The organism is Embleya sp. NPDC005971, from assembly GCF_040629175.1.
Classification (GTDB): domain Bacteria; phylum Actinomycetota; class Actinomycetes; order Streptomycetales; family Streptomycetaceae; genus Embleya.
Genome location: NZ_JBEXUX010000003.1, coordinates 1 through 55135, shown reverse-complemented (window position 1 = coordinate 55135; position 55135 = coordinate 1). Strand labels below are relative to the sequence as shown.

Here is a 55135-nt window from a genome sequence, read left to right as displayed (position 1 = left end):
CTTCGGCGCCGAGCCGGACCAGTCGGCCGCGCTGGAGGGTGGCCAGGGTGCGCAGCGAGATGCCGGGGGCGCCGTCGCGCACGCCGTCCGGGTGGGTGCGCACGGTCTTGGTGTCGATCCGGGTCAGGGCCCGGCGCACGGTCGCGGGTTTCACAGGGGTCAGCCGGATCATGGTGTTGACAGTGGTCATCGAGGGATCCTCCTCTGCGTCGAGCCGCGGCGGGTCGGCCGCGGTGGCGCTCAACCCATGCGTCCAGCATCTCATCCGGCACCGACATCAAGACCGGCGCGACCTGCGCATTCGTCAATCAAGTCCGGTTGTCGGTACGCAAGTTGACGGTGGGTCGGGAGGTTCGCCCGCGCCGCCGACCGATGGATCGGGCGGGCTCGCGCGCGGGATCAGGCGGGGAGCCACGCGGGTGCGTCGTGGCCCCACGGGGTGGGCGGCCGACGCCATGCCGCGGGCAGCCCGGGCAGTGCGAACGGCGGCGGCGCGTGGGTGAGCGGGCCGAGGGCCGTGTCGGTGGTGGCCGGATACGGGGCCGGGTCGTACGGCGGGGCTTCCTCGACCTCGCCGGGCGCGTGGGCGCCGATCGCCCAGTGGGCGGTCCGGGCCGGCGCCAGGTCGATCCGACTGCCCCGGCGGTCGGCCAGGCGCAGCGTCAGGGCGCGCAGTACGGCCGCCGCGAGCAGATACCCGGTGGCCCGGTCCAGTGCCTGGATCGGCAGCGCGCCCGGCTCCGGCCGGTCGCTCGCCTCGATCCGGGCGATGCCGCAGGCGGCTTGGACCAGGCTGTCGAAGCCGCGCCGGTTCACCCACGGCCCGGGACCCCACGCGTTGAACGCGGCGGTGATCAGCCCCGGGTGGCGGGCGGCGAGGGTGTCCTGGTCCAGGCCCGGCGCGGGGGTGGTACGCATCGAAGCCTCACAGTTCTCGGAACTCCGCAGTCGATGGGGCGCCTGTTCGAGGGCCCCGGTCGGCAAACCGGCGGGTCGTCGGTGTCCGACGGTGCTCGCGTCCGCACTGTGGGCGTCCGGGCAAACGATTGGTCACTCGTTTGTGGAGGGGTTGTGCGGTTTGCCCTGTCGGGTGCGGTCGTGTTCGAGACTGAAGTCATGAGGCGGATCTGGGGCGGGGACGGCGGGTCGGGGCTGGGGTCCCACGACGCCCTCTTCAAGGACGCCCGGCTGAGTGTGTCGGCGCGCGGCCTCGCGGTGTATCTGCTGTTGTTACCGGACGGCGCCCTCCCGGATCCGCGGGTGTTGGCCACCCGTCCGGGGGAGAGCGTCGAGTCGATCACGGGCTATCTGGACGAGTTGGCGACCGCGGGCTACCTGACCCGGGTTTTGGGCCGGAACGCGCGCGGCGACGCGATCGAGGAGGTCCGGCTCGCGGCGAATCCGGGCGAGCACGCGGCGGCGGCCGGGCGGCCGTTCCGCTGGGCGTTGCCCGGGCGTCCGGTGGGCGACTGAGTCCCCTCCGGCGCGCTACATGTCCTGCCAGATCGGGGGCCGGCGCTCGCGGAAGGCGGCGGCGGCCTCGCTCATGTTGCCGGTGAAGGTGCCGAGCACCTGGGTGCGGTTCTCCAGTTCGATTTGTTGGCGCAGCGACGTCGCGCCGATCCCGGACCACAGGCCCTTCTTGGTCATCCACACGCCGTATTCGCTGTTGGCCGCGATGCCGCGGGCCAGGTCCAGTGCCGCGGGCAGGTGTTCGCCGGCCGGCACGCGGGCGTTGAGCAGGCCGTAGGCGTCGGCTTCGGCGGCGTCGAAGTGTCGCCCGGTGAGCATCAGTTCGGCGGCGCGGGTGGGGCCGACCAGGCGCGGCAGCAGGTAGCTGGTGCCCACGTCGGCGGAGGACAGGCCGACCTTGATGAACACCGAGCCGAACCGGCTGCTCTCGTCCGCGACGCGCAGGTCGCAGGCCAGCGCCAGGGCCAGGCCGCCGCCGACGGCCGCGCCGTGCACGGCGGCGATCACCGGCTTCTCGCATTCGTGGACGGCCAGGATCAGCTCGGACAGGTGTTCCTGCGAGCGGTAGACGTGCCCGACCGGGCCGCGGCCCTCGGCGTCGGGCGCGTGGTCCGGGTCGCCGGAGAGGTCGGCGCCGGAGCAGAACCCGCGACCCTCGCCGGTCAGCACGAGCGCGCGCAGCCCGCGTTCGCGGTGCAGGCCGGCGAAGGCCGTCTTCAGGTCGCTCACCATGGTCGCGGAGAGCGCGTTGAGCCGGTCCGGCCGATCCAGCCGGACGATCGCGATGTGGGGTTCGGGTCGCTCGATGCGCACGTATTTCATGTGACTCAGTCAAGCATATTCACCGGGTGAAGGAAATGCCGGCGAGGTGCCGCCCCGGACGAAGTTACCTGCCGGTAGCATCGCGACCATGACTGAATCGACGACCGACTTCGACGCCATCGCCGAGGGCCTGCGTGCCTCGGTGCCCTTCGTGCGCACGCTCGGCCTGGAGTTCGTGGAGCTCGCGGCCGATCGCGCCGTGCTGCGCCTGCCGGACGAGTCCGCGCATCACAACCACATCGGCGGCCCGCACGCGGGCGCCATGTTCACCCTCGCCGAGTCCGCCTCCGGGGCGATCGTGCTCGCCGCGTTCGGCGATCAACTCGCGCGCGCGACGCCGCTCGCGGTGGATGCTGGCATCCGCTACCTCAAGGTGGCGCGCGGTCCGGTGCTGGCCGAGGCCAGGCTGGGCCGCCCCGCCGCCGAGGTGGTCGCCGAACTGGACGCCGGCAAGCGCCCGGAATTCGTGGTCGCGATCACGATTCGTGACGAAGCGGGCACCACCACCGCGGAGATGACCGTCACCTGGACGCTGCGCCCCAACCGCGCCTGAGAGGCGCACACTGGCGGTGACCGGTGGACGTTTCCGATCACCGCGTGCGGGCAGGCAAGGGCCCTGCCGGTCGGGAACGTCCCGATCATGGGTTTCGTCGGATTGGTGATGGTTTCCTATTCTGTGCGGATGACCGGACCGATCGTGGTGGGCAAGGTGTCCCGCCGACTCAGGATCCGCGAGGCGTGGCGACCGTGGCGCCGCGTCCTGCGGGCCCTGACGACGGCTCTCGTCGTGTTGTCGATCACCGTGGTCACCGGACTCGCGGTCGCGCGGGCCACCGTGCTTTCCGGCGACTGGTACGACGGCGTGCTCGAACGCGAGCACGCCTACGACCGGCTCTACGACGAGGTGCTGGTCGACCCCCGTCTGGCCGGCGTCACCAACGACCTGCTGGGCCGGCTGCCGATACCGCCCAACCAGGTCACCGCCAACCTGCGCCTGGTGCTGCCGCCGTCCACGCTGCGCGGGATGGTGCGCGAACAGGTCGGGCACACCGTCGGCTACCTGCGCGGCGACGAACGCGAACTGCGGCTGACCGTCGACCTCAAGCCGGTGATCAACAACCTGGGCAAGGTCGCCGACGTCTTCGTCGGCGACCTCACCGGCGACGTGCCCCGGGTGACCGAGGACAACGCGCCGGCCCTGGTGGACGGTGTGTCCAAGGCGCTGGACGCGCTCGCCCAGGGCCGCCCGCCGCAGGCCCTGCCGGCGCTGAACCTGGACCCGGCCGCGGCCCCCGAGGTGGCCGATCTGATCCTGGCCCGGCTGCCGGTGGAGGCGCGTGCGCCGATCCGCGGCCAGGTGGTCGCCTCGCTGCGCGCCGACGACCTCGGCGGGGTGCTCGTGGCCGTCGTCCCGGCGATCTTCGGGGAGAAGGTCCGGCAGGCGCAGCTCGGCCTGACCGGACTCTCGGGTGGTGGCACCTGGGACCTGACCCTGGACCTGCGGGCGAGCCAGGCCGACCGGGACACCCGGCTCAAGCTGGGGCAGCTCGAACAACTGCGCGCGATGACGGTGTTCGGCCTGGGCCGGCTGCTCACCGCGGCGAGCGTGACCGCGCTGCTGGGCTTGGTGGTGCTGTGGCGGACCGGGTCGGCGCGCGGTGCGGCCCGGCTGCGGCTGCCCGCGTTGGCGCTCGCGGGCGGCGGGCTGCTCGCCGGGCTGGGCTGCCTGGTCGCGTGGGGCCTGCTGCCGCACGTGGTCTCGGAGAACCGGGACGGCTGGGCGCCCTCGGTGGTCCGGCTGACCGGCGACATCCAGGAGGCCGCGGCGCGCGACATCGTCGGGGTCTGGCTGGCCGCGGCGGCGGTGCCGCTGGTGTTCGGCGGGGTGACCTTCGGTGCGATCGTGCTGTGGGACAAGCACAAGCACCGGCGGGCCGCGCCGGTGCGGCACACCACCCGGCAGGTGCTCACCTCGGGCGCCGCGGTGGTCGCGGCCGGGGCGATCGCGCTGACCATCTTCGTGCCGGTGCCCACCTCCGGCTCCGGCTCCGACGCCAAACGCTGCAACGGGATGACCGAGCTGTGCAACCGGCGCTACGACCAGGTCGCCTATCTGGCCACGCACAACTCGATGTCCTCCACCGCGGCCCGATTCCTCAGCCCGCTCCAGGACGCGGACATCGTCACCCAGTTGGACGCCGGCGTGCGCGGCCTGCTGGTGGACTCGTACACGTGGGAGGCGCCCGAGGAGGTGGCCGGCCGGCTCGCCGAGTCGGACCTGGACCCCGAGTCGCGCAAGATCGTCGCCGGCGTGGTCAACGACGTCGCGCCGGCCCGCCCCGGGCTGTGGTTGTGCCACTCGGTGTGTCGGGGCGGTGCGTTGCCGATGGTGGAGACGCTGCGCGCGGTGGGCCAGTGGATGGACCGCAATCCGCACGAGGTGGTCACCTTGATCGTGCAGGACGCGATCACCGCGCAGCAGACCGAATGGGCGTTTCGCGAAGCGGGCCTGGAGCGACTGCTGTTCACGCCGGCGGCCGACCCGAACGAGCCGTGGCCCACGCTCGGTTCGATGATCGAGCGCAACCGTCGCCTGGTGGTCTTCGCCGAACGCGCCGACGGCCCCGTCCCGTGGTACCGCAACTTCTACAAGTACGGGATGGAGACGCCGTACGCCTACGCCAGCCCGGCCGAGATGAACTGCGCGCCCAATCGCGGCGACGTGGACAAGCGGCTGTTCCTGTTGAACAACTTCGTCACCTCCACCGGCGGCAGCCGAATCGACGCCGGCCAGGTCAACTCGCGGCCGTTCCTGCTGGATCGGGCCCGCCGATGCGAACGCGAACGCGGTGCCCAGGTGAACTTCGTCGCGGTCGACTTCGCCACCATCGGCGACGCGAAGGGCGCCGTGGACGTGTTGAACATCACCCGGAAAACTCACTGACGGGCCGTCAATTTATCGACAGTCGGAGTCAGTAGGAGAGGCCGTGTCCGGTTTCGAAGAGCGGTTCGGCGTCGGCCGGCAGGTCGCTGGCGAGTCGGCCGGCGGGCGCGTAGCGGCCGAACACGACGTCGAGCACCCCCTCGTCGTCGGCTCCCCGGGTGCCCAGCAACGCGGCGCAGTAGCCGACCAGATCGGCCACCGCGGCCGGCCGGAAAAGGTCGATCACCGCGACCGTGGGCACCGACGCGGCGATGTCCACGATGCGTTCCAATTCGGCGCCGCGATGGTCCTCGGGCAGGCGCAGCAGGGCCACGTCGGCGTCCGCGAGGTCGGTCACCACCGTCGCGTAGCGGGCCGCGACACCGGTGTCGACGTGCTCGGTGTACACGCGCAACGCGTCGCGCAGGGGTAGGGCCGGTCCGCCGCTCGTGCTGATTCGCGAGCTGATGCGGTTCGTGAGCAGCACGACGGCGTGCGGGTCCCGATCCGTCATGGGTGAGCCCTCCTCCCGGCCGCGGCAGGCGCCGCCCTGACCCCGGACCCTACGCGCCGGGGACGACGTCTCGGGCACCAGGTTGCCGGTGCCTACCCCGAACCGGCCCACTCAGCCGGGCGCGTCCAGTGCCGCGGCCGCGGTGCGAGCCAGTGCGATCAGCCGTTCGCGATCGACGACCGGGACGGTGATGTCCACCGAGGTGACCAGTTCGCCGCGGGCCCGGGCGAAGGCGAGGCCGTCGCCGCGGGCGGGATCGCGGTAGATCACCGCCGCGTCCGAGATCCCGGGCAGCGGCTCGTACGGGCCGGGACCGGTGGCGGTCGCGCGCGCGGTGTCCAGCGGTCCGCCCACCATCGCCTGCGGCAACTGCCCCACGGTGACGGTCAGTACGCGCCGGCCCCCGGAGTCGAGGTACTCGCATGTGCGCCCGGCGTTCGCGGGCCCGGTGTGCACCGGGCCGAGCGCGAGCACCTCCTCGACCCGGGTGGGCGAGAGCAGGTCGCAACTGTCGGCGGGCGATGTGCTGTTGCCGATCGGGGAGGGGGTGGGCCGCGGTGGCGCGCCCGCGTTGTCGCCGGGCGCGGGGGCGGAGACGGCCGCGCGTCGCGGCGGCGGGTCCGAGTCGTCGCAACCACCCAGCAGGCACGCCAGACCCACCACCCCCACCAGGGTGGCGGCGGGCCCGACGCGCGCGGTCACAGCCGGCCGACCATCGTTCGGGCGATGCCGGCCAGGACGTCGGGTGGCACGTCCTTGTCGGTGCGGCTGACGTACACGTCCACGTCCAGATAGGTGTCGCCGAGTTGCTTGCTCCAGACCACGCCGTTGGAGATCGAGCCGCGATAGGTGAAGGCCGCGTCGCCGACCGCCGGCAGGATCACCGGGTTGTCGCTCGCGCTGATGGTGCCCTTGGCGGCCTGCTCGGCAGTGCTGTACCGGGGATTACTGGTGGACGTCATCACGGTCATCATGGACAACCCGCGGGAGTCCCGGTAATGGCAGAACGAACTGCTCGATCGTTTGGTCACTTCGGCCTCGACCACCGGCAGTCCGAGGGCCGTGGCCACCTGCGCGGGGGTGAGGAAGCGACAGGGGTCCTCCAGATAGGGCCCGATGGGCCCGGTCGCCGGTGCCGAGGTGCCGGTCGAGGAGGCGCTCGACGAGGCGCTCGGCGGGGCGGTGGTGGACGAGGGCGTGTCGGTGGGCGGCGCGGTGCTGCGGCGCGGCGGCTTGGGCGGCGGTGTGCCGGTCGGCTCGCCGGTGGGCGCCTTGCGGCCGCTCTCCAACGCGCGAACGGTGTCCAGCGGCGACCTGTCGTCGTTGCCACAGCCGGCGGCGGCGCCGCCCACGGCCAGTGCGACGAGCACGGCCGTCACACCCCTACGGACATTCCTGATGCGCACTGTGGTGTTCCCCCCGGTGTTCGAAGTGCAGTCGTCCATGAGATGAACCTAGGGCCCGAGGCGTTCCCGAACGAGTGGTACCTCCCTTGCAAGTCGAGGGGGATGCGAGGGCGCGATAATGCGCCCATGACTTCCGCACCACACTCAACCACCCACCCCGGGGCTCGCGCGGTGAGCCAGGCCGTGATCCTCGCCGGCGGGCAGGGTTCCCGGCTGCGCCCCTACACCGACGATCGACCCAAGCCGATGGTGGAGATCCCCGGCACCGGCACGCCGATCATCGGACACCAGCTTCGCTGGCTGGCCGCCGAGGGCGTGCGCGATGTCGTGGTCTCCTGCGGGCACCTCGCGGAGGTGCTCCAGGACTGGCTCAAGAGCGCCGATCTGCCGGTCCGCGTGGAGACCGTCGTGGAGACCGAACCGCTGGGCCGGGGCGGCGGGTTGAAGTTCGCCGCCGCCGCGCTGCCGCGCCCGGACGAGCCGTGGTACGCCACCAACGGCGACATCTGGACCCGGTTCTCGCTCACCGAGATGGCGGCCTTCCACCACGAGCGCACCGCGCTGGCCACGCTCGCGCTGGCCCGGCCCCGGATTCCGTGGGGAGTGGTGGAGACGGACAAGTACGGCCATGTCCTGGACTTCATCGAGGCGCCGCCCTCGCCGTATCTGATCAACGCGGGCGTGTACGTGTTCGCGCCCGAGTTCACCGCGCTGCTGCCGGATGTCGGCGACCACGAGCGCACCACGTTCCCCGGGCTCGCCCGGACCCAGCGGCTGGCCGGGTTCCCGATTCCGCAGGGTGCCTACTGGCGGGCGATCGACACCGCCAAGGACCTGTCCGAGGCGGCCAGGGAGTTGCGCGGCGACGGCTGAGCACCGCGCCCGGGGATCGAACCGTCCGGCCCAACCGCTCGGCGGCTGGGCCGGACCGTTCTCCCGGGGTTTGCTGCCTGACGGCTTCCTCCGTCAGCGAGTGGGTTGTTCGGGGTCTCGTCTACGCGTTTCCCGTGACCCCCGCGGCCACGGGCTCGAGCGTGTCGAGTCGATCGTTCGGCCGCGGTGTCAGGACGTGATGCCCGCCCGGGCACCCGGATTGGCGGTGTCGCGCACCACCCTCAGGCCGTCCAGCAGTCCGGCGAGCTGGCCCTCGGTCAGCGGATCGACCAACCAGGTCTGCAGCAGTTCGACATGGCCGGGCAGCACGCCGCCGATCCGGTCCGCGCCGTCGCGGGTGAGCACGGCGAACAGTGCCCGTCGGTCGGTGGGACAGTTCTCCCGGGCGACCAATCCTTCCTTTTCCAGGCGATCCACCACCCGGGTCACGCCGGATGTGGACAACGATGTCTGGGCGGCGAGATCGCTCATCCGCAGGCGTTGCTCGGCCGAGCGGGACAACCGGACCAACACGTTGAAGTCCACCGTGGACAGTCCGTGCTCGCCCAACTGCGGAGCGAGTCGGTCCATCAGGCCCGTGTAGACCTCCACGAGCAGTCCCATGGCGGTGATCCGTGGATCGTCGAAGGCGCTGATCATCGAAGGGACGGGGGATGCGGCTCTCGGGGGAGTTTGCATGCTCCTATCATAGCTAGTAGTTGATATGCGGAATATCTTTGATGAATCTATTGCCTGAGGCGATATCCGCAAAGCAACTACTTCCCTCCGGGGAGTGCGGCATCCGCGCTCAGCGGCTCGCCAGGAACGCGTCCACCTGCTCGTGGATGTAGGCCACGTCCTCGGCGTCCATCCGGTGGTTCATCGGCACGATCAGCGCGTGCTCCATCACCCGGTCGGCGTTCGGGTAGCCGGCCGGGTCGGCCCGGTGCGCGATGTCCTTGAAGCCCGGCTGGCGCAGGATGTTGCCCGACCACACGGTGCGGGTGGACACCCCGCGTTCCTCCAGCCACGCCTGCATCTCGCCGCGGGTGAAGGACAACCCCTCGTTCAACAGGATGGGGAAGTTGAGCCAACCCGTCTCCAGGCCCTCGGTCTGCCGCGGCGCGGTGAACTCGGGACGTGCGTCGAAGTAGGCGTGGTGCGCCGCGAAGTGCTCCTGGCGGGTGGCCAGGAACCGGGGCAGCTTGGCGAGTTGGGCCAGGCCGAAGGCGGCGCCCAGCTCCGAGGGCTCGAAGTTCCAGCCGATCTCGTCGAAGATGAACAGGTTGTCGTACAGCACGCCGTCGATCTCCTCGAAGAAGTCGCGGTTGCCGCGCTTGGAGCCGAACAACTGCAACTCGCTGCGCCGGCCCCAACGGCGCAACATCAGGCCCCGGTCGCGCAGGTCCTCGTCGTCGGTGAGCACCATGCCGCCGTTGCCCGCGCAGGTGATGATGTGCGACATCGCGAAACTGGTCACCGAGATGTCCGCGCGGGTGCCCGTCGGCGTCCCGCGCAAGGTGGCGCCGAGCGCGTCGCAGGAGTCCTCGATCACCCGGAGGTCGTGCCGGTCCGCGATCGCGCGGATGGTGTCCCAGTCGGGGGCGTTGCCCGCGAGGTTGGGGGTCAGGATGGCCCGGGTGCGCGGGCCGATCAGGGCCTCGATCCGGGCCGGGTCGATCTGGTAGGTGTCCGGTTCGACATCCGCGAGCACCGGTACCAGACCCGCCTTGACCATCGGGGCGATGTCCGTGGAGAAGGTCAGCGTGGAGGTGATGATCTCGTCGCCGGGGGACAGTCGCAACAATTCGATCGCGAGGTAGAGCGCCGAGGAACCCGAGTTGCACATCAGGCCGTTGCGCTTGCCGAACAATTGCGCGACGCGCGTTTCCATGGCCGCCACGTTGCGCCCGATGCCCATCGCCGAGGGCGGCCCGTTCAACACCGCCAACATCGCGTCGATCTCGCTCTGATCGTGCACGCTGCCGGCGTATGGGATCTTGCGCATGAGTGCCTACCCTCGTGGTGATGTCGCGATCGCAGCACGGCTGACGAAGTGTCAGGGCGATGTGTCATAGCTATCATGGCTATGATGGGCGAACAAGACGACGGGAGCTGAGCGTGCGCTACACCACCGTGGGCAAGTCGGGTCTGAAGGTCTCCGCGATCGGCCTCGGCTGCAACAACTTCGGGATGCGGATCGACCAGGACGGCGCCGACAAGGTGGTCGGCGCCGCGCTCGACGCGGGCGTGACCCTGTTCGATACCGCCGACATGTACGGTGGCGGGAAATCCGAGGTGCTGCTGGGCAAGGCACTGGGCCACCGCCGCGAGGACGTGGTCGTGGCGACCAAGTTCGGCGCCAAGGTGGCCGAGGGGCCGTACGGCCGCGGCTCCTCGCGACGGCACATCGTGCGGAGCTGCGAAGGCAGCCTCCGGCGCCTGGGCACCGACCACATCGACCTGTACTACCAGCATTACGCCGACCCGGACACCCCGATCGAGGAGACCCTGGCCGCGCTCGACGACCTGGTTCGGGCGGGCAAGGTGCGCTATGTGGCCGCGTCCAACCTGGCCGCGTGGCAACTCGCCGACGCCGCGCACCTGGCGGGCTCGACCCGCTTCGTCGCCGCGCAGATCGAGTGGAGCCTGCTGAATCGCACCGTCGAGCGGGACATGGTGCCCGCCGCCCGACACTTCGGCGTCGGTGTCGTCCCATACTTCCCGCTCGCCTCCGGCCTGCTCAGCGGCAAGTATCGGCGCGGCGAGGAGTTCCCCCGGGACAGCCGGTTCGCGGCCGTCCCGTTCTTCGCCGAGGGGGTGGCCACCGACGACAACTTCGCCATCGTCGAGCGGCTCGCCGCCTACGCCGAGAGCCGGGAGCTGACCCTGCTGCAACTCGCGCTGTCCTGGCTTGCCGCGCAGCCCGAGGTGTCCTCGGTCCTGGTCGGCGCGACCCGACCCGAGCAGGTCTCGGCCAACGCCGCCGCGGTCGTGGAACTGACCGCGACCCAGGTTGCCGAGGTCGCCGAACTCGCCGCGGCGGTACCGGCGTGAACGCGGCGGCGCAACCGGTCCGCGCCGGCACCGAACGATCCCTGCGCAACGCCGGCATCGCGGACGAACTCGCCCGCCGGCTGCGCCGCCGGATCCTGGACGGCCCGCTGCGCGACGGCGACATGTTGCCCAAGCAGGACGACCTGATCGCCGAGTTCGGTGTCGGCCGCACCACACTGCGGCAGGCGTTTCGGATCCTGGAGACCGAGGGTCTGATCACCGTCAAACGCGGCAACACCGGCGGTGCGGTGGTACACGTCCCGCAACCCGCGGACGCGGCACACATGTTCGGCATGGTGATGCACGCGCGTCAGGTCCGGCTGGACGACCTCGCGCAGGCGCTGCGCCGGTTGGAACCGGTCTGCGCCGCGTTGTGCGCGGCACGTGCGGACCGGGCCACGGAGGTGGTGCCGTGGTTGCGGGAGGTGCACGCGCGGATGGAACTCGCGGTCGAGGACGGGCCGGCCTACATCCGGGCCGGGCGCGACTTCCACGAGGCGCTGGTGTTGTTGTGCGGCAACGAGACGATGAAGATCCTGCTCGGTGCGGTCGAGGTGTTGTGGGCGCAGCAGGAGCGGGAGTGGGCCCAGGAGGCACTGGCCGATACGGGGGAGCGGGTTCGACGCGCGGGTTTGCGGGATCACGAGCGGTTGATCGCGTTGATCGAGGCCGGCGACGAGACCGAGGTCTACCGCGAGTCGGTAAGCCACCTCGAAGCGGCCCAGGACTACCCCTTGCGCGACCGCGGCGGCGCCCCCATCACCTCCCCCTGACCCCACCGCCCAACGGCCCCCAACCCGCCACCCAACACAGCCACCCATCCCGGTCACCCGGCCCGGCCACCCGGCCCGGCCGAGCAGCCCGGCCACCCGGCCCGGTCACCCGGCCCGGCCACCCGGCCCGGCCGAGCAGCCCGGCCACCCGGCCCGGTCACCCGGCCCGGCCACCCGGCCCGGTCACCCGGCCCGGCCACCCGGCCCGGCCGAGCAGCCCGGCCACCCGGCCCGGCTACCTTGCCGGGCCAAGCAGCCCGGCCACCCAACCCGGTCACCCAACGCGGCCAAGCAGCCCGGCCACCCGGCCCGGCTGAGCAGCCCGGTCACCCAGCCTGGCTGAGCAGCCCGGCCACCCGGCCCGGCTGAGCAGCCCGGCTACCCAACCCGGCTACCTTGCCGGGCCGAGCAGCCCGGCCACCCGGCCCGGCCACCCGGCCCGGCCGAGCAGCCCGGCCACCCGGCCCGGCTACCTTGCCGGGCCAAGCAGCCCGGCCACCCAACCCGGTCACCCAACGCGGCCAAGCAGCCCGGCCACCCGGCCCGGCTGAGCAGCCCGGTCACCCAGCCTGGCTGAGCAGCCCGGCCACCCGACCCGGCTGAGCAGCCCGGCCACCCAGCCCGGCTACCTTGCCGGGCCGAGCAGCCCGGTCACCCAGCCCGCTCACCCAACCGCCCAAGTTGCCGCCCGGCCAAGTTGCCCGGCCGAACGGCCCGGTCACCCGGCCCGGCCGGCGTTTGAGGCCAACTCAGCCCGGCCGGCGCTTGAGGCCGAATAGCCCGGCCGGCGCCTGAGGCCACCCGCCCGTCGGGCGAAGGCCATGCAGCGCCATGCGGCGACGAGCATCGCGGCGACGAGCATCGCGGCGACGAGCACCTCACCGGGAGCGCCACAGCGAGGTCAGGACGTCGCCGTTGAAGCGGCCGATCACGCCCAGGGGGATGCCCTTGGGGCACACCGCGGTGCATTCGCCGGTGTTGGTGCAGCCGCCGAAGTCCGCTTCGTCGTGGGCGTGGATCATCGCCTCGACGCGGGTGTCCTGCTCCACCGCGCCCTGGGGCAACAGGCCCAGGTGGGTGGCCTTGGCGGCGGTGAACAACATCGCCGAGCCGTTCGGGCAGGCCGCCACGCACGCACCGCAGCCGATGCAGGTCGCGGCCTCGAACGCGGCGTCCGCGTCGGCCTTGGGGATCGGGGTGGCGTGCGCCTCGGGCGCCGACCCGGTGGGCGCGGTCACATAGCCGCCCGCCTCGATGATCCGGTCCAGGCCCGAGCGGTCCACCACCAGGTCCTTGACCACCGGGAAGGCCGCCGCGCGCCACGGCTCGACGTCGATGGTCTGCCCGTCGCGGAAGTGCCGTAGATGCAACTGGCAGGTCGTGGTGGCCTTCTGCGGCCCGTGCGGCACCCCGTCGATGACCAGGCTGCACGCGCCGCAGATGCCCTCACGGCAGTCGTGGTCGAAGGCCACCGGCTCGTCGCCGCTCTCGGTGAGTCGCTCGTTGAGCACGTCGAGCAACTCCAGGAAGGACATGTCCGCCGACGCGTCCGGCACGTCGTAGGAGACCATGCCGCCCCGATCCTCGGGACCCTTCTGTCGCCAGATGCGCAGGGTGAGCTTCATGCGTAGTTCCTCGTGGCCAGGGTGACGTTGTCGAAGGTGAGTTGCTCCCGGTGCAGGACCGGCGCGCCGTCGGTGTACTCCCACGCGGCGACATAGGCGAACGCCTCGTCGTCCCGGGCCGCCTCGCCGCCGGCGCTTTGGTGCTCGGCGCGGAAGTGGCCGCCGCAGGACTCCTCGCGGTGCAGCGCGTCCAGGCACATCAGCTCGGCGAGTTCGAGGAAGTCGGCGACCCGGCCGGCCTTCTCCAGCGACTGGTTCAACCCCGCACCGGTCCCCGGCACCCGCAACCGCGACCAGAACTGCGCACGCAGCTCCGGGATCCGGGCCAGCGCCTCGCGCAGCCCGGCCGCGTCCCGCTCCATGCCGCACTTCTCCCACATCAGCAGCCCCAGCTCGCGGTGGAAGTGGTCCGCGGACAGATCGCCGTCGATGGCGAGCAGCCGCTTGACCCGGTCCTGGACACCGGCCTCGGTGGCCACCAGCTCCGGATCGTCCGCGTCCACCGGCTCGAACGGCCCCTGGGCGAGGTAGTGGGTGAGCGTGGTCGGCAGGACGAAGTAGCCGTCGGCCAGCCCCTGCATGAGCGCCGAGGCGCCCAGCCGGTTCGCGCCGTGGTCGGAGAAGTTCGCCTCGCCGATCACGAACAGGCCCGCGATGGTGGACTGGAGGTCGTAGTCGACCCACAACCCGCCCATCGTGTAGTGCACCGCCGGGTAGATCCGCATCGGCACGGTGTACGGGTCCTCGCCGGTGATCCGCTCGTACATCGCGAAGAGGTTCCCGTACTTCTCCTCGACCGCCGGCGCGCCCAACCGCTCGATGGCGTCCGCGAAGTCGAGGTAGACGCCCAGTCCGCCCGGCCCCACGCCGCGCCCCTCGTCGCAGACCCGCTTGGCCGCGCGCGAGGCGATGTCGCGCGGGACCAGGTTGCCGAAGGCCGGATACATGCGCTCCAGGAAGTAGTCCCGCTCCGCCGTCGGGATCTCGCCGGGCGCGCGCGTGTCGCCGCCGGTGGCGGGCACCCACACCCGGCCGTCGTTGCGCAGCGACTCGCTCATCAGGGTGAGCTTGGACTGGTGCTCCCCGGAGACCGGGATGCAGGTCGGGTGGATCTGGGTGAAGCACGGGTTGGCGAACAGCGCGCCGCGGCGATGTGCGCGCCACACCGCGCTCGCGTTGCAGCCCATCGCGTTCGTGGACAGGAAGTAGGCGTTGCCGTAGCCGCCGGTGGCCAGCACCACCGCCTCGGCCAGGTGGGTGGAGACCTCGCCGGTGACCAGGTCGCGCACCACCACGCCGCGGGCCCGCCCGTCCACCACCACCAGGTCGAGCATCTCGGTGCGCGCGTGCACGGTGACGTTGCCGGCCGCGACCTGGCGCGACATCGCCTGGTAGGCGCCGAGCAGGAGTTGCTGGCCGGTCTGGCCACGCGCGTAGAAGGTCCGGGAGACCTGGGCGCCCCCGAACGAGCGCGTGTCCAGCAGGCCGCCGTAGTCGCGTGCGAACGGCACGCCCTGCGCGACGCACTGGTCGATGATCTGCGTGCTGACCTCGGCCAGGCGGTGCACGTTGGCCTCGCGGGCGCGGAAGTCGCCGCCCTTGATGGTGTCCTTGAACAGCCGGGCCACGCTGTCGCCGTCGCCGCGGTAGTTCTTGGCGGCGTTGATGCCCCCCTGCGCGGCGATGCTGTGTGCCCGGCGCGGCGAGTCCTGGTAGCAGAACGAGGTGACGGGATGGCCCAGTTCGGCCAGCGTGGCGGCGGCGGAGGCGCCCGCGAGGCCGGTGCCGACCACGATCACCGGGAGCCGGCGCCGGTTCGCCGGGTTGACCAGCCGCGCGGCCAGGCGGCGCTGCTCCCAGCGCCCGGCCAGATCGCCGGCGGGGGCGGCGTGGTCGGCGATCTCCGCGCCGACGGTGTACCGCGCGTACTCGGTGTGCCCGGCGGGCTCGGTGTATTCGGTGTACTCGGTGTGCGGGTCCATCACGTTCACCCCACGATTCCGACGGTCACGGCGAACGGCACGGACAGGAATCCGACCGTCATCAGTACGGCGTAGCCGGTCGCGATCGAGGCGATCAGCCGCTCGGTCCCCGGTCGTTGCCGACCGAGCGTGCGGGTCATGCTCCATACGCCGTGCCGCAGGTGGAAGCCGACCGCGACCACCGCGACCGTGTAGATCGCGGTGATGTACCAGTGCTCGAAGTCGGCGGTGACGTTCGTGTACGGCTTGCCGGAGGCACCGACCGGGTTGGCCACCCCGACGGTCAGGTCGAGCAGGTGGTAGACCACGAACAGGGCGATGATCACCCCGCCCCAGCGCATCGTGCGGGCCGCGTACGAGCCCTGCACCGGCGGGCGGTGCACGTACTTGACCGGCCGGGCCCGGCGGGCGCGGCGGGTGAGCAGGATCGCCATCGCCATGTGCACGAGCACGCTCACCGTCAGCGCCGCGCGGATGATCCACAGCGTGCCCTCGTGCGGAACCAGCGGTTCGCCGATGGTGCGCAACCAGTGGGCGTAGTGGTCGAAGCTCGACTCGCCGAAGAAGATCTTCAGATTGCCCAGCATGTGGGCGGTCAGGTAGGCAAGGAGCACGGCACCGCTGAGCGCCATCGCGATTTTCATCACCACGGTCGAGCGGTGCGACGCTCCCTGCCTGCGCCGCCCGGCGGATGCGGGAGCGCGGGTCAGGGTCGCCATGTGCTCGACGGTAGGTGGACCGAGGTCATGCCGTCCAAGACCGGAAATGCCTCGTTTCGATAGCTGCCGGCTATGCGAGGCTGGGGATATGCAGTTTCAGCAGCTCGTCTACTTCGTCGCGGTCGCCGAGACCCGGCACTTCACCCGGGCGGCGGCGCGCTCGCATGTCGCCCAACCGTCGTTGTCCAAGCAGATTCGGTCCCTGGAGCACGAGTTGGGCGCCGAACTGTTCACCCGGGTGCGCGGCAACATCGCGTTGACCCCGGCGGGGGAGCGGTTGTTGCCGATCGCGCGGCGGATCCTGGCGGACGTGGACGTGGCCCACCTGGAGGTGGCCGAACTGGTCGGGCTGCGCTCGGGTCGGGTGCGGATCGGCGCCACGCCGTCGTTGTCGGCGAGCCTGCTGGCCGAGGTGCTGCGCAGCTTCCAGGACCGCTACGCCGGCATCCGGCTGCTGGTCGACGAGAACGGCTCGCGCGACCTGGTGCGCTCGCTGCTGCGCGGTGACCTGGATCTGGCGCTGATCGTGGTGCCGCCGCAGGGGGTGGGCGCGGCGCTGACCACCGAACCGCTGCTGCGCGAGGACCTGGTGCTCGCGGGTACGCCGCCGGTGGCCGGTGCGACGGTGCCGATCGCGGCGCTGCGCGGGGTGCGGCTGGTGATGTTCCGGGACGGCTACGACCTGCGCGAGGCGACCTTGACGGCGTGTCACGAGGCGGGTTTCGAGCCGGAGTTCGCGATCGAGGGCGGCGAGATGGACGCGGTGCTGCGGTTCGTCGAGGTGGGCCTGGGGCCGGCGATCGTGCCGAGCATGGTGCTGGCCGGGCGGCCGGGCCTGACCGCGACGCCGCTCACCCCGCCGGGCCTGTCCCGCACCATCGCGCTCGCGCACCGCAGCGACGCCGCGCTCACCCACGCGGCGCGGGCGTTCCGGCACGAGTTGCGGGCGTTCCTGACCCCGGAGCGGCTGCCGGCGGGCGTCGAGCGCATCGGCGCCGAACGGTGACCCGACGGCGGCGGCGATACGCCGCCCGCGTCCGCGACGGCGCCTCAGCCCAGCGGCATGATCAGGCAGGTCGTGGTCGCCGTGGCGAGCAATCGGCCCTGGTGGTCCGTGAGTTCGGCCTCGGCGGTACGGATGGTGCGTCCCCGGTGGATGACCCGACCCTCGGCGCGCAGCTTGCTGCCGTCCAGTGGGCCCGGGCGCAGGTAGCGCACCGAGATGTCCAGCGACGTGTAGCCGGTGGCGGGCGGCAGTGTGGTGTGCACCGCGCAGGCCATCGCCGAGTCGAGCAGAGTGGCCGCGATGCCACCGTGCATGGTGCCGATCGGGTTGGCGAACTCGGGCCGCGCGGCCGCGCCGAACACGATCCGGCCGTCCTCGACCTCTTCCGGCTCCATGCCGATGAACGGGCCGATTCCCGTGGGCATGCCGTGGTCCCGCAGTGCCTGGAGCTGCTCCAGACCGGTCGGTCCCGCCGTCGACGACGCAGTGCTCATCCCGAACCCCTCACCTGAGTTGACGTTGTCAAGTTGACAACGTCAACTCGGCGGCTGTCAACTGGGGTGGTGCCTGCCACCAGCCGATCCCGCGCCCGCGCCCGACCCGGAGACGGGGCGCTGCTGCGCGACGAGATCCTGCGCGCGGCGACCGCGCTGCTCGACGAGGCCGGCGACGAGTCCGCGCTGACGTTGCGCGCGGTGGCCGCACGGGCGGGGGTGACGACTCCGTCGGTATACCTGCACTTCGCGAACAAGCAGGATCTGGTCGAGGCGGTCTGCCTGGCGGTGTGGGAGGACCTCGGGCGGCGGATGCGCGAGGCGGGGACCGGTGTCGAGGACCCGTACCAGTCGATGCGCCGCCGCGGTGCCGCCTTCGTTCGCTTCGGGCTCGAACACCCGGTGCAGTACCGCCTGTTGATGATGCGGCCGAGGTCCGCCGGGCAGACCGGGTGGACCGCGGCGGATGCCTGCCTGGCCTACGTCGGCGAGGCGATCCAGCCGTGTCTGGACGCGGGTGTCCTGGTCGGCGATCCGACCCGGCTGACCCTGCAGATGCTCGCGGCGCTGCACGGACTGGTCGCGCTGTATCTCGCGCAGCCGGACTATCCGTGGCCCGACGACGTGGAGACGATGGCGGACGAGGTGACCCGGATGGCCGGGTTGGGCTCGGCGCTCGCCGGGCGGTTGCGCGGTCCCGGTCCGGCGCCGAGCACGAGCGCCTTCGCGGCGGGCTTCGACGCGCTGGCGGAGCGGCTGCACCCGCCGCGGCACGGCGCAGCCGAGGGCGGTCGACCCTCGGGCGGCGGGCCGCTCCCGTAGCGGCAGGCGGGGGAGGCGGCCGCGCGCCCGGTGGCGTCGGGGTCAGTGACCCTTGCGCTTGTCCGCCTGCTTCTTCACCTTGTCCACGATGGACTTGACCTTGTCCGGGTTCTTCTTGGCGTAGTCGGTCGCCTTCTTGATCAGCTTGTCGAGACCGGCCATGACGCCCACTCCTTGTTCGGTACGGGGCGGTCGCGCCGCCACCGTGTCGCTGCGTGCTTCGTGCTCTGGTTCAGGATCAACCGCCGTCCGCGCCGAATCGTTCCCCGATGCGACGTCAGGGCCGCACCGAGGACGATGCGGCCCTGTTGCACGGCGGGTGCGGGTCGTGCGCCCGGGTGCGAACCCGGGAATCGGCTCAGACGTTGACGCCGAAGTCCTTCGCGATGCCGGCGAGACCCGAGGCGTAACCCTGGCCGACCGCGCGGAACTTCCACTCGTTGCCGTTGCGGTACAGCTCACCGAAGACCATCGCGGTCTCGGTGGACGCGTCCTCGGTGAGGTCGTAGCGGGCGAGCTCGTTGTTGTCCGCGCGGTTGACCACCCGGATGTACGCGTTGCGCACCTGGCCGAAGGACTGGTCCCGGGCCACCGCGTCGTGGATGGACACCGGGAAGACCACCCGCTGGACATCGGCCGGCACGGACGCGAGGTCGACGTTGACGGTCTCGTCGTCGCCCTCGCCCTCACCGGTGAGGTTGTCGCCGGTGTGCTGGACCGAGCCGTCGGGGCTGGTCAGGTTGTTGTAGAAGACGAAGTGCAGATCGGACAACACCCGACCGTCGTTGCCGAGCAGCAGCGCGCTCGCGTCGAGGTCGAAGTCCGCACCGGTCGTGCTGCGCGCATCCCATCCGAGACCCACCGCGACCGCGGTGAGGCCGGGCGCGGCCTTGGACAGGGATACGTTGCCGCCCTTGGCGAGGCTGACTCCCATGGCAGTGCTTCCTTCCCTCGTGCATATCGGGGTACAGGCGGATCGGGTGATCACGCGACGGCCGCCCGATGGGTAAATCTACAGGACTGTAGAAGCCCGGCGTGCGCCGGCGCGACGTGCGCATGTCGTGTGACGTGCGATCGCCAATGCAGTGATACCCCATCCCACCATCGACGGACGACAACGGGCAGCCGAACTCTCGGTACGGGTCCGTTGTTTCGGCCGTATCCGGGCGGATTCACGCGCTCACGGGCGCAGTCCGCCCCTGATCGGGCACCCGGGCAAAGAGTCGGAACGCCTCGCCGACGACGTCGGCGGTGAGCGTTCCGCCCAGCGTCGCCAGCCGCCCGTCGAGCGAACGCAACCCCAGACCCGCGCCGGTCGGCCCGGGATCGGCGTCGGCGCGCACACCGTCGTTGGTCAGGACCAGGACGACCGCACCGTCCGGCTCGACCGACGCGGTGATCGTGCACCGGCTCGCCGCGCTGTGCCGCAGCACGTTGGTGGCGCCCTCGCGCAGCACGGTCGCCAGCACGGTGTCGACGCCCGCGGGCAACTCGCCCACGTCGACGGCCACCTCCACCACCATCCCGGCCCCGGCCAGCACGTCCCGGGCGATCCGCGCCTCCACCGCCAACGACATCCCGCGATAACCGCCCGCGACCGTGCCCACGTCGGCCAGCGCCTGTCGGGCCAACGCCAGGCCCTCGGTGACCTGGGCCGCCGCCGCCGGCGGATCGCGGTCGACCAGGCGCAGCGCCAACTGGCTCTTGAGCACCAGCGCGGACAGGCTGAACCCGAGCAGATCGTGCAGGTCGTGCCCCAGCCGCAGCCGCTCGCGGGCCACCTGCGCGGCGGCCAACTCGATCCGGGCCACCCGCAACGCCCGCGCCAGGTCGGCCATCCGAACCAGCCCGTACACCAGCGCGGCGCGCTCCAGGATCCACACCACGTGATACACGTGGTCGAGCGCGGTCGGACTCCAGGTACCGAAGTACAGGTCGTGACACGCGAACCCGGCCACCGCGAGCACCCGCCACGGCCCACGCAGCAGGAGCAGCGCGGGCCCGGCCAGGAACAGTCCCACCGACCAGACCCGGGCGTCGAAGACCACCAGCGGCAGGTAGGCGAGCCCGATCTGCGCCGCGAACGTCCACTGCCACCGGCGCGGTCGCCCACCCGGCGCCGGTGTGCAGTTGCGGATGTAGAGCGCGACGAAGGCGATCAGCAGCAACACGAACAGCGCCCGGCGGCCGGGGGAGTAGTCGCTCGCGGCCGACACCCGCAGCGGCAGCGGCACGATGATCAGCACCAGGATCACCACCCGCAACACCGCGACCGCGCGCGGCGTCGGCTCGTCGGTGATCGCCGGCGGCGCGGTGCTCTCGACGCTCTTGTGCGCGTGCGCGAAGGCCCGGGCCGAGGTCATCGCGCTCCTGGCCTCGGCCAGCGCGTCGGCCAGTTCCGGGCGGGTGCGTTCGGGGTGCTCGCGCAGTCCGGCCGGCAGCGCCTCGCCGCGGGCCAGGATGCGGGTCAGGCTCGCCCCGACGCCGTCGCTGAGTTGCCGGGCGAAGCCCAGCCGTTCGCGGGCGACCTCGGCGTCGGCGAGCGCGGTCCGGGTCGCGGCCAGGGCGGCGACCAGGTCGGCCAGCCCGGCCGACGCGTACACCGCCAGACCGACCAGCGCGGCCTGCCCCACCACCAGATACAGCGCCTCCACCACGGTCGGCCGCACCGCGAGCGCCACCGGCACCTGGGCGGCCACCACCGCCAGGAACCCGACCCAGCCCGTCCAGGCCGGCCGCAACAGGAGCAGGGCGGCGCCGGCCAGGAAGCCCGGGTTGCCGTACCAGGTCTCGTGGAACCAGGTCATCGGCAGATAGGTGAGCACGGCCTGGGCGCCGAGCGTCCACCTCCACCCGGCCGGTCGCGAGCCGTCCGCCGGGCGTACGCAATTGCGCAGATGCAGGGTGACCAGGGCGAGCAGGAGCCCCAGCGCGATCGCCTTGGCGCCGGTCGACAACCGCGTCGATTGCACCAGACCGACGAAGCCGCCGAAGAAGAACCCACCGGTGACCGCCATGATCACCACCTGCGCGAGCAGCGCCGCCGGCCCGCCGTCCGAGTGCGGACCGAAGGCGACCCGCGGCGCGCCGCGGCGAACCCTCGACACCACCATGACCATCCCCCGTGCTGTCGCGCGACGCTCCCGCCGCCCCCGCCGGCGGTGGCGCCGAGCATGCTCGCGGCCCGGATCCGGGACCCGGCCGACACCCATGCCCGGACGGCAGGCAAACCGTACCGACCGGACATCCCACCGTCACTCCCGGGTCGACCCGTCCGTCACCCGCGCCGGGCGTGTCGGGTCGCGTCATGGGTGTCACTCGCACGGATCACCCCGCTGGCGCGCCCGCCTGCGGCGACCGACGGTGACACGAGGTAGGTGTATTCGTCACGAGTGCGAAGCGAGGCGCCCATGTTCGCGGCCCTGGGCCGGTTTGTCGTACGCAGACCCTGGTGGGTCATTCTGGCCTGGGTGATCGCCGCGGGTGTGGTGATCGGCCTCGCGCCGAAGCTGACCTCCTCCACGGACGAGAAGAGCTTCCTGCCCAAGTCCTACGAATCGGTGCGCGCCTCCGACCTGCGCGAGCGGGACTTCCCGCAGCAGGAGAACATCGGCGCGGTGATCGTCTTCCAGCGCGCCGACGGCCGGCCGATGACCGCGGCGGACAGCGCCGAGGTGGCCAGGATCTCGGCGTCGGTGCAGGCGCGCGGGATCAAGGACGTGCTCGCGGTGACGCCGGGCCAGGTCTCGCCGAACGGGCTCGTGCAGACCGCGATGGTCGCGATGCCGGAGATCAACGATCCCAACGACGAGGCGCCGCAGGACGCGGTCGAGCAGATGCGCAAGGACGTCAAGGCGCAGGTGGCCGGGACCGCGCTGACCGCCGGCATCACCGGGCAGGCCGCGCAGGCGCTCGACGAACGGGACTCGTCCGAGACCGCCGGCACCCTGGTCGCGGTCGGCACGATCGTGATCATCGTGTTGTTGCTGCTGATCATCTTCCGCAGCCCGATCATCGCGTTGTTGCCGGTGGTGATCATCGGGCTGATCGCGCCGATGGCCACGGGACTGATCGCCTCCGCCAACAAGGTCTTCGACATGAAGGCGGACAGCTCGATCGAACAACTGCTCACCGTGGTGCTGTTCGGTGTCGGTACGGACTACGTGTTGTTCCTGTTGTTCCGCTACCGCGAGGTGTTGCGCGAGGGCTCCGACGCCAAGAACGGCATGGTGCACGCGGTCTCCAGGGTCGGCGAGGCGATCGCGTCCGCGGCGGCGGCGGTGATCGTGGCCTTCGCCGCGCTGACGCTCTCCACGCTCGGCATGCTGCGCTCGATGGGCCCGGCGCTGGCGATCGCGGTGTTCGTGACGTTGCTGGCCGGCCTGACGCTGGTGCCGGCGGTGGTCTCGCTGCTGGGTACCCGGGTGTTCTGGCCGTCGAAGTCCTGGCGGGTGGCGCCGCACGGCACCGGCTTCGCCCGGCTCGGCCGCGGCATCGGCCGCCGGCCCGTGTTGTTCGCGGTGTCGTCCGCGCTGGTGATGGGTGTGCTCGCGATCGGCGCACTGGGTTACCAGGCCAACTTCGACCTGGCCGGTTCGTCGTTGCCCTCGGACAAGGAATCCGTGGTCGCGATGAAGAACCTGGAGAAGGGCTTCCCGCCGGGCACCACCGACCCGACCGAGGTCTACCTGACGTCCACCGCCGGCCGACCGCTCACGCCGGCGGAACGGGCGCCGTTCGAGGCGGTGCTGAAGGGGGTTCGCGGGGTGGGGTCGGTGGCCGACCCGGTGCTCAGCGCCGACGGGCAGACCGCGTTGTACTCGGTGGTCCTCTCCGACTCGCCCGCCACCGACGAGGCCCTGTCGACGATCAAGAACCGCCTGCGCCCGACCATGCACGAGGCCGCGCCGGCCGGGACCCGGGCACTGGTGGGCGGGATCAGCGCGGTGTACGTGGACATCAACCGCGCGGTGGACCGGGACTACTCGGTGGTCTTCCCGGTCGCGGCGGTGTGCATCATGATCATCCTGGGTCTGTTGCTGCGCAGCCTGGTCGCGCCGTGGTACCTGATGGCCTCGGTGGCACTCGGGTTCGGCGCGACGCTCGGCGCCACGTCGGTGCTGTTCCAGCAGATCGGCGACCAGCCCGGACTGATGTTCATGCTTCCGGTGATCATGTACCTCTTCGTGGTCGCCCTCGGCACCGACTACAACATCCTGATGGTGTCGCGCCTGCGTGAGGAGGCCCGCGAGGGCCACAACCCGCACGACGCGGCGGCCGTCGCGGTCAAGCACTCGGGCCCCACCATCGCCGCCGCGGGCGTGATCCTGGCGGGCACCTTCGCGACCCTGATGCTGGCCGGCAACTCGACCCTCGCCCAGATGGGCTTCGCCCTCTCCAGCGGTATCGCGATCGCGGCCTTCATCATGGCCCTGATCTTCACCCCGAGCCTGACCGCCCTGATCGGCCACGCGGCCTGGTGGCCCGGCCACGGCGACACCAAGCCGGCCGGCAAACCGGCACGCGAATCCGAACCGGTGCCATGAACCCCCGCCCGCCGCGCCGCCCTCCTTTGTCGGTGCGGAATCCAGCCTTCTTTCTTGCCGTTCGGCGTGTGCCGAACGGCGCGGCCCAATGGTCGAATCAGATCGCACCGAACCGGTGGGCGGACCCAGCCGACCGGTCGACGGACCTCGATACGTGAACACGTCACGTCCGCTATTCTCCAGGGATTCTTCCGGGCAATTGCCCCCCGTGGTAGATTGGCCGATTACCGGATATCGAGGCCGTGCGGATTCCATCCGCCGGTCCCGGTATCCGGTTTCTCGGTAGAATTCACTACGGAAAGCCTCGCGGGGGAAGCATGGGATTTGCGGCGCGTGTGGACGATGCAGGCGAGAGCTACCTGATGCGAGTGGTGGCGGAGATCGAACGTCTCTTCCGTATCTCCCGGGAGGAAGCGCTCGTTCGGGTCGATCGACATTTCCGGCCTTATCGATGGGACTTCACGCGTGAAGCGGACAGTTCCTTCCTGACGATGCACAGCCCGGAGTATTGGGCCCGTCGGATCTGTCTGGGCGACGACTTCGACGACCCGGGGAAGCCGGATCGGGAAGACCTTTCACCGGTGCCGGTTCCGGAGGCGGGTGATCCTGAATTCGGCGGTCGGGCGATGGGGGAGGGCGGTTTCGGCATCCAGTGGATCGTGCCCTTGAATGTCGACCTGAGCGCGATCGCCTCGGTGGTGTCCGGCAGTCCGCAAACGGCCGACGGGTATGTCTTCGGCATGGTGGGCGAAAATATGGAAATCAAGATCCTGGCGACTGCGGGCCCCGCCCGCGAAGGCGCCTGGATGATTCTTTGCATGCCGAATGCCGATGCTTCCTGGCAGGACGTCGCAGTGGACGTGCGGCGCATCGCCTATCGCTTGGAGGCGGCCGGCGTCGTCGACAATTCCCTTAATCTGGTCGATTTCCACGGCCCCACCAGGCTCCTTACCTGGTCTTTCTACTCGAGTGATTCCGAGCCTGAACTCCCCGAGCCCGTGCAGCCCGGTGAAAAGACTTCCTTCCGGCCGACCTCGGACCCCATTCCCTATCACATCGGTCACGCCGGTGCCGTTTCCGTGACGCATATGGTCGATCTGTGTGGTGGTGACGTGGCGGAGGCGGGCGGGATCCTCGGACTCTCGGAGGAAGCCGTCCGGGAATCCCTGGCCGTCGGCGAACCGTTCCGGCAGGTTCTCTACGTGGTCGGCGCCGGAGAAGACAACCCCGGGGCGGATATTCGGGCGGTCGACGGCTCCTGGCTCACCGAATATCGGGTGCGGACGTGGTTGGCGGACGTCGGCCACACGCCGGACGGCGCGGGCATGGCGGTATATGTCCTGCCCTACACCGAAGCCGACCGCATCGGGGAGGCACGGCCGAGGCTCACCGTCGTCGGCACCGCCGCGGACGTCGCCGCGGTCCGGGTCGCGGTGGCGGACGACGGAGAGGTTTCGGAGGGCTGAGCCCTGCCCGACGGATCTTGGATGGGGCGAATGCGGTGGATGGGGCGGTTCGGGGGCTTTTCGGGGTGGGTATGGGGACGCGGGCGGACGGCGTGGCCCGCGCCGGCCCGGTCGTGGCCGCGGTTGCCGGTCACGAGGTCGGCCGGCCGAATCCGATGGCGCGCGAGCGATGAGTTTCGGCGGGTGGGGCCGTCTACCCCCGCAACGGAGCGAGACGTACGAGATGGGACCGCATCATGGCCACGATGATCTTTGTGAACCTGCCGGTGAAGGACCTCGCGAAGGCGACGGCGTTCTACACCGCGCTCGGGTTCGAGCAGAACGCGCAGTTCAGTGACGACAACGCGAGTTCGTTCGCGATCAGCGACACGATCCACCTGATGGTGCTCGCCGAGCCCTTCTTCAAGACCTTCACCAAGAAGGAGATCGCCGACGCGACCCGGACCACCGAGGCGATCGTGTGTCTGAGCGCGGAGAGCCGCGAGGGTGTCGACGCGTTGGTCGAGAAGGCGTTCGCGGCCGGCGGCGGCAAGTCGAACGACCCGATGGACGAGGAGTTCATGTACGGCCGCAGCTTCCAGGACCTGGACGGGCACCTGTGGGAGGTCGTCTATATGGACATGTCGGCGATGCCCGCGCAGGGCTGAACGCGACGTGCCCTCGGCGGGCCGGCCTCGGGTCGGCCCGCCGTCGCGTTCGGGTCCGGGGCCGGGCCTGCCTCGCGGGTTCAGCCCGGCAGCAGCACCCGAAAGACCGCGCCCGCGCCCGGGGCCGTGCGCACCTCGACGCGGCCGCCGTGCGCGTTGACCAGGGCGGCGACGATGGCCAGGCCCAGGCCCGAGCCGCCGCCCGCGGCGCGGCTGCGCGAGGAGTCGACGCGGTAGAAGCGTTCGAAGACGCGCTGTGCGTCGGCCGGGGCCAGTCCGGGGCCGGCGTCGGCGACTTCCAGGACCGCGCACGGGTCCGGCGCGGGGGTCCTGCCCACCGCGATCCGGATCGCGGTCCCGGCCGGGGTGTGCGTGAGTGCGTTGGAGACCAGGTTGGCCACCACCTGGCGCAGTCGCGACTCGTCGCCGGAGACGGTCACCGGATGGGCCGCGCCGCCGTCCAGGCCGATCAGGGTGACCGCGCGGTCCGGGGCCAGCGTCTTGATGTCGTGCACCGCGTCGGCGGCCAGGATGCGCAGGTCCACCGGCTCGTTGCAGAGCGGGCGCTGTTCGTCCAGCCGGGCCAGTTGCAGCAGGTCCTCGACCAGGCCGCCCATCCGGATCGCCTCGTCCTCGATCCGGCGCATCGTGCGGGCCACCTCGGCCGGATCGGTGAGCGCGCCCATCCGGTACAACTCGGCGAAGCCGCGCACGCTGGCCAACGGGGTGCGCAGTTCGTGACCGGCGTCGGCGACGAACCGGCGCATCCGGGTCTCGGATTCGGCCCGGGCCGCGAACGCGGTCTCGATCTGCGCGAGCATGCCGTTGATCGACGTGGACAGTCGGCCGATCTCCGTTCCCGGCGCCGGTACCGGGACCCGATGCGACAGGTCGCCGGCCGCGATCGCCGCCGCGGTCTCCTCGATCCGGCGCAGCGGGCGCAGGCCGCCGCGCAGCGCGAACCAGCCGGCCGCGCCGAGCACGGCCAGGCAGGTCAGGCCGATCAGCAGACACACCGTGCGCATCCGGTTCACGGTGGCGCGTACGTCGTCCATCGGCTGGGCCAGCACCACGCTGCCCTCACCGCTCGCCATCGGCACCGCGAGCACCCGCCAGCGCGCGTCGCCGGTCACCGAGTCGGTCTCGAACGGATGCCGGTTCAGGGCCAGGACCGCCGCGATGTCCAGCCTCGGCAGGCGCGGCCCCAGTTCCTCCTCGGTGCCCGGCGAGCGGATCCGCTGCCGGGTGCCGCCGTCCGGATACAGGTACTCGGCCACGATGCGGCTCGGCAGGATCCCGGGCGCGCGACCACGATTGCCCGACGGCCCGCCGCGCGGCTCGCCGGGTGTCTCCGGCAGCCGGAACGCCATCCCGCGCGCGGCCTGGCCCAGTTGCCGGTCCACCTGATCGGTGAGGTAGCCGCGCAGCGACCCCACCACGACCGTCTGGCTGACCAACAGCGCGACGGCGACCAGCGCCATCGCGATGATCAGGACCCGGACGCGCAGCGAGGAACGGCTCGGGTGCGGGACGCGCATCGGCGCCGTCAGGCCGTCGGTTGCGGGCGGCGCAGCACGTAGCCGACGCCGCGCACGGTGTGGATCAACTTGACCCCGCCGACGTCGAGTTCGACCTTGCGCCGCAGGTAGCTGATGTAGGACTCGACGATGCTCAGGTCGCCGCCGAAGTCGTACTGCCAGACGTGGTCCAGGATCTGGGTCTTGGACACCACCCGGCCGGTGTTGAGCATCAGGTAGCGCAGCAGCTTGAACTCGGTGGGCGAGAGCAGTACCGGTCGGCCGCCGCGCAGCACCTCGTGGCCGTCCGGGTCGAGTTCGAGGTCGGCGATCACGATCCGGTTCGAGGGCGTCGGCACGCCGGCGCCGCCGTCCACCCGGCGCAGCACCGCCTGGATCCGGGCGATCAACTCCTCCAGGCTGAAGGGCTTGGTGACGTAGTCGTCCCCACCCAGGGTCAATCCGGTGATCTTGTCCTTGGTGGTGTCCTTCGCGGTCAGGAACAGCACCGGCAGGTGGGTTCCGTCGGCGCGCAGCCGGCGCACCACCTCGAAGCCGTCCAGGTCCGGCAACATCACGTCGAGCACGACCAGATTCGGCCGGCAACGCGCCACCGCCGCCAACGCGTCCGCGCCGTCCGCCGCCGAGTCGACCTCGAATCCGGCGAAGCGCAGGCTGGCGGACAGGAGTTCGCGGATGTTGGGCTCGTCGTCGACGACCAGCAGGCGGGCCCGGGCGCCGACCTCGACGGGCGTGGCCACCTCAGCCCGCTCCGCCGGTGCCGGCGGCCCCGGGACGCGCGACCGCGCCGGTGCCCTCGGTGACCGAGGTGGCGGTCACCGAGCCGTCGGCGCCGGTGGCACCGCGCACCACGACGGCGTCGCCGGGCTTGAGGTCGACGGTCCTGCCGTCGCGGACGACCTGAATCTTGGTACCGGCGTCGGTTTTCACCTTGACGATGTTGCCGGCTGAATCTGAGACGTAGATGAAAGAGTCGTCCACAACCTTCACGGTGCCGGTGGTGAGGTCCGCGGCGGCGCCGGTGCGGGCGGTGCCGGGTTGGCCGCCGGCCGTGGTCGCGCCGGCTCCCGCCGCGCGGGCGCCGTACGGGTTCGCACCCGATGCGGCGCCGGCGGCGGGGCCGGCGGCCCGGGTCGTGCCGCCGGCATGGTCCTTCTGCACCTCGACGCCGGCCAGGAAGCCGATCGAGGCGAACACGCCCGCGCCCAGGGCCAGGGTGAGCATGGGCAGCCTGCGCCGGGGTGGGGCGGCGAGTTCGGCGGCGACGTCGCGCGCGGCCGGCGGTCGGCCCAGGATCTCCTCCGGCGACTCGTCGCGATGGGCGTCGTCGCCGACTTCCGCCTCGGTTCGGAAGCCGGCGACGAACCCGGTCTCGGCCGCGGGATCGGCGGAACCGGCCTCGGCAGGCCCGGAATCGGGCCGCGGCTCGTCGGGGGTGGCGTGTGGCGGCCGGGTGTCGGGCCGGCCGGCGTGCTGCTGGGGCGTCATGGTCGCGGGTCTCCTCCAAAGGACACGGGAACGGCGGGGGATCGTTCGGCCCGCGAATACGGCGGGGAGCGTTCGGGCCGCGGGTACGGCTATTCGTGCCGGAGCGCCTCGATCGGTCGCAGTGCCGCGGCGCGCGCGGCCGGGTAGCCGCCGAAGAACAGGCCGATCGCCACCGATACGGCGAACGAACCGAGCACCGAACTCGGCACCACGACCGGTTTGATCCCGACCACCTCGAAGCGCGCCGCGAACAGCCCGGCGGCCACGCCCAGTCCGCCGCCGAGCACGGACAGCAGGGTCGACTCGGCGAGGAACTGGCCCAGGATCGCGCCGCGTGGGGCACCGATCGCCTTGCGGATGCCGATCTCGCGGGTGCGTTCGGCGACGGTCACCAGCATGATGTTGGTGATCCCGATCCCACCGACCAGCAGCGAGATCGCCGCGACCGCGGCGAGCAGCACGGTGAAGGTCTTGTCGGCCTCGTCGTTCGCGCTCAGCAGCGACTGCTGATTGGTGATCCGGAAGTCGCTCTGCGCGGAACCGGTGATCCGGTGCCGGTTGTTCAGGATCGAGGTGACCTCGTCCTGGGCGAGCACGGTGTCGGCGGCGGAGGTGGCTCGGATCGCGATCGAGGACAACGAGCCGTAGCCGGTCAGGCTGTCGCGCATCGTGGTCACCGGCATCACGATGGTGTCGTCGGAGTCCGCCGCGCCGTTGCCGCCCTTGGTCCGCAGAACGCCGGCGACCCGAAACGGGATGCCGCCGATCAGGATCTCCTTGTCGATCGCGTCCTCGGTGCCGAACACGTTCTCCACCGTGGTGCTGCCCAACACGGCGACCTTGCGGCGGGCGGTCACGTCCTCGGTGCCGAACAGGCTGCCCCGGGCGAGGTCGTGGTTGGTCGTGTCGAACCAGTCGGGTGTGGTGCCGACGATCTGGGACACGGTCACCGACTGGCCGGCGTAGGTGATGCTCTGCGACGTGGTCTGCACCGGCGCGGCCGACCGCACGTGCGGGGCCGAGGTCTTGTCGACGAGCGCCTGGGCGTCGTCCGGTGTGAGGTCCTTGAGCGCGCTGCCCTGCCCGGCCGCGCCGAACCGCCCGCCGCCCGCGGTGTGCGAGACGGTCAGCAGGTTGGTGCCCAGGCGTTGGATCGATTCCTGGACGGACTTGGACGAGCCGTTGCCGACGGCGACCAGCAGGATCACCGCGCCGACGCCGATCAGTACGCCGAGCATGGTCAGCGCGGTGCGGATCTTGTTGGCGGCCAGGCCCAGGACGGCGAAGCGCAGTACCTCGACGGGGTTCACCGGCGGGCCCCCTCGTCGAGCGGAACGGGTCGCGGCGGCGCGCCGGATGCCGACGTCGACGCCGGTGTCCGGGTGCGGCGGTGGTCGCCGACCACCAGGCCGTCGACCAGGCGCAGCACCCGCTCGGCGCGCGCGGCCACCTCGTCCTCGTGGGTGATGATCACGATCGTGCGTCCGGCGTCGTGCAACCGGTCCAGGATGCCGAGCACGTCCGCGGTGCTGTGGCTGTCCAGGTTGCCGGTCGGCTCGTCGGCCAGCAGCAGCGCCGGTGCGGTGACCAACGCCCGGGCCAGCGCGACGCGTTGTTGTTGGCCGCCGGAGAGTTCGTTGGGCGCGTGGTCGGTGCGGTCGGCCAGGCCGACCAGTTCCAGCGCGGCCAGTGCGCGGCGCCGACGCTCGCGGGCGCGCACGCCGGCGTAGGAGAGCGGCAGTTCGACCTGGGCGAGCGCGCTGGTGCGCGGGATCAGGTTGAAGGACTGGAAGACGAAGCCGATCCGGCGGTTGCGGACCAGCGCGAGTTGCCGCTCGTCCAGTCGGCCGACGTCGAGACCGTCCAGCAGGTAGCGGCCCGAGGTGGGCACGTCCAGGCAGCCGAGCAGGTTCATCAGGGTGGATTTGCCGGAGCCCGAACTGCCCATGATGGCGACGTATTCGCCGCTCTCGATGGTCAGGTCGACGCCGCGCAGCGCGTGCACCGAGGCGGCGCCGCGGCCGTACGACTTGGTCGCCGCGCGTACGTCGATCACCGGCGCGGGGCGGGGCGGCTGCGGCCCGGTCATCGCGAGCCGCCGCGCGGGTTGCCGCCGCCGGCCGCGCCGCCGCCGGTGCCGGTGCCGCCGCCGGGGAAGTTGCCGATACCGGGCGCGGGCAGGCCGCCGCCGGCTGTGCCGCCTCGGCCGGACTGGCCGGAACGCCCCGACGTGGAGCCGGTGGTGCCGGTCGCGGCGACGGTGCCGATCACGATCCGGTCGCCCTCGGCCAGGCCGGAGACGATCTGGGTGCTCTGGTCGCCGACCACGCCCGCGGTCACCGTGCGGCGCTGCTCGACCCCGTCGACCAGGACCCGTACCGAGGCGGTGGCACCGGTGCCGGTGACCGCGGCGGAGGGCACCTGCAACGTGTTGTCGGCCGCCGCGACGACCACCGAGATGTTCGCGGTCTGTCCGGTGCGCAGCGCGGACACGTCACCCTCCAGCGCGATCGTCGCGCCGTACTTGACCGAACCCGACGTCGCGCCGCTGTCCGGCAGCGGATTCACGCTGACCACCTTGGCGTTCAGCCGGATCGCGGAATTCACGTTGAGCGTCACGGTGGCCGGTTGACCGGCCTTGACCTTGGCGGCGTCGGCCTCCGGGAAGGACACCCGGGTCTCCATGCCGGTCGGGTTGGCGATCACCACGAAGCCGGTCACGGCGGTGCTCGAAGAGGACGAGGTGGACGAGCCGCCCTGGCCGCCGGACCCACCGGATGCGCCCGACCCGCTCGATCCGCTCGCGGAACCCGTCGCGGAGACGGTGTCGCCGACCTTGCCGGAGACCGCTGCCACGATGCCGGCCGACGGCGCCTTGAGCACGCAGCCGTCCAGGGCGCGTTGGGCGTCGGCGACCTTGTTGTTCGCCGCGATCAGGGCCGACTCGGCCTGGCTCACCGCCGCCGCGTCGACCGTCGTGCTCGGCGACGGGGTGGCCGGCGGGGTCTTGGTGACGGTGACGGTGATGGTCGGGTGCGGCTGGGTGACGGGGGGCGACGTGGTCCGGGGCGGCGCCGGCGTGGACGTGGCGGTGGGCACAGCGTCGGTGCCTCGGCTCGGGGCGGCGCCGCCGGTCGAGCCGCGCAGGACCGTGTTCTGGGCGTCCGTGCCCTGATTGCCACCGCCACTGCCGTTGCCGCCGCCGCCGTTCTGCTGGACCGGGGTGCCCGCTCGGGCCTTGGTCAGATTCGCCTGGGCCACCGTGACGGCCGCCTTCGCCGCCTCCAGCGCCTCCCGCGCCTGGGTCGGGTCGACCTGCGCGAGGACCTGGCCGGCGGTGACGGTGTCGCCGACCTTGACCGCGACGGTGGTGACCCGGCCGGCGGCGGTGAAGCCGACGCCCACATCCGAGGGCGAGGTCAACGACCCCGCCGCGGAAACCGTGGCCAGCACGGTGCCCCTGGTCACCGTGCCGGTGCGCGTCCTGGTCGTACCGGAGGATCCACCACCGTCGTCCACGGCCGCGTAGGCGAAGCCGGCGCCGGTCACCATCGCGGTGGCCAGGGCCAGGTTGATCAGGACCGACTTCCGTCGGAGTCGTACACGCCTCATGGCCGCACAGCCTGGTCCGGGCACGTCCCCGAAGACTGTCCGGCGCCTGGGAGTCGACTGGGAGCGCGAGCTCGGCACAGAGGTCGCGACAGGCGTGCAGAACCATCGAAATCGCGCCCGATCACGCCAAATCGCGCGCTGGCCCGGCCGGTCCGGCCCCGATCCGGGGTGGGGCTCCCAGGGAACTCCCAGGCGACGCGCGGGCGGCGATCACCCCGCCGTGCTTGAGTCCGGGGGGATGGGCGGTGCGCCGTCCGGCGCCGACCCCGAGGCTCGTGGGAAGGACGTCATGACGAGGTACCCGGGTCGACCGGCGTGGACCACGACGCTGCTGCCGGTGACCGCCTCGGCACTCGTGCTGTTGCTGGCCGGATGTGGGGGGAGCGGCAACGAGAGCACGAGTGCCTCGGCCCCGTCGAGCGCGGCAAGTGGTGGTGGGGACGCCGGCAAGGCGTACACCGACTGCCTGCGTGCGAACGGGGTCGAGGTACCGACGGGTCGACCGGACGGCGGCAACCGTCCCCCGGGCGCGGGTCGCCCGACCAGCCGCCCGTCCGGTCGCCCGTCGGCCCGCCCGAGCCGACCGGCCGGTGAACGGCCCACCGGGTTCCCGAGCGCTCGGCCCGACCCGCGCTCGACGGATCCGGCGTATCGCAAGGCCGAGGAGGCGTGCGCGAAGCTGCGCCCCTCGCGGGGGCCGGGCGGCGGTACGGCCGGCCCCCGGCGCGCCGGCAACTCGGCCGCCGAGGCGTTCGCGGGTTGCCTCAAGGACCATCGGGTCGAGCTGCCGGCCGGGGGGGCCGCCGCACTGGACCGGTCCGACCCCAAGGTCGCCGAGGCGCTGAAGACCTGCGAGGCCCTGCTGCCCTCGGCCCCGGCGGCACCCGCGGGCACACCCACGGCGGCGCCGACGACGTGAGCGCGGGGCCGCCGTGAGCGGGTCGCGAGCCACACGGTGGTACGCGGTCGCGGGTCTGGATGTCCCCGACGGTAGCGATCCCGACGGACGGGGCATTCGGTAGAGCCGCGTGTGATCGGTGCCGGACGCCCCGGTCCGAAGCGATGAGTTCTTCGGGCCGCCCCGGTCCACCTCTACACAGGCGATATCGCGATCCGTACGGCGATCGACCCACTGGAGAGTGACCAGTCATGCTCACGACCGATTTTGCCCCCGGCGCCCCGATCTGGATCGACCTCGGGGTGCCCGACATTCCGGCGGCCGGCGCGTTCTACGGCGACCTGTTCGGATGGGACCTGGAGATCACCGGCCCGGAGACCGGCGGCTACGCGATCCTGCGCAAGGGCGGCAAGAGCGTCGCCGCGCTCGCCCCGCTGATGGACGTGAGCGCGGCCCCCGCGTGGTCCGTCTACTTCCGCACCCCGAACGCCGACGCCACCACCAAGGCGGTCGAGCAGGCCGGCGGCCGGGTGCTGCTCCCGCCGATGGACGTCATGGACATGGGCCGGATGGCCGGGTACGCCGACTCCACCGGCGTGGGCTTCATGGTGTGGCAGCAGGGCACGAACAAGGGCCTGGAACTGGTCCAGGACGTCGGCGCGCTGTGTTGGACCGAGCTGTACACCCCGGACCGGGTCGCGGCCACCGGCTTCTACCACTCGGTCTTCGGCTGGAACTACCAGGACTTCCCCTCGCCCGCCGGCGTCTACAGCCTCGCCTACCCGGGCGAGGACATGGACGCCATGCAGGGCGGCGTGATGGAGGTCGACCCCGGACAGACCGCCCCGCAGTGGCAGATCTACCTCGGCGTCGACGACTGCGACGCGTCGTTCGCCCGGGCGATCGAGCTCGGCGGGACCGAGCTGATGGCGCCCTACGACATCCCGGACGTCGGCCGGATCGCGATGCTGGCCGACCCCTTCGGCGCCCGCTTCGCGATGATCAAGGGCATCCCGCCGGCCCGGTGAGCCGGCGGTCGCGGGCGCCGACCCGATCGGGTGACGCGAGTCGCCCGGTCGGGCCGTTTCGGTCGGTGCGCGGTCCCGGCCCGTGTCACGTTCACGGGATGAGAGTCGAAGTCAGACACGGTCCCGCGTTCGCCGCCGCCCGCTGCCGGCTCGATCCGGGCGAGGCGATGCGGGCCGAATCCGGCGCGATGATGGCGCACAGCGCGGGCGTGGACATCTCCGCCAAGGTCGAGGGCGGCATCATCCGCGGGCTCAAGCGCAGTGTGCTCGGCGGCGAGTCGTTCTTTCAGACCACGTTCACCGCACCCGCCCAGGGCGGCTGGGTCGACGTGGCCACCGCGCTGCCCGGCGACATCGCCAATGTCACGCTGACCCCCGAGGTGCCCGAGTTCCTGCTGACTCGGACCAGTTGGTTGGCCAACTCCGCCGGCGTGCGGATCGACACCCGCTGGGGCGGCCTGCGCAACCTGGTCGGCGGCGAGGGCGGCTTCCTGGTGCACGCGTCCGGCCAGGGCGAGGTGATCATGGGCTGCTACGGCGCGCTGGACGTGCTCGACCTGGAGGCGGGAGAGCAGGTCGTGGTGGACACCGGCCATGTGGTCGCGTACTCGCCCACGATCACCTTCACCACCCGCCGGGCCGCGCGCGGGCGGACCATCGCGTCGGTCACCTCCGGCGAGGGCCTGGTCTTCGACTTCACCGGCCCGGGCCGAGTGCTCATGCAGACCCGCAACCTCTCCGCCTTCGCCGACTTCGTCACCGGCCTGCCGGGCGTACGCGGCTGATCCGCCGCGCCCGGGAGCCCCGGGAGTGTCTTCAATCGTCCGCGCGGTGCGCGCCCGGGGTGTGTCCGAACGCGCGGCGGAACACGTCGATGAAGGCGCTCGCCGAGGACCAGCCGCAGCGGTGCGCGACGGCGGTCACCGGTACGTCCTCGGCGAGCAGGCACAGCGCGTGGTGCAGGCGCAACTGGGTGCGCCACTGCGGAAACGTCATGCCCAGCTCGGCGGCGAACAGCCGGGTCAGCGTGCGCTCGCCGGCTCCCGCCGCCGCGCCCAGCGCGGCGAGTGTGCGCCGATCGGCGGGATCGGCCCGCAGCAGCTCGCACACCGCGACCAGCCGCGGATCCCGCCCGACGGGCAGGTGCAGCGCCTGCTGCGGGGTGTGTCGAAGCTGGTCCAGGAGCACCGCCAGGATCCGCGAGCCCTCGTCGGTGCCCTCGAGTTCGGGCCGGCTGTAGGCGATGATCAGCTCGCGCAGCAGCGGACCGACCGCGAGCACGGCGGGCCGCTCCGGGGCCGGCGGGTCGGCGTCGGCCGGGATGCCCACCGCGTGCAGGACCGTCCGCCCGTGCGCGCGATGCCGGTGCACGGTGCCCGCCGGGATCCACAACGCGCGCGTGGGCGGCGCGACCCAGCTCCCGGCGTCGGTGGCCACCGACAACACGCCGCGACCGGCGTAGACGATCTGGTGCACGTCGTGTCGATGCGCGGTCACCTCACCGCCCGCGGCCAGGTGCCGGGTGGTCGTGATCGCCCCGGCTCGCGGCTGGGCGGGGGATTGGCTGGAGATCGGCATCATTCGGCAGATTATCGGAAGCCCGCCGCAGCCGCCGGCTTCGATCATCGACAGGTGAGCAATCCCGTACCCACCGAACACTCCGCCGCCCGCGAAGGCTCCGGCGTCGCCGAGCCGTCTACCCCGGTGACCGCCGCCGATCGCCGCGCCATCCCGATGATGGCGATCGGCCACGCCACCGTGGACTTCTACCAGGGCGTGGTGCCCTGCCTGGTCCCGTTCCTGGTGGCCGAACGGCACTACGGCTACGTCGCCGCCTCCGGCATCGTGTTGGCCGCCACCCTGCTGTCCTCGATCGTGCAGCCGCTGTTCGGCGCGCTCACCGACCGCTGGACCATGCCGTGGCTGATCCCGGTCAGCACGACCGGCGCGGGCCTGGGCATCGCGCTGGCCGGGCCCGCCGACTCGTACCCGCTCACCTGGCTCGCCATCGCGCTGTCCGGAATGGGCGTCGCCGCCTACCACCCGGAGTCGGCCCGGCTGGCCCGGGTGGCCTGCCGGGGCAGCCACGTCGCGATGGGCTGGTACTCGCTCGGCGGCAACATCGGCTTCGCGCTCGCGCCGATCGTCGCCTCGCCGATCCTGTCCGCGGGCGGCCTGAGCGCCACCCCGTGGCTGTTGTTGCCCGCGGTCGCCGGGGTCCTGGTGACCGCGTCGGTGATCCGCCGGTTGGCCCGACACGCGGCCGCGACCCGTGCCTTCGCCGGTCCGCGCCGATCGGACGACTGGTCCGGTTTCGCCCGGCTGTCCGCCGTCATCGTCTGCCGCTCGATCGTCTTCATCGGCTTGAGCACCTTCATCGCGCTGTACGCCGAACACCACACCGCCGGCGGCTCGACGGCCGGCTCCATCGCCCTGTTCACCCTCTTCGCGGGCGGCGCGATCGGCACCGTGCTGGGTGGCCGACTGGCCGCGCGCCTGGGCCGGGTCCGCACCCTGCGCGGCGCGTACGCGGCCTCCGTCCCGGCCACCGCCGGCATCGTGGCGGCCCCCGGGCCGGGCCTGTACGTCTTCGCAGCGGCCGCCGCGATCGCCCTCTACATCCCGTTCTCGCTGCACGTCACCCTCGGCCAGGACTACCTGCCCAACCGGGTCGGCACCGCGAGCGGCGTCACCCTGGGGCTGGCCGTCAGCATCGGCGGCGTGGCCACCCCCGCGATCGGCGCGCTCGCCGAACTCACCACCCTGCGCGTGGCGCTGACCCCACTGATCGCGCTGTGCGCGCTCGCCTGGTTCCTGTCCCGGAGCCTGACCGACCCCGAGCCGCAGGCCCCGCGCAGCACCCCGACGCCGGTCGCGAAGGAGTAGGTCCGGCGGCTTGTGGGGACCCGGATGATCATGATCCTTCGTGCCCTGGCCCTCGACTTCGGCGACACCCTGGCCGTTCCCGGGCCCGATCCGGACGGCCGCACGGTGGTCGAAGTGTTGCGCGGGATGCCCGGTACCGACATCCCCGACACGTTCGCCGCCGCCTTCGACCACGTGCATCGCATCACCCGCGCGGGCGACCGGGTCCGGGACGAACACACCTCGTTCGCGGACGAGATCCGGCACGCCGCCGCCCGGTGCGGGGCGCGCGTGCCGGACCCCGAGGCGGTCGCCGGGCCGGTCTTCGAACGTGTCCCCGACTCGCGGGTCATCGGCCGGGCGGCCGAGGCGTTGCGGCACATCCGTGCCCGCCGCGACCTGGTGTGCGTGCTCGCGTGCGACACCCAGCGCCCCGAGGCGGTGCGCCGGCGCACGTTGGCCCGGGCGGGCATCGAGGCATGCTTCGACGCCGTCGTCCTGTCCTGCACGATCGGCCTGCGCAAACCGCACCCGGACTTTTACGCCGAGGTCGAGCGCGCGTGCGGCGGCGTCGCGCGCCAGCAGATCATGTTCGTCGGGAACACCCCGAGCAAGGACGCCACCGCCCCGCACCTGTACGGCATGCAGGCGGTGTTGATCGCGCCGACCGGACGCCCCGCCGGCCTGGCCGAAGAGATCGGGGTGATCGGCCACTTCGCCGACCTCCCCGACTACCTCGATCGGGCCGTCCCGGACGCAGCGGCCCCGGGGGGAATCAGCCCCGGATCTCGGCCACCCGCTCGACGTTGAGCACGTCGGCGATGTCCTGGCTCTCGGCCGTGTCGAACCACGCGTCCAGGATCTCGACCAGCATCGGCCCCGAGGTCAGCCGCAGGCTCAGCGCGAGCACGTTGGCGTGGTTCCAGCGCCGCGCGCCGGCCGCCGTGGCCGCGTCCGTGCACAGCGCCGCCCGGATCCCGTCCACCTTGTTCGCCGAGATCGAGGCGCCCGTACCGGTCCAGCAGCACACGATCGCCTGATCGGCCCGACCCGCCGTCACCTCCCGCGCGGCGGCCGCGCTCACCGGCGCCCAGTCGTCGGCGAACTCCGGCCGGTGTGCGGGGTCGAAGGCGCCGAAGGGCAGCACCTCGTGCCCGCGCTTGCGCAGTTCGTCGGCGAGGTAGACGCCACAGCCCTTGATCCGGTCGGCCGAGATCGCGATGCGCATCGGACACTCCTTGGTCGGTGCATTGTCGGTGTGGGGTGTGAGACTGGAAAGCATGGTCCCCACGGACACTCTGCACGTGACCCGACACACCTCCGCGTTCGGGTCGATGGAGACGGTGTTCGGGCCCGCGCATCCCGCGCTCGCGCCGCTGATCGGGGGTTACCTCGGCTACGACGAGCACACCCTCGCACCGCTGCGCCGCCGTGAGCCGGCGACCGGCTCGATCACCGTGATCATCGGCTTCGCCCCGGTGCGGGTGTGGTCGCCCCGCGACGCGCGCTACGGACCGGGCAGCACCGGCTCGTTCGTGGCCGGCCTGCACGACGGGCCCGCGATGGTGGAGCACGACGGTCACCAGGCCGGCATCCAACTCGACCTCACCCCGCTCGGCGCCTACACGTTGCTGGGTCTGCCGCTCGCGGAGATCGCCGACCGGGCCGTGCACCTCGACGACCTGCCCGGGTGGGACGTGGGCGCGCTGGTCGACCGGTTGCGGTCCGCTCCCGACTGGTCCGCGCGGTTCGCGCAGTTGGACGAGATCCTGTTGCGTCGGCGCGAGCGGGGTCCGGTGGCGCTGCCCGAGGTGGTCCGCTGTTGGGAGCTGATGACGGCCAGTGCGGGCCGGATCGAGATCACCGCGCTGGCCCGGGAGACCGGTTGGAGCCGGCGCCACCTCGGCGCGCGTTTTCGCGAGACGGTCGGCCTGCCCCCCAAGACGGTGGCCCGGCTGTTGCGGTTCGAGCACGCGATCGCACAACTCGACGGTCCGCCGCGCGGCCTGGCGCAGATCGCCACCGAGGCGGGCTACTACGACCAGGCGCACTTCAACCGCGACTTCAAGGCGCTCGCCGGCTGCACTCCAGGTGCCTACCTGGCCGCCCGGATGCCCGCCGGGGGCGGCCTCCTGGCCTGACCGGCGCCGGTGCCGTCGTTCCCGTTTATCCAATACCGCGCGAGGTCACTCGCCGGAGACTGGCATCGACCACCCGGCAGGCAGCGGAAGCGACACACCGCAGCCGAGGGCGTCCGGTGGCATTCGGCGACATCCGGCCTCAAGGAGCGCACCATGAGCGACAAGACCCTCGTTTCCGACCTGATCCCGACACTGCGCTACAACGACGCGACGGCGGCGATCACCTTCCTGGAGAACGCGTTCGGGATGAGCACGGTCATGGTGGTTCCCGGTGACGGCGACACGGTGATGCACGCGGAGCTGACCATGGGCAACGGCATGATCATGCTCGGCACCAACCTGCCCGAGGGCTGCGGCGAGCAACTGCGCTGGCCGGTCGGCGGCTCGGCCGTCTACGCGATCGTGGACGGCGATGTGGACGCGCACTGTGCCCGGGCGGTGGCGGCGGGCGCGACCGTGGTGCGCGAGCCGAAGGACGAGGACTACGGCGGTCGCGGCTACACCGTGCGCGACCCGGAGGGCAACCTGTGGAGCTTCGGCACGTACCGCCCGCAGGTCTGACCCGTCGGCACGGTTGGGCCGGTGGGTTTCGGCGGCGACACGGGGCGCCGCTCGGACCGCACCGGCCGAACCGTGCTCAGCCCTCGTGCGCGGCGAGGTAGCGGTCCACCTTCGCTCGTTCGTAGGCGTACACCGGCTCGATCGGGCCGACCGGCACGAAGGTCGCCGTCGCGCAGTCCTCGTACAGGTCCACCCGGGTGTAGCCGACGCCCGCGACCCCCTGGTAGGTGCCGGCCGGCGGGAACACGTCGGCGCGGTAGGCGACGGCCGGCGCCGCCCACACCGGCACCCCGGCCAGCACACCGCAGGTCGCGTGGTGGTTGTGGCCGGTCAGCACGATCCGCACGTCGGTCCCGGCGATCACCGCGCCCAACCGGGCCGGGTCGCGCAGCGAGAGTCGTTCCAGGAACGCGAGCGGCGTGGGAATCGGCGGGTGATGCAGGCCCAGTACCGTGCCGCCGGCCGCCGGTGTGGCCAACTCGGCGCGCAGCCACTGCAACTGATCTTCCGTCAGATCGCCGGAGTGACTGCCGGGCGTGGTGCTGTCCAGCATGATCACCCGTACCTCGCCGGCCGTGTGCACGAAGTCGTGCGGTTCGGTGGACGCGGGTGCGCCGAGCAGCCCCTCGCGAAACGCCGCGCGATCGTCGTGGTTGCCCATCGCGTACAGCGCCGGCGCGCCGATCCGCGGTCCGGCCTCGGCCAACAGCGCCCGCAGTCGTCGATAGGCGCGCACGTCGCCCGTGTCCGCGAGGTCGCCGGTGAACAGGAGGGCGGTGGGTGCCGGCTCGGTCTCCTCGACCGCCGCGAGCGCCTGCCGCAACTGTTCGGTGGTATCCAGCCGGTCGAGCAGCAGCTCGCCCTCCGGGACCAGGTGCACGTCGCTGAACTGGACCAGCGTGTGGCGCGGGATACGCACGGCAATCCTCCTGCGGGCAGGGTGACGAGACACGTGTCACCCGGGGAGGCACAGTCCACCGTCGATAGACGACAAGGTCAAGCACTTCTCCGGCCGACCTGCCGCCGATCCGATCGAACGCACGGGCTAGCGTCTTCCCGTGGAGATCAAGACTCTGGGGTACGACCACCCCGACGTGCGCAAGTTGGTCGCGGATGTGCAGCAGGAATACGTGGTGCGGTACGGCGACCCCGACGAGTCGGCCGTCGATCCGGCCGACTTCCTGCCGCCGGAGGGCCTGTTCTGCGTGGCCTACCAGGACGGCGCCCCGGTCGCCAGCGGCGGCTGGCGGGCCCGAGGCGCCGCGGACGACGATCCGAGCCTGCGGACGGGCGACGCCGAACTCAAGCGCATGTACGTGGTGCCGCACGCGCGCGGGCGCGGCCTGTCCCGGGTGATGCTCGCGCACCTGGAGGACTCCGCCCGGGCGGCCGGGCGACTGCGACTGGTCCTGGAGACCGGCGACAAGCAGCCCGAGGCCATCGCGCTGTACCGCTCGTGCGGCTACACGCCGATGGCCGGGTTCGGGTACTACAAGGACTACGAGAGCAGTCTGTGCTTCGCGAAGGTGCTCTGACCGGCACCGCCACGACGTGGCCCGCAGCGCCGCGACGCGTCGACGGGGGCGGTGCCGGGATCGATCCCGGCACCGCCCCCTCGGCCGTCAGTGCTCGACGTCCGACCCGGCCGTGCGCGCGCCGCGCAACATGAACCAGGACGCGATCGCCGCCGTGAGCAGGACCGCGGCGCCCGCGCCGGCCGCGATCCGCAGGCCCTCCAGGAACGCGTCGTTCGCCGACTGGGTCAGGTCCGCCGCCACCGGACCGTGCACCGTCCCGGCCGCCTCCGCGGCACCCGCGAGCGACTCGCGCGCACCGGAGGCCGCGTCCGAGGAGACGCCCTCGGGGATGGCCACGTGCCCCCGGTAGATCCCGGTGACCACCGAACCAAGCAGCGCGATGCCCAGCGCCGCACCCAACTCGTACGCGGTCTCCGAGACCGCGGAGGCCGCGCCGGCGTTCTCCTTCGGCGCACTGCCCAGGATCAGGTCGGCGGTGACGGTGAACGAGAAGCCCGCGCCGACCCCGACCAGGAGCAACACCCCGCCCAGGTACGGATACGGCGTGTCCCGGGACAGCGCGGTCAGCGCACCCAGGGCGAGGCCGATCGCGGTCAGGCCGCTCGTCACCACCACGCGCGGGGTGAGCCGGCGTGCGGCCATGCCCGCGAGCAGACCCGAGACGATCGCCCCGACCGTGGCCGGCAGTTCGGCCAGGCCGGCCTGCAACGGGCTGCGGCCCTGGACCAGTTGCAGATACTGGGACAGGAAGAAGATCAGCCCGGACATGCCGAACACGGTGAGCAGGTCGGCGAGTACCGAACCGCTGAAGGCCCGGTTGCGGAACAGCCGCATGTCCAGGAGCGGCACCGGCAGCGACAACTGCCTACGGCCGAACCAGACCAGCGCGCCCACGCCGATCACCAGCGCCACCCACACGTCCCAGCGCAGCAGGCCGTGCGAGGCGGCCTCCTTGATCGCGTAGACGGTGGCGATCATGCCCACCAGCGACAGCGCCGCGCTGAGCATGTCCCACGGACCCGGATTCGGGTTGCGCGACTCCGGCAACATCTTGATGCCGACCACGATCAGCACCACCATCACCGGCAGATTGATCAGGAAGACCGAGCCCCACCAGAAGTGTTCGAGCAAGAAGCCGCCCACCACCGGGCCGAACGCGGCACCGGCCATCGACATCGCCCCCCACACGCCGATCGCGAAACTGCGCTCGCGGGCGTCCGGGAAGATGTTGCGCACCAGCGCGAGCGTGGACGGCATCAACGACGCACCGGCCACACCCATCGCGACGCGGGCCGCGATCAGTGCCTCGGCGCTGGGCGCGTAGGCGGCCAGCACGGACAGTGCGCCGAACGCGGCCGAACCCCACAGCAGCAGCTTCTTGCGGCCGATCCGGTCGCCCAGGGTGCCGGCGGTGACCAGCAGACCGGCGATGACGAACGAGTAGACGTCGCCGATCCACAACAACTGGGTGCCGGTCGGTTCCAGGTCCTCGCTGAGGAAGGGGATCGCCAGGCCGAGCACGGTGGCGTCGATCGCCACGAGCAGTACCGACAGGGTCAAAACACCCAGGGCGATCCAGCGGCCCGGCGCGCCCTTGGCGGAGCCGCCGGTGCCGGTATGAACGGGGGTCGAGGAGGTGGTGGGACTGGCCATGATCAGGATTCCAAGCCAAGAGACGGGTCGGCCGAGTGGATCGGCGGGAGAGTTGCGGTGGAGCGGGTGCGGTGCCGAGCGGGCGGCGTGGGCGGGCGGCGGAGGCCGATGCGCACCCGAGCCGGATCGCTCGGATCAGCCGGGCGGGCGGCGGGCGGCGCCGCCGAGCAGGAGTTCGGCCACCGAGCGGGTCGCGTCCCGGCCGGCGAGCCGGCCCTCGTGGACCGCCCAGCCGGCCGCGGCGACGAACGAGAACAGCGCCTCGGAAACCCACTGCGCGGTCAGGTCCACCCGCATCGAGCCGTTCTCCTGGCCGCGTCGGACCGCGGCGGCGACCTGCTCGTCCATCACGCTCCAGGCCTGTTCCAGGCCCGGGTCGCCGACCAGCGAACTCTCCCCGTACAGGAACGCCAGGTATTCGGCGCACGGCATCAGCCGGTCCACCAGACCGCGCAGCACGGCGGGGACGTCCTCGCCGGTGGTCAGGTCGGCGGCGTCGATCGCCCGACCGATCTGCGCCGAGGCTTCCGTGCCGAGCGCGGCGATCAGCGCCGGCCGGCCCGGGAACATCCGGTGCAGCGTGGCCCGGCTGATCCCGGCGGCTCGGGCGATCTCGTCCATGGACGACGCCGGTCGCCGAAGCAACAGGGTGACGGCGGCGCGCAGTACGTGCTCGTTGTCGGTGGGCATGGATCAACTCTAGCCCAGATGAGACAGCTATGTCTCATGATTAACGGGAGGGATTCAGCCGGCACCCTGTGGTGTCAGCTCCGGTCGCGGCTCCTGCCAGGTCAGCACCGGCTCGACGACGCCCCCCCGCAGCGCCGCGCCGGGGAAGATCCGCAGCCGCCACGGCGACAGGCGCATCACCGCGAAGCCGGGCGACAACGGGTGCTCCCAGCCGGGCACCCCGGTTCCGGCGGGGTCGTAGCCCAGCGGCTCGGGAGTGTCCCGGAACAGGTTCCACACCCGCTCGCGGATCTCCGGCTCGAAGAGCAGATCCGCGCGACACTCGGCTGCGCACGTGTCGTGCGAGGGCGACCAGTAGTTGCACGACACGAACGGATTGCGGGCGATGTGGGTGCGCTTGGTCGCGGTGGGGGCGGTCGCCACCCAACCGGTCAACCGCCCGTGCTCCCATACCCAGTACGGGTGCAGGATCCGGGTCCGCGGCCGACCCGCGCCGTCCACGGTGGCGATCGAGGCCCACACGATCGAGTGGGCCATGGCGATGAAGGCCGGGGCCGCGGTTTCCAGATCGGTCATGGCGGCAACCCCTGTTCGTCCCGACGGTCCGGTACCTCACCACCCATACTGTCGTGAACGCGCGCGACCCTAAAGGCCCGGCGGGAAGTCGTACGAGGCCGGCGGCCTGATCCGGACCTTGTCGTCCTGGTACATCACCGAGATCTGATCGTGCGGACGCAGCTCGATTCCGGCCGGATCGCCGCTGATCAACACGCCGTTCAGGTAGGTGCGGTAGGTGTGCGTGGCGTCCGGGGTGAGCGCGCCCAGGTGGGTCTCGTCCAAGCGCACGTTCCACATGGCGAACAACTGGCCCAGTACGAAGCGGGCGTTCGCGTCGTGGCTCTCCACGTGCAACACGCCGCTGTTGTCGTGCGTGTGCAGATCGGCCAGCAGTCCGGTCCTTCGATCGATGCCGATATCGGGCGCGACCTCGACCCGATTCAGGCCGACGAAGATGTCCAGGTGCACGTGGAAGTGCTGTACGGCGCCCTCCATCGTGTCCAGATTCAGACCCGCGTCGGCGCCGCGCCGCGCGCTGTCCGCGGGCACCGGCCAGGGCGGCAACTCGGCGTTGTCGGCGGCCTTGGGCCGCGGCAGCGGACCCTGCGGGGTGCCACGCTCGGGCAACGCGATCGGCCCGGCGCCGGGCGCCGGCTCGTGGGCGGACACGGGCGTGCCGGCGGCGAGCGAACTCAGGGTCAGGAGCACGGCGGCGACGCCGACCCCGTTGCGCGGGTGCGGGTTCATCGGGACCTTCCGGGGGCGGAGGAGATGAACAACCTGCCGGTCCGTCGGCCGGGACGAAAGCCGACCGGGCATTTCGGCCCCGGACTTCACCCATACGGAGCACCCGCGCCGGGGAGGCGATCCGAGCCGGGGCCCGGCCCGCGCCGCGCACGGCCGGGACTGAGCCGGGCTTTGCCGGGCAGACATGGGGCGACCCACCCGCGGGTGGTCCGCGGGTGTCCCTAGGGGGCCGGAACCAGTGATACGCACCAGCCGCCGGCAGCGGCGCATCGAGAACGCGAGCCCCTGGTTCGTCCGACAGCGGTGGATCCTGCTCCTGCTCCTGGTCCTGCCACCGATCGGCGCGGTGCTGATGTGGCTGGTCACCCGCTGGACGCCGATGACCAAGATCGTGCTGTCCGTGGTCGCGGCGCTCTGGTGCGGGGCCCTGGTGATCGGGTTGAGTACCGACCTGGAGACGCACGACAAGAGCCCCGACCCGGTCGCGCCGATCGTCGACGACGGTCGTGGCCCGCAATCGTCTCCGTGACCCGATGCCCGCCACGGATGGAGTTCCCGGTCGATGCCCCTGCTCCCGTCGCACATCACGCCGTTCCGGATCGACATACCCGACGCCGACCTGATCGACCTGCGGGAGCGCCTGGCGCGCACCCGCTGGCCCGACGCCGAACCGGTGGACGACTGGTCGCAGGGCATCCCGCTGGCCTACACGCGCGAGTTGGCCGAGTACTGGCGGACCACCTACGACTGGCGCAAGACCGAGGCGCGGCTGAACGCGTACGCCCACTTCAAGGCGCACATCGACGGCCTGGGCGTGCACTTCCTGCACGCGCCCTCGCCGCATCCGGACGCGCTGCCGCTGATCCTGACCCACGGCTGGCCCGGGTCGATCATCGAATTCCTGGACGTGATCGGGCCGTTGACCGATCCCGTCGCACACGGCGGCGACGCGGCGGACGCGTTCCACGTGGTGGTGCCCTCGTTGCCCGGCTACGGCTTCGGCGATCGACCGGCCGAGACCGGCTGGGGAATCGACCGGATCGCCCGGGCCTGGGCCGTGCTGATGGCCGACCTGGGCTACGCGCGCTACGGCGCGCAGGGCGGCGACTGGGGCTCGATGGTCACCGCGTCGATCGGTAGGCAGGACCCCGAGCACGTGCTCGGCATCCACCTGAACATGCCGGTGGCGATGCCGGACGCGGCGGCGATGAAGGATCCGACACCGGCCGAACGACAGGCGCTGGCCGACCTGGGCACCCACTCCGAGTGGGGCACCGGCTACAGCAAGATCCAGTCCACCCGGCCGCAGACGCTCGGCTACGGGCTGGCCGACTCACCGGTGGGCCAACTGGCCTGGATCGTGGAGAAGTTCCAGCAGTGGACCGACTGCGACGGCCACCCGGAGAACGCGCTGTCCCGCGATCACCTGTTGGACAACGTGATGGTCTACTGGCTCACCGACACCGCCGCGTCCTCGGCCCGGCTGTACTGGGAGAGCTACCGCAACCCCGATCTGGCCGAGGTCGGGGTCCCCACCGGTTGCTCGATCTTCCCGCACGAGATCATCCGCTCCTCGCGCCGCTGGGCCGGGAACCGCTTCACCGATCTTCGCTACTGGAACGAACTCGACCGCGGCGGTCACTTCGCCGCCTTCGAACAGCCGGAGACCTTCGTCGAGGAGGTCCGCCGCTTCTTCCGCCTGATCCGCGCGTAGCCCCGGCGCGCCCCGACCCGTCGCGACGGGCCGGGGCGCGGGTTCGACAGGCGACCGGCGGCGCCCCCAGGCCGGGTGTGGCGCCGGGAAGGTCCCGTCCGACCGGGGTCGGACGGGACCTTCCCGGGCGGGTCATGCCGTGCCGGCTCCGAGGACGCTGCCGAGGAGGTCGTCGAGACCGACCAGGCCCAGCAGCGTGCCGTCGGCGGCGTGCACCAGGGCCAGCGACGCGCGGCGTTCCTGGAGGGCGGCCACGGCGCGCTGGATCGGGGTGTCCACGCTCAGCGTGAGTACCGACGTGGCCAGCTCGCCGGCCGTGTTGCCGGAGCTCTGCGTGCGCGAGGTGAGCACCTTGCGGATGTGTACGACGCCGGACAGCGTGCCGTCCGCGCTCCGCACCAGCAACCGGTTGCGGCCGTTGCGGCGGGACATCGCGACGATCTCGTCCGGCCCCGCGGCGGCCGGCACCGAGTCGATCTCGGCGGCCGGCACGACCAGTCGGGCCAGCGGTTCGGTGTGCGTGCGCAGCGTGCCGGAGAGCACGTCGTGCGACGAACCGTCGATCAGGCCGAGCCGACGGGACTCGCCGACCAACCGGCGCAGCCCCTCCGCGTCCTTGGGGTGGGACAACTCGTCCTTGGGGTCGATCCCGGCCAGCCGCAGGATCGCGTTGCTGACCCCGTTCATCGCCAGCAGCAGCGGCCGCACCACCCGGGTGTAGCCGCGGAAGGACGGCGCGAGCACGAGCGCGACCTTCTCGGGGCCGGCGATCGCCCACGACTTGGGCGCCATCTCGCCCAGCACCATGTGCAGGATCACCACGACCACCAGCGCGATCGCGAACGCCACCGCGTGCCCCGCCGCGGCCGGCATGCCGACCGCGTCGAAGAGCGGATCGAGCATGGTGGCGATGGCCGGCTCGGAGACGATGCCCAGGCCCAGCGAACACATGGTGATGCCGAGTTGCGCACCGGCCAGCATCAGCGACAACTCGCGCACGCCGGCCAGGGCCGACTTCGCGCCGCGCTTGCGCTCGGCGACCAGCGCCTCCAGGCGATGCCGGCGCGCGGCCACCATCGCGAATTCCGCCGCCACGAAGAACGCGTTGCCCACGAGCAGCGCGATGGTGATGGCGATCGCCGGCCACAGCCCAAGCTCCAGCGAGCCCAGGCCGCCACCGGAGGCCAGGGTCGGGGTCACGCGGTCACCTCCGTGTTGCGCCCGGAGCGCCGCTCGGCGCTCCATTCGGAGGCGTTGCGCGGGAACGAGGGAGCCGAGGTCAGCACCCGGATCCGGACCAGCGCCGGCACATGCCGCTCGACTTCGAGCACCTCGATCTCGGTGTAGCGGATCGGTTCGTCGTCCTCGTCGGCCGCGCGCCCGGCGCGTACCTCGTCGGGGTCGGGCACCCGGATCCGGTCGCCCACCTCGGGCAGTCGGCCCAGGTGCGCGATGACCAGGCCACCGAGCGTGTCGTACGGCCCGTCGGGCAGCTCCGCGCCGACGATCCGCTCCGTCTCGTCCACCCGCAGCCCCGCGTCCAGCCGCCACCAGCCGTCCTCGGGCTCGGTGTCGACGGGGTCCTCGTCGTCGCTCTCGTCGGCGATCTCGCCGACCAATTCCTCGGCCACGTCCTCATAGGTGACGATCCCGGCCAGGCCGCCGTGCTCGTCCAGCACGACCGCGAACTCCTCGTGCGCGGTCCGCAACTGTTCGAGCAGCGAGGCCAGCCCGGCGGTGTCCGGGACGAGCAGCGCGGGCCGCGCGATCGACCCGGCGCTCACGTGCGCGGCGTCCTCGGGGGCCACCTCCAGGAGGCAGGCCACCCCGACCACGCCCAGCACGTCGTCCACCCGCTCGCCGACCACGGGATAGTGCGAATGGCCACACTCGGCGACCAACTCGATCAATTCGGCGGCGGTGGTCTCGGCCCGCACCCGGACCACGTCCGGACGCGGCACCATCACCTGGTCCACGGTCAGGTCGCCGAAGGCGATCGCGCGGCGCAGGATCCCGGACAGGGCCGGATCCAGGTCACCGTCCCGGCCGGCCTCGTCGACGATGTGCGCGAGTTCCTCGGTGGTGGCGCCGCCGTGCAGTTCCTCGACCGGTTCGATGCCGATCGCCCGCACGATGCGGTTGGCCAGCGTGTCGAACAGGCGGATCAGGGGACCGGCGACCTTGAGATAGACCAGCGTGGGCCGGCCGAGCAGGATCGCCACCCGCTCGGGCTCGGCGATGCCCCAGTTCTTGGGGACCAGCTCGCCGAGCACCATCTGGATCGCGGTGGCCACCGCGAAGCCGAGGATCAGCGAGATCACCGGAACCGCGCCGTCGGGAACGGCGACCAGATCCAGGAGGGGGGAGATCACCGCCGCGAGCGCGGGTTCGGCGATGAAACCGACCAACAGGGCCGTCACGGTGATGCCCAACTGGGCACCGGACAGCATGAACGAAAGTCGCCCCATCACGGTCATCGCCCGGGCTGCGGCCTTGTCACCGGATTCGGCACGGCGACGCAGCAGGCTCCGATCGGCCGCCACGTAGGCGAACTCCTGGGCGACGAAGAAACCGGTACCGAGGGTCAGTACGACGATCGCCGCTATGCCAAGAGCCGCGGTCATGAGACCGCCTCCCGGACGTCGCGGCTTCGATCACAGTCTCGGGAGGGACCGGTACTAGGGGGGTCCGTCTCTTGGGCGGACACGCACGCTCCTTGCTCAACGGGCAATTCGGGGTCAAACACTTACCACGCCGAACGTATCATCGTGCGCGCTTGTTCCCCGGAGCCGGTCGCGGAAGCGTGCGAAGGGCGTCGGATTCGAACCGGTAGCAAAAGATGCTTGGCTTTATGCTCCGCGTCATGACAATCTGTGCTTCCTCGAACACCGTGTGGTGATCGAGGCCCGTCGAGCACGTGCGACCCGCGTGCTGCGGCGAGGGAAGTACAGAAGTGCGGCGCCTTCTGCCACAGGCGTTGCGAAGTTCATCCGTACGGGGGAGCGACCCGCGCCTTCCCGTCCGGAAGATTGGTACCGGGAACCCGCACCGCCGCAATGACGTTGACAACATCAGACGGGGGCAGCGTGTACGACAGCAGCCCTGATCCGGCCGACGCCGGCTCGCCCGAGGTGCCCGTACCGGACCTCCCAGCGCGCGAGAAGGAGACCATGCCTCGCACACTCGACGACTACGCCGTGTCGCTCGCCGCGTTGAAGGCCTACGACATCACCGGTGTTCGTCCACGCGACCTCCGCCGCTTTCGTGACTTCGGAGAACTGCCGGACGGCGTGCCCGAGGCCGTCGTCCTGCGCGCCCAGCGCATCGTGGAGGAGGAACGGGACCGGTTGTTGCGGTTGACCACCGGTTCGTGAACACCCGCAGTGCCCGCACCACCCGCGCGCAGGCCCGCGCGGTCGTCCGGGACGAGAGCGATGCCGATCCGCCGCTCCCGTGTCCCGTTCCGTCGCGGTTCAGCCGTTGCCGTTGAGATAGGCCAGGACCGCGAGCACGCGCCGGTTCGTCTCGTCCGACGTGTCGATCGAGAGCTTCGCGAAGATGTTGGTGGTGTGCTTGCTCACCGCGCCCTCGGAGACGAACAGTCGGCCCGCGATGGCCGCGTTCGAACAACCCTCGGCCATCAACTCCAGCACCTCGCGCTCGCGCGGCGTCAGCCGGCCCAACGGTTTGTCCCGCACGTTGCGGGCGAGCAGCTTCGAGATCACCTCGGGGTCCATCGCGGTGCCCCCCGACGCGACCCGGCGGACCGCGTCCACGAACTCGTCCGTGTTGAACACCCGGTCCTTGAGCAGATAGCCGACCGCGCCGGTGCCGTCCGCGAGCAACTCCCGGGCGTACAACTGCTCCACGTACTGCGACAACACCAGGATCGGCAGCCCCGGGACCTGCCGACGGGCCTCCAGGGCGGCCTGGAGGCCCTCGTCGGTGAAGGTCGGCGGCAGTCGGACGTCGACGACCGCGACGTCCGGCTTGTGTTCCACCAGAGCCCGGAGCAGTTCCGGACCGTTGTCCACGGCGGCGACGATCTCGAAGCCGTGGGCCTGGAGCAGGCGGACCAGCCCGTCCCTCAGGAGGGCGAGGTCTTCCGCGAGGACAAGTCGCACGGCAGCTCCATGATCACAGTCGTCGGGCCGCCCACCGGGGAGTCCAGGGCGAGCGTTCCGTCGAATGTATCGAGTCGCCGCTCGATGCCGCGCAGTCCCGTGCCCTTCATCAGATCGGCGCCGCCGACGCCGTCGTCGGTGACGGTGATCCGCAACTTGCCGTCCTGGTAGGTCAGATCGATCTCGACGTGCTGCCCACCGGAGTGCTTTGCCGCATTGGTGAGCACCTCGGTGACCGCGAAGTAGGCGGCGGACTCCAGCGGGAGCTCGGGGCGCGCGGGCAGCGCGACCTTGACGTTGACATCGAGCGGGCTCTCCAACGCCACCGCGCGCACCGCGTCGCCCAGACCTCGGTCGGAGAGCACCGGCGGGTGGATGCCCCGGACCAGGTCGCGCAGTTCGTGCAGGGCCTTGGCGGACGCGGCGCGGGTCTCGGCGAGCAGGATGCGGGCCGCGTCCGGGTCCGTACCGAGCAGCGCCTCCGCGGCGCCCAGGTTCATGCCCATCGCCACCAGGCGGGCCTGCGCGCCGTCGTGCAGGTCACGCTCGATCCGGCGCAGCTCGGCTGCCGACGCGTCCACGGCGTCGGTCCGGCTCTCGGTCAAGTGCTGGACCCGCAGCGCCAGTTCGGCCTCCTTGGTGGGGGCGAGCAGGGAGCGGTTCCACAGCGCGTTGACCCGGGCGAACCAGGGCGCGACGGCCAGGCCGACGACCACCTGGATCGCGCCCCAGGGCAGCGCGAAGCCGGCCCGCTGCGAGCTGTCCACCTTGATGAACGTGTACCACTGCGGATCGACGTGCCGGTAGGCCACCTCCCACAGGAACGGCATCAGCACCCCGTGCAGGCCGTTCACGATCAGCAACATCGGGAAGCAGGCCAGCAGCAGGCTGGACGGCAGGTAGAGCAGCCCCCACAGCAGGTCCCGCCAGGTGGCCCCCTCGGTGATCAGTTGCCGGGTGCGCCGCCACAATCCGGTCACCCCCTTGCCCGGGGGGCGCCGTCGGTAGGGGACGGCGATCGGGACGCCGGACCACGAGGTCATCGCGGTGCGGGTCAGGTTGGCGGTGGCACGCAGCAGCAGGATCGCCGGCACGAACAGCACCATGCCGACACCCAGCGGCACCAGGGCCATGAACACGATGCCGCAGATGAACAGGGCGAGGGCCGGCACGGAGAGGAAGACCAGCACGAAGCCCTGGAAGGTGGACGACAACGCCCGACCGAACCGCCAACGCGTCGCCGGTGGATCGGCGCTGTGTGGCGTGAGCGCGCTCATAAGGGGGTCCTCCCGTGGATGTGCCGTGTACCGCTGGTGGCACCAGTGTGTCGGGCGGCGACCGTGCAGGTCACTGGGGAGGCACCCCGCGCGGGGGTGGGGCTGGGCCCACCCCCGCGGGCCGGTCAACCGGCGATGTCCGCCAACAACCGAGCCAGTTCCTCGGGCCGGGAGAACATCGGCCAGTGGCCGGTCGGCAGGCCGTGTACGTGCCGCTCCTCGGCCAGCGCGAACTCGGCCATGAACGGGTGCCCCTGCGCGACCATGACCTCGACCTGCTCGGCCGGGAACAGGCAGCTGATCAGGTGCGCGGGCACCTTGAGCCGGGCCGGGTCGCCGACCCGCTCGGCGCCGGTCGCGACCGCGTACGGCTGCGCCACCGCGCGGGTGCGCAGCAGCTCCAGGTCGGCCGGGGTGAGTCCGTCGAGCATCTCGGCGTCGGTGGTCGGATCCCACGGGTAGGTGTAGCGGCCGTCGCCGCGCTCGGCCACCTCGGCCTCGATCCGCTCCCGCTCGGCGGGCTCGCTCAGGTCCAGCAGCGAGACGCCCTCGGCCACCGGGCCGGCGTCCACGTAGACGATCCGGGCGATCCGGTCCGGGATTCGGTCCAGTGCCTCGTAGGCGGGGAACGCGCCGCCGGAGTGGGCGGCCAGGACCACGTCGGTGAGGTCGCGCGAGGTGATCTCCTCGACCAGGGCGTCGGTCTGCGTCACGAGGTCGATTCCGGTGGCGTCGGCCGCCTCGTCCGCCAGGCCCGGCAGCGTCACCGCGAGTACGTCGTGCCCGGCGGCCCGCAGCGGTTCGGCGACCCGGTCCCACGCCCACGCGCCGAGCCAGTAGCCGGGAACGAGAACGATGTGCGCCATGGTGGTGCTCCTCTGGTGGTTCGGGTGCTTCCCTGCAAGAACGATCCTGGACCGGATACCTGACAGAACGCGACAGGTTTCCGCGCCGGGCTCAGAGCCAGTTCCGGCGCTTGAAGATGAGGTAGAGGACCACGCAGACCAGCACCATCAGGCCGACCGCGAAGGGGTAGCCCAGGCTCCAGTGCAGCTCGGGCATGTCGTCGAAGTTCATCCCGTACACGGTGCCGATCAGGGTCGGCGCGAACAGGATCGCGGCGTACGCGGAGATCTTCTTGACCTCCTCGTTCTGGGCGTTGCTGGCCGCGGTGAGCTGCCGCATCTCCTCGTTCTGCGCCTGGGTCACCACGATCGCGTTGACCCGCATGATGCCTTCGAGGAGCTGGCGGAAGCCGGCCGCCCGTTCCACCGCGATCGTCGCGTGGTCCCGGACGTCGCGCAGGTAGCGCCGCAGCTCCTGGTCCACGTGGTACTTGTCGAAGCCGGTGGACAGATCGGTGAGCATGAGCAGCAGCGGTCGGGTCGCGCGCTGGAACTCGATCACCTCGCGGGAGAGTTCGTAGATCCGTCGGGAGACGTTCGGGGCGCCGAGGAAGGCTTCCGCCTCGATCTCGTCGATGTCGTTCTGCAGGCCGCCGACCACCGGGGCGTAGGCGTCCACGACGCTGTCCAGGATCGCGTACAGCACCGCCTCCGGGCCCTGGCGCAGGAGTTCGGGCCGGTCCTCGACCCAGCGGCGGACGGCGGACAGGTCGGGGGACTCGGAGTGGCGGACGGTGACCACGAAGTTGGTGCCGAGGAAGACGTGCAGCTCGCCGAAGTCGACCTCCTCGACGTCGTCGAGGTAGCGGGCCGCGCGCAACACCACGAACAACGTTTCGCCGTAGCGTTCGAGCTTGGGCCGCTGGTGGGCCACGATCGCGTCCTCGATGGCGAGCGCGTGCAGGTCGAACTCGTCCGCGGCGGAGAGGAGTTGGCTCTCGGAGGGGCGGTAGAGCCCGATCCAGGCCATCGCGCCGGGCCGGGCGTGCAGTTCGCGGTAGGTGTCGGCGAGCGTGCTCGGGGAGGCGGCCCGTACCCCGTCCACGTAGATCGCCGCGTCGATCAGGCTGTGTTCGACGGGTGGCGGCTCCGGGGCGTCCGCCGCCCGCGGGTCCATCGAGCGTTCCGGTGCCTCCGGGGGTTCGCTCGCCCCGTGCCTGCGGGCGCGGAAGGACAGACGCCGATCGGGCATGCGGGGCTCCGGGACACTGGGCGGCGAAGAGCACGGACGTGACGTCGGGCCGGTCGCGCCAGGAAATCGCGACCGACCCGACCATCGTATTGTCCATTTTTCCGCGCAGATATCACGGATTTATGCCATTTGGCGATTCGGTGGACGGGACACCGGAGGACGCGGTGTTCGCCGGGCCGCCCGGATCGGGCCTACGGCAGCTCGAACGCACCCTTGCCCATCTGCTGCCGCACGGTGACCACCGGCGGGTTGACCAGACCGCGCCGCTGCCAGTTGGCGCCGTCCACGACCAGGGTGTGGCCGGAGACGAAGCGCGCGTAGGGCGAGGCCAGGAAGGTCGCGGCCCAGCCCAGCTCGCGCGGTCGGCCGACTCGCATCGCGGGTTGGCAGGGGTCCTTGTCGTGGGTGCGGGCGAGGTTGCCCTTGATGTCGGCGGTCATGTCCTCGTGGGGGAACAG

Annotated in this window: 56 protein-coding genes (1 of these 56 cut by a window edge); 22 read left to right on the top strand and 34 right to left on the bottom strand. The window is 71.6% G+C overall.

All coding sequences use genetic code 11. The features are described 5' to 3' along the window. On the bottom strand, positions 1–190 hold the 5' end (the start) of the coding sequence (locus tag ABZ374_RS04535; protein WP_360306055.1) for a hypothetical protein. 317 nt of this gene lie to the left of the window's left edge; the window shows 190 of its 507 coding nt (coding positions 1–190); it begins with the start codon at positions 188–190; the stop codon falls past the left edge of the window. 209 nt (positions 191–399) lie between these two features. Then, on the bottom strand, positions 400–918 hold the full coding sequence (locus ABZ374_RS04530; RefSeq protein WP_360306053.1) for a CoA transferase: 519 nt from the start codon (positions 916–918) through the stop codon (positions 400–402). Positions 919–1116: 198 nt separating this feature from the next. Here ABZ374_RS04530 and ABZ374_RS04525 point away from each other — a divergent pair, with 198 nt between their 5' ends. Continuing rightward, positions 1117–1473: a hypothetical protein gene (locus ABZ374_RS04525; protein ID WP_360306051.1), complete on the top strand. Its 357-nt coding sequence runs from the start codon at positions 1117–1119 to the stop codon at positions 1471–1473. 15 nt (positions 1474–1488) lie between these two features. On the opposite strand, the gene ABZ374_RS04520 is transcribed toward ABZ374_RS04525, so the two are convergent. Then, positions 1489–2295, bottom strand: coding sequence for an enoyl-CoA hydratase-related protein (locus ABZ374_RS04520; RefSeq protein ID WP_360306049.1), 807 nt, complete (start codon positions 2293–2295; stop codon positions 1489–1491). A gap of 88 nt (positions 2296–2383) precedes the next feature. On the opposite strand from ABZ374_RS04520, the gene ABZ374_RS04515 reads away from it, so the two are divergent. Next, on the top strand, positions 2384–2848 hold the full coding sequence (locus tag ABZ374_RS04515) for a DUF4442 domain-containing protein (protein ID WP_360306047.1): 465 nt from the start codon (positions 2384–2386) through the stop codon (positions 2846–2848). Between the two features lie 129 nt (positions 2849–2977). Beyond that, complete coding sequence (locus ABZ374_RS04510) at positions 2978–5239, top strand: hypothetical protein (RefSeq protein ID WP_360306045.1); 2262 nt, start codon at positions 2978–2980, stop codon at positions 5237–5239. A 28-nt stretch (positions 5240–5267) separates the two neighbouring features. Here the strand turns inward: ABZ374_RS04510 and ABZ374_RS04505 are convergent, their stop codons facing one another. From ABZ374_RS04505 to ABZ374_RS04495, 3 genes are all read right to left on the bottom strand, one after another. After that, positions 5268–5732, bottom strand: coding sequence for a hypothetical protein (locus tag ABZ374_RS04505; RefSeq protein ID WP_360306043.1), 465 nt, complete (start codon positions 5730–5732; stop codon positions 5268–5270). A gap of 111 nt (positions 5733–5843) precedes the next feature. After that, on the bottom strand, positions 5844–6434 hold the full coding sequence (locus ABZ374_RS04500) for a hypothetical protein (RefSeq protein WP_360306041.1): 591 nt from the start codon (positions 6432–6434) through the stop codon (positions 5844–5846). Beyond that, positions 6431–7111, bottom strand: coding sequence for a DUF3558 family protein (locus ABZ374_RS04495; protein WP_360306039.1), 681 nt, complete (start codon positions 7109–7111; stop codon positions 6431–6433). The genes ABZ374_RS04500 and ABZ374_RS04495 overlap by 4 nt, the downstream gene beginning before the upstream one ends. Positions 7112–7264: 153 nt before the next feature. On the opposite strand from ABZ374_RS04495, the gene ABZ374_RS04490 reads away from it, so the two are divergent. Next, positions 7265–8011 (top strand): nucleotidyltransferase family protein, encoded by a 747-nt coding sequence (locus ABZ374_RS04490; protein ID WP_360306037.1) that lies wholly within the window; start codon positions 7265–7267, stop codon positions 8009–8011. A 189-nt stretch (positions 8012–8200) separates the two neighbouring features. Here ABZ374_RS04490 and ABZ374_RS04485 read toward each other — a convergent pair whose 3' ends face one another. Both ABZ374_RS04485 and ABZ374_RS04480 read right to left on the bottom strand, forming a co-directional pair. After that, on the bottom strand, positions 8201–8671 hold the full coding sequence (locus ABZ374_RS04485; RefSeq protein ID WP_360306035.1) for a MarR family transcriptional regulator: 471 nt from the start codon (positions 8669–8671) through the stop codon (positions 8201–8203). Between the two features lie 148 nt (positions 8672–8819). Next, a complete protein-coding gene (locus ABZ374_RS04480) occupies positions 8820–10019 on the bottom strand; it encodes a DegT/DnrJ/EryC1/StrS family aminotransferase (protein WP_360306033.1) in 1200 nt (399 codons plus the stop codon). 113 nt (positions 10020–10132) lie between these two features. Here ABZ374_RS04480 and ABZ374_RS04475 point away from each other — a divergent pair, with 113 nt between their 5' ends. Together ABZ374_RS04475 and ABZ374_RS04470 are read left to right on the top strand one after the other, a co-directional pair. Then, positions 10133–11068: an aldo/keto reductase gene (locus tag ABZ374_RS04475; RefSeq protein WP_360306031.1), complete on the top strand. Its 936-nt coding sequence runs from the start codon at positions 10133–10135 to the stop codon at positions 11066–11068. Then, positions 11065–11841, top strand: a complete 777-nt coding sequence (locus ABZ374_RS04470) for an FCD domain-containing protein (protein WP_360306029.1) — start codon at positions 11065–11067, stop codon at positions 11839–11841. Before ABZ374_RS04475 ends, ABZ374_RS04470 begins: the two co-directional genes overlap by 4 nt. Before the next feature lie 878 nt (positions 11842–12719). On the opposite strand, the gene ABZ374_RS04465 is transcribed toward ABZ374_RS04470, so the two are convergent. Genes ABZ374_RS04465 through ABZ374_RS04455 form a run of 3 tightly spaced genes read right to left on the bottom strand, consistent with a single transcriptional unit; the run spans position 12720 to position 16167 of the window. Next, positions 12720–13466 (bottom strand): succinate dehydrogenase/fumarate reductase iron-sulfur subunit, encoded by a 747-nt coding sequence (locus ABZ374_RS04465; protein WP_360306027.1) that lies wholly within the window; start codon positions 13464–13466, stop codon positions 12720–12722. Continuing rightward, a complete protein-coding gene (locus tag ABZ374_RS04460) occupies positions 13463–15448 on the bottom strand; it encodes a fumarate reductase/succinate dehydrogenase flavoprotein subunit (protein WP_360306025.1) in 1986 nt (661 codons plus the stop codon). The genes ABZ374_RS04465 and ABZ374_RS04460 overlap by 4 nt, the downstream gene beginning before the upstream one ends. A gap of 5 nt (positions 15449–15453) precedes the next feature. Beyond that, on the bottom strand, positions 15454–16167 hold the full coding sequence (locus ABZ374_RS04455) for a succinate dehydrogenase cytochrome b subunit (RefSeq protein ID WP_360306023.1): 714 nt from the start codon (positions 16165–16167) through the stop codon (positions 15454–15456). Between the two features lie 88 nt (positions 16168–16255). On the opposite strand from ABZ374_RS04455, the gene ABZ374_RS04450 reads away from it, so the two are divergent. Continuing rightward, positions 16256–17173, top strand: a complete 918-nt coding sequence (locus tag ABZ374_RS04450; RefSeq protein WP_360306021.1) for a LysR substrate-binding domain-containing protein — start codon at positions 16256–16258, stop codon at positions 17171–17173. A gap of 44 nt (positions 17174–17217) precedes the next feature. On the opposite strand, the gene ABZ374_RS04445 is transcribed toward ABZ374_RS04450, so the two are convergent. After that, complete coding sequence (locus ABZ374_RS04445; protein WP_360306019.1) at positions 17218–17667, bottom strand: PaaI family thioesterase; 450 nt, start codon at positions 17665–17667, stop codon at positions 17218–17220. A gap of 69 nt (positions 17668–17736) precedes the next feature. On the opposite strand from ABZ374_RS04445, the gene ABZ374_RS04440 reads away from it, so the two are divergent. Continuing rightward, positions 17737–18489 (top strand): TetR/AcrR family transcriptional regulator, encoded by a 753-nt coding sequence (locus ABZ374_RS04440; RefSeq protein WP_360306017.1) that lies wholly within the window; start codon positions 17737–17739, stop codon positions 18487–18489. Positions 18490–18847: 358 nt separating this feature from the next. Here the strand turns inward: ABZ374_RS04440 and ABZ374_RS04435 are convergent, their stop codons facing one another. Next, complete coding sequence (locus tag ABZ374_RS04435) at positions 18848–19423, bottom strand: TerD family protein (RefSeq protein ID WP_020548622.1); 576 nt, start codon at positions 19421–19423, stop codon at positions 18848–18850. A gap of 238 nt (positions 19424–19661) precedes the next feature. Then, on the bottom strand, positions 19662–21596 hold the full coding sequence (locus ABZ374_RS04430) for a histidine kinase (RefSeq protein ID WP_360306015.1): 1935 nt from the start codon (positions 21594–21596) through the stop codon (positions 19662–19664). 303 nt (positions 21597–21899) lie between these two features. Between ABZ374_RS04430 and ABZ374_RS04425 the strand changes: the two genes are divergently transcribed. From ABZ374_RS04425 to ABZ374_RS04415, 3 genes are all read left to right on the top strand, one after another. Beyond that, positions 21900–24035, top strand: a complete 2136-nt coding sequence (locus ABZ374_RS04425; protein WP_360306013.1) for an MMPL family transporter — start codon at positions 21900–21902, stop codon at positions 24033–24035. A 317-nt stretch (positions 24036–24352) separates the two neighbouring features. Continuing rightward, on the top strand, positions 24353–25501 hold the full coding sequence (locus ABZ374_RS04420) for a hypothetical protein (RefSeq protein WP_360306011.1): 1149 nt from the start codon (positions 24353–24355) through the stop codon (positions 25499–25501). Positions 25502–25737: 236 nt separating this feature from the next. After that, positions 25738–26148: a VOC family protein gene (locus ABZ374_RS04415; protein WP_360306009.1), complete on the top strand. Its 411-nt coding sequence runs from the start codon at positions 25738–25740 to the stop codon at positions 26146–26148. A gap of 80 nt (positions 26149–26228) precedes the next feature. On the opposite strand, the gene ABZ374_RS04410 is transcribed toward ABZ374_RS04415, so the two are convergent. The 6 genes from ABZ374_RS04410 to ABZ374_RS04385 all read right to left on the bottom strand — a co-directional run bounded on the left by ABZ374_RS04410 (position 26229) and on the right by ABZ374_RS04385 (position 32786). Beyond that, complete coding sequence (locus ABZ374_RS04410; RefSeq protein ID WP_360306007.1) at positions 26229–27686, bottom strand: ATP-binding protein; 1458 nt, start codon at positions 27684–27686, stop codon at positions 26229–26231. Between the two features lie 8 nt (positions 27687–27694). Next, a complete protein-coding gene (locus ABZ374_RS04405; RefSeq protein WP_360306005.1) occupies positions 27695–28426 on the bottom strand; it encodes a response regulator transcription factor in 732 nt (243 codons plus the stop codon). Position 28427: 1 nt separating this feature from the next. Then, on the bottom strand, positions 28428–29174 hold the full coding sequence (locus ABZ374_RS04400) for a hypothetical protein (RefSeq protein WP_360306003.1): 747 nt from the start codon (positions 29172–29174) through the stop codon (positions 28428–28430). 89 nt (positions 29175–29263) lie between these two features. Next, positions 29264–30484 (bottom strand): ABC transporter permease, encoded by a 1221-nt coding sequence (locus ABZ374_RS04395; RefSeq protein WP_360306001.1) that lies wholly within the window; start codon positions 30482–30484, stop codon positions 29264–29266. After that, positions 30481–31263, bottom strand: a complete 783-nt coding sequence (locus ABZ374_RS04390; RefSeq protein WP_360305999.1) for an ABC transporter ATP-binding protein — start codon at positions 31261–31263, stop codon at positions 30481–30483. The genes ABZ374_RS04395 and ABZ374_RS04390 overlap by 4 nt, the downstream gene beginning before the upstream one ends. Further along, positions 31260–32786 carry an HlyD family efflux transporter periplasmic adaptor subunit gene (locus ABZ374_RS04385; protein ID WP_360305997.1) on the bottom strand — a complete coding sequence of 509 codons (1527 nt, stop codon included), beginning with the start codon at positions 32784–32786 and terminating at the stop codon, positions 31260–31262. The genes ABZ374_RS04390 and ABZ374_RS04385 overlap by 4 nt, the downstream gene beginning before the upstream one ends. Before the next feature lie 289 nt (positions 32787–33075). Between ABZ374_RS04385 and ABZ374_RS04380 the strand changes: the two genes are divergently transcribed. The 3 genes from ABZ374_RS04380 (at position 33076) to ABZ374_RS04370 (ending at position 35497) form a co-directional block, all read left to right on the top strand. Further along, positions 33076–33705, top strand: coding sequence for a hypothetical protein (locus tag ABZ374_RS04380; RefSeq protein WP_360305995.1), 630 nt, complete (start codon positions 33076–33078; stop codon positions 33703–33705). A gap of 230 nt (positions 33706–33935) precedes the next feature. Continuing rightward, the gene (locus ABZ374_RS04375) at positions 33936–34712 is read left to right on the top strand and encodes a VOC family protein (protein WP_360305993.1); all 777 of its coding nucleotides are present in this window, start codon (positions 33936–33938) and stop codon (positions 34710–34712) included. A gap of 98 nt (positions 34713–34810) precedes the next feature. Further along, positions 34811–35497, top strand: coding sequence for a TIGR00266 family protein (locus ABZ374_RS04370; protein ID WP_360305991.1), 687 nt, complete (start codon positions 34811–34813; stop codon positions 35495–35497). 31 nt (positions 35498–35528) lie between these two features. Here ABZ374_RS04370 and ABZ374_RS04365 read toward each other — a convergent pair whose 3' ends face one another. Next, on the bottom strand, positions 35529–36293 hold the full coding sequence (locus tag ABZ374_RS04365; RefSeq protein WP_360305989.1) for a helix-turn-helix transcriptional regulator: 765 nt from the start codon (positions 36291–36293) through the stop codon (positions 35529–35531). A gap of 153 nt (positions 36294–36446) precedes the next feature. Between ABZ374_RS04365 and ABZ374_RS04360 the strand changes: the two genes are divergently transcribed. Continuing rightward, on the top strand, positions 36447–37598 hold the full coding sequence (locus ABZ374_RS04360; RefSeq protein ID WP_360306443.1) for an MFS transporter: 1152 nt from the start codon (positions 36447–36449) through the stop codon (positions 37596–37598). Between the two features lie 24 nt (positions 37599–37622). Further along, positions 37623–38387 carry an HAD family hydrolase gene (locus ABZ374_RS04355; RefSeq protein ID WP_360305987.1) on the top strand — a complete coding sequence of 255 codons (765 nt, stop codon included), beginning with the start codon at positions 37623–37625 and terminating at the stop codon, positions 38385–38387. Here ABZ374_RS04355 and ABZ374_RS04350 read toward each other — a convergent pair. Beyond that, complete coding sequence (locus ABZ374_RS04350; protein ID WP_360305985.1) at positions 38353–38805, bottom strand: RpiB/LacA/LacB family sugar-phosphate isomerase; 453 nt, start codon at positions 38803–38805, stop codon at positions 38353–38355. The two genes, ABZ374_RS04355 and ABZ374_RS04350, sit on opposite strands and share 35 nt — an antisense overlap. Positions 38806–38857: 52 nt before the next feature. Between ABZ374_RS04350 and ABZ374_RS04345 the strand changes: the two genes are divergently transcribed. Then, positions 38858–39718 (top strand): helix-turn-helix domain-containing protein, encoded by an 861-nt coding sequence (locus ABZ374_RS04345; protein ID WP_360305983.1) that lies wholly within the window; start codon positions 38858–38860, stop codon positions 39716–39718. A gap of 153 nt (positions 39719–39871) precedes the next feature. Beyond that, positions 39872–40279: a VOC family protein gene (locus ABZ374_RS04340; RefSeq protein WP_360305981.1), complete on the top strand. Its 408-nt coding sequence runs from the start codon at positions 39872–39874 to the stop codon at positions 40277–40279. A gap of 76 nt (positions 40280–40355) precedes the next feature. Here ABZ374_RS04340 and ABZ374_RS04335 read toward each other — a convergent pair whose 3' ends face one another. Next, complete coding sequence (locus ABZ374_RS04335) at positions 40356–41198, bottom strand: metallophosphoesterase (RefSeq protein ID WP_360305979.1); 843 nt, start codon at positions 41196–41198, stop codon at positions 40356–40358. A 139-nt stretch (positions 41199–41337) separates the two neighbouring features. Between ABZ374_RS04335 and ABZ374_RS04330 the strand changes: the two genes are divergently transcribed. Beyond that, on the top strand, positions 41338–41814 hold the full coding sequence (locus ABZ374_RS04330) for a GNAT family N-acetyltransferase (protein ID WP_360305977.1): 477 nt from the start codon (positions 41338–41340) through the stop codon (positions 41812–41814). A gap of 87 nt (positions 41815–41901) precedes the next feature. Here ABZ374_RS04330 and ABZ374_RS04325 read toward each other — a convergent pair whose 3' ends face one another. The 4 genes from ABZ374_RS04325 to ABZ374_RS04310 form a co-directional block, all read right to left on the bottom strand. After that, positions 41902–43470 carry an MFS transporter gene (locus ABZ374_RS04325; protein WP_360305976.1) on the bottom strand — a complete coding sequence of 523 codons (1569 nt, stop codon included), beginning with the start codon at positions 43468–43470 and terminating at the stop codon, positions 41902–41904. Between the two features lie 135 nt (positions 43471–43605). Continuing rightward, the gene (locus ABZ374_RS04320) at positions 43606–44160 is read right to left on the bottom strand and encodes a TetR/AcrR family transcriptional regulator (RefSeq protein ID WP_360305974.1); all 555 of its coding nucleotides are present in this window, start codon (positions 44158–44160) and stop codon (positions 43606–43608) included. Positions 44161–44214: 54 nt separating this feature from the next. Continuing rightward, positions 44215–44736 (bottom strand): pyridoxamine 5'-phosphate oxidase family protein, encoded by a 522-nt coding sequence (locus ABZ374_RS04315; RefSeq protein WP_360305972.1) that lies wholly within the window; start codon positions 44734–44736, stop codon positions 44215–44217. Between the two features lie 69 nt (positions 44737–44805). Continuing rightward, complete coding sequence (locus ABZ374_RS04310; RefSeq protein ID WP_360305970.1) at positions 44806–45465, bottom strand: hypothetical protein; 660 nt, start codon at positions 45463–45465, stop codon at positions 44806–44808. A gap of 238 nt (positions 45466–45703) precedes the next feature. Between ABZ374_RS04310 and ABZ374_RS04305 the strand changes: the two genes are divergently transcribed. After that, positions 45704–45994, top strand: coding sequence for a hypothetical protein (locus ABZ374_RS04305; RefSeq protein ID WP_360305968.1), 291 nt, complete (start codon positions 45704–45706; stop codon positions 45992–45994). 33 nt (positions 45995–46027) lie between these two features. Beyond that, complete coding sequence (locus ABZ374_RS04300; protein WP_360305966.1) at positions 46028–47179, top strand: epoxide hydrolase family protein; 1152 nt, start codon at positions 46028–46030, stop codon at positions 47177–47179. 132 nt (positions 47180–47311) lie between these two features. Here ABZ374_RS04300 and ABZ374_RS04295 read toward each other — a convergent pair whose 3' ends face one another. Then, on the bottom strand, positions 47312–48379 hold the full coding sequence (locus ABZ374_RS04295) for a CNNM domain-containing protein (protein WP_360305964.1): 1068 nt from the start codon (positions 48377–48379) through the stop codon (positions 47312–47314). After that, positions 48376–49803: a hemolysin family protein gene (locus ABZ374_RS04290; RefSeq protein WP_360305962.1), complete on the bottom strand. Its 1428-nt coding sequence runs from the start codon at positions 49801–49803 to the stop codon at positions 48376–48378. The genes ABZ374_RS04295 and ABZ374_RS04290 overlap by 4 nt, the downstream gene beginning before the upstream one ends. 546 nt (positions 49804–50349) lie before the next feature. On the opposite strand from ABZ374_RS04290, the gene ABZ374_RS04285 reads away from it, so the two are divergent. Then, positions 50350–50553, top strand: a complete 204-nt coding sequence (locus ABZ374_RS04285) for a hypothetical protein (RefSeq protein WP_158695784.1) — start codon at positions 50350–50352, stop codon at positions 50551–50553. Positions 50554–50652: 99 nt separating this feature from the next. On the opposite strand, the gene ABZ374_RS04280 is transcribed toward ABZ374_RS04285, so the two are convergent. The 5 genes from ABZ374_RS04280 to ABZ374_RS04260 all read right to left on the bottom strand — a co-directional run. Continuing rightward, positions 50653–51303 (bottom strand): response regulator transcription factor, encoded by a 651-nt coding sequence (locus ABZ374_RS04280; protein WP_360305960.1) that lies wholly within the window; start codon positions 51301–51303, stop codon positions 50653–50655. Further along, the gene (locus ABZ374_RS04275) at positions 51267–52580 is read right to left on the bottom strand and encodes a sensor domain-containing protein (RefSeq protein WP_360305958.1); all 1314 of its coding nucleotides are present in this window, start codon (positions 52578–52580) and stop codon (positions 51267–51269) included. Before ABZ374_RS04275 ends, ABZ374_RS04280 begins: the two co-directional genes overlap by 37 nt. Positions 52581–52705: 125 nt before the next feature. After that, positions 52706–53446 (bottom strand): alpha/beta hydrolase, encoded by a 741-nt coding sequence (locus ABZ374_RS04270; RefSeq protein ID WP_360305956.1) that lies wholly within the window; start codon positions 53444–53446, stop codon positions 52706–52708. A gap of 91 nt (positions 53447–53537) precedes the next feature. Next, on the bottom strand, positions 53538–54677 hold the full coding sequence (locus ABZ374_RS04265; RefSeq protein WP_360305954.1) for a magnesium and cobalt transport protein CorA: 1140 nt from the start codon (positions 54675–54677) through the stop codon (positions 53538–53540). Positions 54678–54868: 191 nt separating this feature from the next. After that, positions 54869–55135 (bottom strand): SDR family oxidoreductase (locus ABZ374_RS04260; protein WP_360305952.1); only part of this gene is annotated, 267 nt, incomplete at its 5' end.

Excerpts from the sequence above, each read along its gene's own strand:
- ABZ374_RS04425 (WP_360306013.1), top strand. The coding sequence starts at position 21,900 with ATGTTCGCGGCCCTGGGCCGGTTTGTCGTACGCAGACCCTGGTGGGTC.
- ABZ374_RS04350 (WP_360305985.1), bottom strand. The coding sequence starts at position 38,805 with ATGCGCATCGCGATCTCGGCCGACCGGATCAAGGGCTGTGGCGTCTAC.
- ABZ374_RS04410 (WP_360306007.1), bottom strand. The coding sequence starts at position 27,686 with ATGCGCGTCCCGCACCCGAGCCGTTCCTCGCTGCGCGTCCGGGTCCTG.
- ABZ374_RS04315 (WP_360305972.1), bottom strand. The coding sequence starts at position 44,736 with ATGACCGATCTGGAAACCGCGGCCCCGGCCTTCATCGCCATGGCCCAC.
- ABZ374_RS04380 (WP_360305995.1), top strand. The coding sequence starts at position 33,076 with ATGACGAGGTACCCGGGTCGACCGGCGTGGACCACGACGCTGCTGCCG.
- ABZ374_RS04300 (WP_360305966.1), top strand. The coding sequence starts at position 46,028 with ATGCCCCTGCTCCCGTCGCACATCACGCCGTTCCGGATCGACATACCC.
- ABZ374_RS04435 (WP_020548622.1), bottom strand. The coding sequence starts at position 19,423 with ATGGGAGTCAGCCTCGCCAAGGGCGGCAACGTATCCCTGTCCAAGGCC.
- ABZ374_RS04530 (WP_360306053.1), bottom strand. The coding sequence starts at position 918 with ATGCGTACCACCCCCGCGCCGGGCCTGGACCAGGACACCCTCGCCGCC.
- ABZ374_RS04480 (WP_360306033.1), bottom strand. The coding sequence starts at position 10,019 with ATGCGCAAGATCCCATACGCCGGCAGCGTGCACGATCAGAGCGAGATC.
- ABZ374_RS04270 (WP_360305956.1), bottom strand. The coding sequence starts at position 53,446 with ATGGCGCACATCGTTCTCGTTCCCGGCTACTGGCTCGGCGCGTGGGCG.
- ABZ374_RS04345 (WP_360305983.1), top strand. The coding sequence starts at position 38,858 with ATGGTCCCCACGGACACTCTGCACGTGACCCGACACACCTCCGCGTTC.
- ABZ374_RS04355 (WP_360305987.1), top strand. The coding sequence starts at position 37,623 with ATGATCATGATCCTTCGTGCCCTGGCCCTCGACTTCGGCGACACCCTG.
- ABZ374_RS04505 (WP_360306043.1), bottom strand. The coding sequence starts at position 5,732 with ATGACGGATCGGGACCCGCACGCCGTCGTGCTGCTCACGAACCGCATC.
- ABZ374_RS04285 (WP_158695784.1), top strand. The coding sequence starts at position 50,350 with ATGCCTCGCACACTCGACGACTACGCCGTGTCGCTCGCCGCGTTGAAG.
- ABZ374_RS04525 (WP_360306051.1), top strand. The coding sequence starts at position 1,117 with ATGAGGCGGATCTGGGGCGGGGACGGCGGGTCGGGGCTGGGGTCCCAC.
- ABZ374_RS04310 (WP_360305970.1), bottom strand. The coding sequence starts at position 45,465 with ATGAACCCGCACCCGCGCAACGGGGTCGGCGTCGCCGCCGTGCTCCTG.
- ABZ374_RS04450 (WP_360306021.1), top strand. The coding sequence starts at position 16,256 with ATGCAGTTTCAGCAGCTCGTCTACTTCGTCGCGGTCGCCGAGACCCGG.
- ABZ374_RS04370 (WP_360305991.1), top strand. The coding sequence starts at position 34,811 with ATGAGAGTCGAAGTCAGACACGGTCCCGCGTTCGCCGCCGCCCGCTGC.
- ABZ374_RS04510 (WP_360306045.1), top strand. The coding sequence starts at position 2,978 with ATGACCGGACCGATCGTGGTGGGCAAGGTGTCCCGCCGACTCAGGATC.
- ABZ374_RS04415 (WP_360306009.1), top strand. The coding sequence starts at position 25,738 with ATGGCCACGATGATCTTTGTGAACCTGCCGGTGAAGGACCTCGCGAAG.
- ABZ374_RS04460 (WP_360306025.1), bottom strand. The coding sequence starts at position 15,448 with ATGGACCCGCACACCGAGTACACCGAATACACCGAGCCCGCCGGGCAC.
- ABZ374_RS04325 (WP_360305976.1), bottom strand. The coding sequence starts at position 43,470 with ATGGCCAGTCCCACCACCTCCTCGACCCCCGTTCATACCGGCACCGGC.
- ABZ374_RS04385 (WP_360305997.1), bottom strand. The coding sequence starts at position 32,786 with ATGAGGCGTGTACGACTCCGACGGAAGTCGGTCCTGATCAACCTGGCC.
- ABZ374_RS04275 (WP_360305958.1), bottom strand. The coding sequence starts at position 52,580 with ATGAGCGCGCTCACGCCACACAGCGCCGATCCACCGGCGACGCGTTGG.
- ABZ374_RS04520 (WP_360306049.1), bottom strand. The coding sequence starts at position 2,295 with ATGAAATACGTGCGCATCGAGCGACCCGAACCCCACATCGCGATCGTC.
- ABZ374_RS04360 (WP_360306443.1), top strand. The coding sequence starts at position 36,447 with ATGATGGCGATCGGCCACGCCACCGTGGACTTCTACCAGGGCGTGGTG.
- ABZ374_RS04515 (WP_360306047.1), top strand. The coding sequence starts at position 2,384 with ATGACTGAATCGACGACCGACTTCGACGCCATCGCCGAGGGCCTGCGT.
- ABZ374_RS04455 (WP_360306023.1), bottom strand. The coding sequence starts at position 16,167 with ATGGCGACCCTGACCCGCGCTCCCGCATCCGCCGGGCGGCGCAGGCAG.
- ABZ374_RS04290 (WP_360305962.1), bottom strand. The coding sequence starts at position 49,803 with ATGACCGCGGCTCTTGGCATAGCGGCGATCGTCGTACTGACCCTCGGT.
- ABZ374_RS04265 (WP_360305954.1), bottom strand. The coding sequence starts at position 54,677 with ATGCCCGATCGGCGTCTGTCCTTCCGCGCCCGCAGGCACGGGGCGAGC.
- ABZ374_RS04390 (WP_360305999.1), bottom strand. The coding sequence starts at position 31,263 with ATGACCGGGCCGCAGCCGCCCCGCCCCGCGCCGGTGATCGACGTACGC.
- ABZ374_RS04340 (WP_360305981.1), top strand. The coding sequence starts at position 39,872 with ATGAGCGACAAGACCCTCGTTTCCGACCTGATCCCGACACTGCGCTAC.
- ABZ374_RS04365 (WP_360305989.1), bottom strand. The coding sequence starts at position 36,293 with ATGATGCCGATCTCCAGCCAATCCCCCGCCCAGCCGCGAGCCGGGGCG.
- ABZ374_RS04485 (WP_360306035.1), bottom strand. The coding sequence starts at position 8,671 with ATGATCAGCGCCTTCGACGATCCACGGATCACCGCCATGGGACTGCTC.
- ABZ374_RS04320 (WP_360305974.1), bottom strand. The coding sequence starts at position 44,160 with ATGCCCACCGACAACGAGCACGTACTGCGCGCCGCCGTCACCCTGTTG.
- ABZ374_RS04420 (WP_360306011.1), top strand. The coding sequence starts at position 24,353 with ATGGGATTTGCGGCGCGTGTGGACGATGCAGGCGAGAGCTACCTGATG.
- ABZ374_RS04445 (WP_360306019.1), bottom strand. The coding sequence starts at position 17,667 with ATGAGCACTGCGTCGTCGACGGCGGGACCGACCGGTCTGGAGCAGCTC.
- ABZ374_RS04490 (WP_360306037.1), top strand. The coding sequence starts at position 7,265 with ATGACTTCCGCACCACACTCAACCACCCACCCCGGGGCTCGCGCGGTG.
- ABZ374_RS04400 (WP_360306003.1), bottom strand. The coding sequence starts at position 29,174 with ATGACGCCCCAGCAGCACGCCGGCCGGCCCGACACCCGGCCGCCACAC.
- ABZ374_RS04465 (WP_360306027.1), bottom strand. The coding sequence starts at position 13,466 with ATGAAGCTCACCCTGCGCATCTGGCGACAGAAGGGTCCCGAGGATCGG.
- ABZ374_RS04375 (WP_360305993.1), top strand. The coding sequence starts at position 33,936 with ATGCTCACGACCGATTTTGCCCCCGGCGCCCCGATCTGGATCGACCTC.